The sequence below is a fragment of the Paenibacillus paridis genome (assembly GCF_006345825.1).
GTDB classification, from domain to species: Bacteria; Bacillota; Bacilli; order Paenibacillales; family Paenibacillaceae; genus Pristimantibacillus; species Pristimantibacillus paridis.
Genome location: NZ_VCIX01000058.1, coordinates 1 through 43,947, shown reverse-complemented (window position 1 = coordinate 43,947; position 43,947 = coordinate 1). Strand labels below are relative to the sequence as shown.

The 43,947-nt window shown below is 50.2% G+C and carries 21 protein-coding genes, 12 tRNA genes and 1 rRNA gene; 32 read left to right on the top strand and 2 right to left on the bottom strand.

From position 1 onward, the window contains the following. The 9 genes from FJQ58_RS02115 to FJQ58_RS02075 form a co-directional block, all read left to right on the top strand. Positions 1 to 81: ribosomal RNA gene (locus FJQ58_RS02115) — 23S ribosomal RNA — on the top strand; the annotation flags it as partial. A 160-nt stretch (positions 82 to 241) separates the two neighbouring features. Continuing rightward, positions 242 to 317 (top strand) — tRNA-Asn (locus FJQ58_RS02110). Positions 318 to 321: 4 nt separating this feature from the next. Beyond that, a tRNA-Thr gene (locus tag FJQ58_RS02105) sits at positions 322 to 397 on the top strand. 40 nt (positions 398 to 437) lie between these two features. Next, positions 438 to 512, top strand: a tRNA-Glu gene (locus FJQ58_RS02100). Positions 513 to 545: 33 nt separating this feature from the next. Then, positions 546 to 621: transfer RNA gene (locus FJQ58_RS02095), tRNA-Val, on the top strand. Positions 622 to 630: 9 nt separating this feature from the next. After that, a tRNA-Gln gene (locus FJQ58_RS02090) sits at positions 631 to 705 on the top strand. An 11-nt stretch (positions 706 to 716) separates the two neighbouring features. Continuing rightward, a tRNA-Lys gene (locus FJQ58_RS02085) sits at positions 717 to 792 on the top strand. A 53-nt stretch (positions 793 to 845) separates the two neighbouring features. Next, positions 846 to 928 (top strand) — tRNA-Leu (locus FJQ58_RS02080). A 90-nt stretch (positions 929 to 1,018) separates the two neighbouring features. Then, a tRNA-Leu gene (locus FJQ58_RS02075) sits at positions 1,019 to 1,101 on the top strand. Positions 1,102 to 1,301: 200 nt separating this feature from the next. Here FJQ58_RS02075 and FJQ58_RS02070 read toward each other — a convergent pair. Further along, positions 1,302 to 1,664, bottom strand: coding sequence for a helix-turn-helix domain-containing protein (locus tag FJQ58_RS02070; RefSeq protein ID WP_139990784.1), 363 nt, complete (start codon positions 1,662 to 1,664; stop codon positions 1,302 to 1,304). 411 nt (positions 1,665 to 2,075) lie between these two features. Between FJQ58_RS02070 and FJQ58_RS02065 the strand changes: the two genes are divergently transcribed. From FJQ58_RS02065 to FJQ58_RS02015, 11 genes are all read left to right on the top strand, one after another. Continuing rightward, complete coding sequence (locus FJQ58_RS02065) at positions 2,076 to 4,082, top strand: chemotaxis protein CheA (RefSeq protein WP_139990783.1); 2,007 nt, start codon at positions 2,076 to 2,078, stop codon at positions 4,080 to 4,082. 13 nt (positions 4,083 to 4,095) lie between these two features. Continuing rightward, on the top strand, positions 4,096 to 4,587 hold the full coding sequence (locus FJQ58_RS02060) for a chemotaxis protein CheW (protein ID WP_139990782.1): 492 nt from the start codon (positions 4,096 to 4,098) through the stop codon (positions 4,585 to 4,587). Between the two features lie 16 nt (positions 4,588 to 4,603). After that, entirely contained in the window at positions 4,604 to 6,331 is a 1,728-nt protein-coding gene (locus FJQ58_RS02055; protein ID WP_139990781.1) for a methyl-accepting chemotaxis protein, read from the top strand. 2 nt (positions 6,332 to 6,333) lie between these two features. Next, positions 6,334 to 7,152, top strand: coding sequence for a CheR family methyltransferase (locus FJQ58_RS02050; RefSeq protein WP_139990780.1), 819 nt, complete (start codon positions 6,334 to 6,336; stop codon positions 7,150 to 7,152). Between the two features lie 60 nt (positions 7,153 to 7,212). Further along, positions 7,213 to 8,214: a protein-glutamate methylesterase/protein-glutamine glutaminase gene (locus tag FJQ58_RS02045; protein WP_238403734.1), complete on the top strand. Its 1,002-nt coding sequence runs from the start codon at positions 7,213 to 7,215 to the stop codon at positions 8,212 to 8,214. 346 nt (positions 8,215 to 8,560) lie between these two features. Continuing rightward, positions 8,561 to 10,996, top strand: coding sequence for a phosphodiester glycosidase family protein (locus tag FJQ58_RS02040; RefSeq protein WP_139990778.1), 2,436 nt, complete (start codon positions 8,561 to 8,563; stop codon positions 10,994 to 10,996). A gap of 193 nt (positions 10,997 to 11,189) precedes the next feature. Further along, the gene (locus tag FJQ58_RS02035) at positions 11,190 to 12,047 is read left to right on the top strand and encodes an ABC transporter ATP-binding protein (RefSeq protein WP_139990777.1); all 858 of its coding nucleotides are present in this window, start codon (positions 11,190 to 11,192) and stop codon (positions 12,045 to 12,047) included. 767 nt (positions 12,048 to 12,814) lie between these two features. Next, positions 12,815 to 12,889, top strand: a tRNA-Gly gene (locus FJQ58_RS02030). 8 nt (positions 12,890 to 12,897) lie between these two features. Further along, positions 12,898 to 12,974, top strand: a tRNA-Arg gene (locus tag FJQ58_RS02025). A gap of 34 nt (positions 12,975 to 13,008) precedes the next feature. Then, positions 13,009 to 13,085: transfer RNA gene (locus FJQ58_RS02020), tRNA-Pro, on the top strand. Positions 13,086 to 13,099: 14 nt separating this feature from the next. Next, positions 13,100 to 13,173: transfer RNA gene (locus tag FJQ58_RS02015), tRNA-Gly, on the top strand. A 507-nt stretch (positions 13,174 to 13,680) separates the two neighbouring features. On the opposite strand, the gene FJQ58_RS32495 is transcribed toward FJQ58_RS02015, so the two are convergent. After that, a complete protein-coding gene (locus tag FJQ58_RS32495; protein WP_202915195.1) occupies positions 13,681 to 13,836 on the bottom strand; it encodes a hypothetical protein in 156 nt (51 codons plus the stop codon). A gap of 311 nt (positions 13,837 to 14,147) precedes the next feature. Between FJQ58_RS32495 and FJQ58_RS32810 the strand changes: the two genes are divergently transcribed. The 12 genes from FJQ58_RS32810 to FJQ58_RS01935 form a co-directional block, all read left to right on the top strand. Then, complete coding sequence (locus tag FJQ58_RS32810; RefSeq protein ID WP_238403732.1) at positions 14,148 to 19,469, top strand: choice-of-anchor I family protein; 5,322 nt, start codon at positions 14,148 to 14,150, stop codon at positions 19,467 to 19,469. Positions 19,470 to 19,866: 397 nt separating this feature from the next. Beyond that, on the top strand, positions 19,867 to 22,671 hold the full coding sequence (gene ppc, locus FJQ58_RS01990; RefSeq protein ID WP_139990776.1) for a phosphoenolpyruvate carboxylase: 2,805 nt from the start codon (positions 19,867 to 19,869) through the stop codon (positions 22,669 to 22,671). A 1,017-nt stretch (positions 22,672 to 23,688) separates the two neighbouring features. Continuing rightward, positions 23,689 to 24,909, top strand: a complete 1,221-nt coding sequence (locus FJQ58_RS01985) for a S1C family serine protease (RefSeq protein WP_238403730.1) — start codon at positions 23,689 to 23,691, stop codon at positions 24,907 to 24,909. A 602-nt stretch (positions 24,910 to 25,511) separates the two neighbouring features. Next, complete coding sequence (gene sigW / locus FJQ58_RS01980; protein ID WP_139990775.1) at positions 25,512 to 26,078, top strand: RNA polymerase sigma factor SigW; 567 nt, start codon at positions 25,512 to 25,514, stop codon at positions 26,076 to 26,078. A 208-nt stretch (positions 26,079 to 26,286) separates the two neighbouring features. Further along, entirely contained in the window at positions 26,287 to 26,925 is a 639-nt protein-coding gene (locus FJQ58_RS01975; RefSeq protein WP_139990774.1) for a zf-HC2 domain-containing protein, read from the top strand. Positions 26,926 to 27,065: 140 nt separating this feature from the next. Next, positions 27,066 to 27,908, top strand: a complete 843-nt coding sequence (gene cdaA, locus FJQ58_RS01970) for a diadenylate cyclase CdaA (RefSeq protein WP_139990773.1) — start codon at positions 27,066 to 27,068, stop codon at positions 27,906 to 27,908. Then, positions 27,901 to 29,295 (top strand): CdaR family protein, encoded by a 1,395-nt coding sequence (locus tag FJQ58_RS01965; protein WP_139990772.1) that lies wholly within the window; start codon positions 27,901 to 27,903, stop codon positions 29,293 to 29,295. The genes cdaA and FJQ58_RS01965 overlap by 8 nt, the downstream gene beginning before the upstream one ends. A gap of 81 nt (positions 29,296 to 29,376) precedes the next feature. Then, positions 29,377 to 30,717, top strand: coding sequence for a phosphoglucosamine mutase (gene glmM, locus FJQ58_RS01960; RefSeq protein ID WP_139990771.1), 1,341 nt, complete (start codon positions 29,377 to 29,379; stop codon positions 30,715 to 30,717). A gap of 554 nt (positions 30,718 to 31,271) precedes the next feature. Beyond that, a complete protein-coding gene (gene glmS, locus FJQ58_RS01955) occupies positions 31,272 to 33,104 on the top strand; it encodes a glutamine--fructose-6-phosphate transaminase (isomerizing) (protein ID WP_139990770.1) in 1,833 nt (610 codons plus the stop codon). Between the two features lie 313 nt (positions 33,105 to 33,417). Further along, the gene (locus FJQ58_RS01950; protein ID WP_139990785.1) at positions 33,418 to 33,759 is read left to right on the top strand and encodes a TnsA endonuclease N-terminal domain-containing protein; all 342 of its coding nucleotides are present in this window, start codon (positions 33,418 to 33,420) and stop codon (positions 33,757 to 33,759) included. A gap of 562 nt (positions 33,760 to 34,321) precedes the next feature. Continuing rightward, positions 34,322 to 41,533, top strand: a complete 7,212-nt coding sequence (locus tag FJQ58_RS01945) for an S-layer homology domain-containing protein (protein ID WP_139990769.1) — start codon at positions 34,322 to 34,324, stop codon at positions 41,531 to 41,533. Between the two features lie 767 nt (positions 41,534 to 42,300). After that, positions 42,301 to 43,947, top strand: a 1,647-nt coding sequence (locus FJQ58_RS01935; protein ID WP_202915194.1) for an InlB B-repeat-containing protein, incomplete at its 3' end; no start/stop codon positions are given.

Sequence of the window (43,947 nt, the reverse complement as noted above, 5' to 3'; positions counted from 1 at the left end):
ACGACGAGGTTGATAGGTTCGGGGTGGAAGCACAGCAATGTGTGGAGCTGACGAATACTAATCGGTCGAGGGCTTATCCTAAACACGTTTACTCGGGCCCATACATCCGGTAGACAGCAGCAACAAGGCTTCAGCAAGCCTAATCTTTCGTATCCAGTTTTCAGGGCGTAATACCCTGGTTTTCAACCGTGCCTCTTTTGCAGTTGAAGCTCTTGGAGACATTCAACGCAAATAGCAATGTTCCCTGATAGCTCAGTTGGTAGAGCACTCGACTGTTAATCGAGTTGTCACAGGTTCGAGTCCTGTTCGGGGAGCCATTATGCTCTCATAGCTCAGTAGGTAGAGTGCATCCATGGTAAGGATGAGGTCACCGGTTCGATCCCGGTTGAGAGCTCCAGAATACTTTCAACTGCAAGGACAAGCTTCAATTTTAGTATGGCCCGTTGGTCAAGTGGTTAAGACACCTCCCTTTCACGGAGGTAACAGGGGTTCGAGTCCCCTACGGGTCACCAATTACCTTTTTCACAAAGGGCGCCTCAACACTTGGACGCTTAGCTCAGCTGGGAGAGCATCTGCCTTACAAGCAGAGGGTCGGCGGTTCGATCCCGTCAGCGTCCACCATATCGCTGCTGGGGATTAGCCAAGCGGTAAGGCAACGGACTTTGACTCCGTCATTCTCAGGTTCGATCCCTGAATCCCCAGCCATTTTATAGCATGAGTCATTAGCTCAGTTGGTAGAGCACCTGACTTTTAATCAGGGTGTCGTAGGTTCGAATCCTACATGACTCACCATTTTTTATNTAGGTTCGAATCCTACATGACTCACCATTTTTTATCTCACATGCGCGCGTATGGCGGAATTGGCAGACGCACTAGACTTAGGATCTAGCGGGCGACCGTGGGGGTTCAAGTCCCTCTACGCGCACCATCTTTAACACCCTTCATCGGGAAGCGTTCAGTATGTCAACTGAACAAGGTAGGTGGAACTCCTACAACCTAGCAGTTGTTTTACCTTAATGCGCGTATGGCGGAATTGGCAGACGCACCAGACTTAGGATCTGGCGGGCGACCGTGGGGGTTCAAGTCCCTCTACGCGCACCATATTTTCAAACACAGCTTTCAGGATCTTTTGATCTTGGAAGCTTTTTTTATTGTATTGCCAGATTGCCGCCCAGCAGATCATTTGATCTGCTGGTTATTTGTGTTTCATTCATCTGCAGCGGTTTAATGTCGTATGCGAATAGGAAAGGAATAGAGCGATTTCAAGATTAACGAAGATGCGTAAGTAGGTTTTAGGTTCATCATGGTACTTTAGATAAATGGGCCAACCTGGTAGCAAGACCGATCATTAGAAGCTGATCCTCAGCAGAAAGGGATTGAAACAGCTCTGTTAGAGGGGAAGGAGGAGCATCATGCTGAGCATTGGCTTGCTGCTTTGCAGGAATGGAAGTGGAAGTAGTTTGGCCGAGCAGCAGCCAGTCTAGTGAAACGTGGAATGTGGTTGCAATGGAAATAAGAGCTTTTGCGCCAGGAATGGAGGTTCTGCTTTCACTTTCCCAGTCGCCAACATTGCCGGGAGATACAGAAATTAGCTTGGCAAATTCCATCATGGTAAGTCCCTTATCCAGTCTTAATTGTTTAAGTCTTTGTTTAATATCATGCATGAAGAGACCCCCTAAGTAGTTATGCGTCAATGTAAGTTTTGACAAAAGCAGACACTTTCTAAACGCATATTCGTAATTACGATTAAATGTTGCAATTAATCGTAATTACGAATATAATTTGTCTAATAGCACGTATCTTGACGAATAAGCTCTGCATATGGAGAAGAATGTAGAATTTTCATAAACGCGCAAAAAGAACCTCGTGAAGCAAAGGTTCAATGCAGTCCTTTCCTATGATTAGCAGCCATTAACTCGTTAATCGGATGATGATGAAGTTGTTCATTTTTGCAGATCTACAACCATAAATAATTCTTCGTTTGTATGGCTACTTCCTTTGTTTCAGATATAAATCTCCATTATTGTATACGCGACAGATAAGTTCCTCCTAGCAGATGAGAAAGAGGGATAATGATGAATGGCAGAGATTTAAGCGATCCGATCATGGAAATGTATCTATTTGAATCCTCTCAGCTATTGGAACAGCTGGAGACGACAATTCTCGATTGCGAGCAAGCTGCTTCTTTTTCAGCGCATGCCGTGAACGAAATTTTCCGTCATATGCATACTCTTAAAGGTTCGGCGGCCATGATGCAATATATGGGGATAGCCGAGGTTGCCCATGCGATTGAGGATTTGTTTCATTTTATAAGAGAAAACATTGAGCAGCAGCTCGATTACCGTTTACTTTCCGACCTTGTTCTGAAAGTCGGGGATTTCATTAAAGCGGAAATAAATAAAATTTCATTCGGACATCATCCGGAGGAATCAGCAACGAGCATTATTGCATCTATTAAACAATATTTGGACGAGTTGAAGCAGGCGAAGGATTCCGGGATGAATGCCTATAAGGCGCATATTCGGTTCCAACAGGACTGTGAAATGGAAAATATTCGAGCGTTTAACGTTATTCACCGCTTAAAGGACATATCGAGAAGCTTTCACCATGACCCGCCTGATCTTCTTGAGGACGAGAAAAGTATTGAAGCCATCCGTAAACAAGGGTTTCATATCTTTTTTGAGTCGGATAAAAGCTATCAGGAGGTTCATGGTTTTTTCATGGAGACCGCTTTTCTTGAGCAGTTGGACTTATCGCATTCAGAGCCTATAGGGGTGCAAGTGGTTATAGCAGTGGAAGAGGCAGATGAATCTATAGAGCTGCCAGATTGGCCGGAAGAACGCGAGATGCAAGGGAAGCTGGAGAGTTCTTCACGCAATGCTGTTATCAGCGTAAGTGTAAGCAAGCTGGATCAGCTGCTTGATCTGGTTGGAGAGTTGGTCATTGCCGAGGCAATGGTTTCGCGCAGGGAGTCTTCGGGTGATTTGGAAGATGGTACATCTTATCATAAAGCATCGGGACAGCTGCGGAAAATAACTGGCGAGCTGCAGGACATCGTCATGTCTATACGGATGGTGCCGCTTGTCTCTACCTTTCACAAAATGAGAAGAGTAGCTCGCGATATGTGCCAGAAGCTGAATAAAGATGTCGACATTCGCATTATTGGCGAGGATACGGAGCTGGATAAAAATATCATTGACCAAATTTCGGACCCGCTGATGCATCTAGTAAGAAATGCGCTGGACCATGGAATAGAATCAACGGACGAGCGCGTCAAAACAGGGAAGAACGGTTCTGGCAGCATTACACTAGAGGCTAAAAATACCGGAGGCTACGTTGAAATCGTGGTTGCGGATGATGGGAAGGGTTTGAATCTAGACCAGATCGTAGCGAGAGCCAGAGAAAACGGATTGTTAGGAGAACAGGACGCCAATTTAACCGAGAAAGAACTATACGGAATGATCTTTTTGCCGGGTTTTTCTACAAAAGAGAGAATTACCGAATTTAGCGGCAGAGGGGTCGGCATGGATGTTGTCTCCCGCAATATAGAAGGTGTTGGCGGCGTTATCTCCGTGGAGAGCAAATGGCTTGCTGGAACGAGCATCACCATGAAAATTCCATTAACGCTAGCCATTATTGATGGCATGAACGTTAGAGTGGGCACTGCTAATTATACGGTGCCGACCACCTCAATCAAGGAGTCGTTTAAGCCAAAGCTTTCCGACATCATTACAGATCCCGATGGCAACGAAATGATCATGGTACGAGGACATTGCTATCCCATTTTGCGTCTGCATGAACGGTTTCATTCCCATAACGGCCTCACCTCATTTGAAGCAGGCATATTCGTCATGTTGGAGCAGGACGGCAAAAGCCTCTGCCTGTTCGTTGACGAACTGCTAGGCCAACAGCAGGTCGTAGTTAAAACGCTGCCCCGTTACATTAAACAGGTGATTCAAAGGGAAGGGCTTGCGGGCTGCACGCTGCTGGGCGACGGGAGTATTAGCCTAATTCTTGACGTAGCAGATCTGATGGGAACGAATCGGAATCGAGGCATGCAAGCATTAGCCCATAACAGATGAAGGGATGATTAGGATGACAGGACACTCAGCCTTTGACAGCAGCTATGAGGAGGACGCCCAGAAGGATAAGTTTCTGACCTTTTCGCTAGGCAACGAGCTGTACGGCATTGAGATTAAGCATGTGATTGAAATCATAGGCATCCAGACCATTACGGAGGTACCCGAGCTTCCTGATTTTGTTCGCGGCATTATTAATTTGCGGGGTAAAATTATTCCGGTCATGGATGTGCGCTTGCGGTTCAAGAAGCCATTCCTCGAATACAACGACAGAACCTGTATTGTTGTCATCGAAATGAGAGAGACGTCGGTCGGTCTTATTGTCGACAGCGTCTCGGAGGTATTGTCTGTTCCAGCGGCAGATATTGTACCTCCACCGGAAGCCGGCGGGGGCTTAAACCGTTATATTCAGGGGATTGGCAAATCAGGCACTGCGGTGATGCTGCTGCTCGATTGCGACAAGCTGCTGCACGACCATGAAGTGGAACGGTTATTACTAGCTGAATAAATGGAGGAATAAGAGAATGAAATGGTTTTACGATATGAAAATTGGCAAGAAGCTTACTTCTTCATTTATTGTTGTTGCACTAATGGCTGGTGTTGTAGGTATCGTAGGAATTACGAATTTGAGAAGCATCGATAAAAACTATTCCGAGCTTTATGAGCAGTTTGGAAAGTCGGTTGGCGAGCTAGGCATGATCGGCATGAATTTTCAAAATATCCGAGCGCTTGTCAGGGATTCCTTGCTTCGCTCTGACACGGCCCAGCATAAAGCGAACACGGATGAAATTAATCTTTTGGTCAAGCAAACCGATAGCCTAATTGCTACCTTTGAGCAGAGCATTCAAACCGAGGATGCCCGGATTAAATTTGGCCAGCTTAAGGATACGCTTAAGGAGTACCGGCAGTATCAGGACCGTATTGTTGCCTTTGCAGAGGCAGGGCAGCTGGAGCAAGGCTTGCGGGAGCTTGATGCGGGAGCGGTTGTGTCTGAAAAAGTGGATACGATGATCGATGACTTGTTTAACGAAAAGAATACGGAAGGTAACCGTCGTTCCATCGTGTACTCCGATACATCAAAAACGACGATTTTATCTATGCTGATCATCGTAGTCATTGCGATGCTTGCTGCGATTTTACTTGGCCTCTTTATCTCACGGATGATCAGCAGCCCGATTCGCAAGCTTGTCGCATCGGCTGACCGGATCGCGGATGGCGATTTGAATCTGACCGTTGAGGTGGATACGAAGGATGAGGTCGGCGTTCTGGCTGCCGCCTTTGGCAAGATGACCGATAATATGAATGAAGTGTTGTCCAATATACAAAGCGCGTCGGAGCAGGTGTCTACAGGCGCGAGGCAGGTCTCTGAGTCGAGTATCGTTCTCTCGCAAGGGGCATCAGAGCAAGCGAGTTCCGTAGAACAGCTTACCGCTTCTCTAGAAGAAATTGCTGCGCAAACCAAATTGAACGCTGAGAATGCTGTTCAGGCTAATGTGCTGGCGGAACAAGCAAGAGGAAACGCACAGCAAGGCAATGAACGTATGCGGCAGATGTTAAATGCTATGGAAGACATTAATACGTCCTCAGGCAGTATTTCCAAAATCATTAAGGTCATTGATGAAATTGCATTTCAGACGAACATACTGGCTTTAAATGCGGCTGTTGAGGCGGCTAGGGCTGGCCAGCACGGAAGAGGCTTCGCCGTTGTAGCTGAAGAGGTTCGTAATTTGGCAGCTCGCTCTGCGAGTGCAGCCAAGGAAACAACGGATATGATCGAAGGCTCGATCCGGAAGGTCGAGGATGGAACCAAGATAGCGAACGAGACAGCAGCAGCGTTGGATCAGATTGTAGAAGGTGTCGCTAAGGTGGCTCATTTGGTCAGCAGCATTTCCGAAGCCTCGACCGAGCAAGCTACCGGGGTTGCCCAGATTAACCAAGGCATCATGCAGGTATCACAGGTTGTCCAGACGAATTCAGCGACATCTGAGGAGAGCGCTGCGGCCTCGGAGGAGCTGACTGGACAAGCGGAGATGCTAAAGGAACAGGTTAGCCGGTTCGTGCTGCGCAAAGCGGCGCGCTCTGCCTCTTATAGGGAGTATGAACAGCTCGATGCGGAAATGCTGCGGATGCTGGAGAACATGTCTGGTAAAGCAAGAACCAAAAGGGATAATCCCGATAGCTACCAGGCTGAAGCAGCCGCAGCAAGAAGCGGTACGATTCTTCTCAGTGATCGCGAGTTCGGGAAATATTAACGATGATCGCGATTACCGACGAAGAATTCAGGAAGCTGGCCAGCTATATCAAGAACAAGTTCGGAATTAATTTAAAGCATGAGAAGAAGACGCTGTTGGCGGCCCGCCTCCAGCGTCATTTGCTCGAACAGGGCTTCTCTAGCTTTGCTCAATATTTTTCCTATGTGTCAGCCGATGGGAGCGGAGCGTCCGATCTTGTGCTCGCTGATAAAATTACAACGAATCATACTTACTTTATGAGGGAAGCAAATCATTTTTATTATTTTAGGGATAAGGTGCTGCCGAGCTTGAGCTGTTCTATTCGTGATCTGGATTTACGTACCTGGAGTGCGGGCTGCTCTTCTGGAGAGGAGCCCTATACGTTAGCCATGCTGATTGATGAATATTTTGGAGCGAGAAAGCTCGGCTGGAATGCACAGGTGCTGGCTACTGATCTCTCTGCCGAGGTATTGGACACAGCGATAAGAGGCGTTTATACGAATGAGGCGTTGAAGGAGGTTCCTCCGCAGTGGAGAACCAGCTATTTCCGCAAAATAAACGATGAGCAGCTAGCAGTCGCGGATAGGATCAAGCAGGAAATCATTTTCCGGAAATTTAATTTAATGCAATCAACCTTTCCGTTCAAACGCAGGTTTCATGTTATTTTCTGCCGGAATGTCATGATCTATTTTGATACGGAAACGAAGCGGGAGCTAGTCAGAAAGTTTTATGAGCTGACTGAGCCCGGGGGCTATTTGTTTATTGGACATTCAGAGTCGCTGGAGCGGGACAAAACCGATTATACCTATGTAATGCCCTCGGTATACCGGAAAGAGCTATAGGCGCAAGCGCTAGGTAAAGGAGGTCGATGATCCATTCGAACGGTACGCAATCCAATCAAGGTGCTCGTTATTGACGACTCTCTTCTCTTTCGGGAAGTGCTGACAAGGGGGCTCTCTTCGGATCCGGCGATCCAAGTGGTTGCCGCAGCGAAGGACCCTTTCGAAGCGCGGGATAAAATTCTGGGATATAGGCCGGATGTGCTTACCTGCGATATTGAGATGCCGGGCATGAACGGAATTGAATTTATCCGCCGGCTGCTTCCGCAATATCCGCTGCCCATCGTTACGGTCAGCTCGGTTAGCGAGGCGGCATTGGACGCGCTAAAGGCGGGGGCTGTCGAGTTCGTAGCGAAGCCAAGCATGGCAACGCCCCAGCGGATGGAGCTGTTCCTGCTGGAGCTCATCCGTGTCATTAAAGCCGCTTCACAGGCGAAGCTTATTCAGAGAACCAGCTTGGCTCTGCGCAGTGATAGGCTGCCGCAGCCAATCAAGAGCGCGAATCGCCTCGTCGTCGTGGGAGCTTCCACCGGCGGAACGGAAGCGATCCATACCTTGTTGAAGGGTTTGCCCGTAAACGCGCCTGGCATGGTCATCGTACAGCATATACCGCCCGTATTCTCCCGTATGTTCGCGGAGCGATTGAACCTCGCCGTCGCGATGAACGTAAAGGAAGCGGAAGATGGCGACTACGTGCAGGAAGGCACGGTACTCATTGCGCCGGGCGACAAGCATGTCACGCTCGTTAAGGCAGGGGATCGCTGGAGAGCGGAATGCCGAAGCGGGGAGAAGGTGAGCGGCCATTGTCCATCCGTCGACATACTATTTGAATCGGCTGCGAGGGCAGCAGGCGACCGGGGCATTGGCATTATTTTGACAGGCATGGGACAGGACGGCGCCCGTGGCTTGCTAGCTATGCGGAACAAGGGAGCCCGAACGATCGCACAAGACGAGAAAACCTCGGTCGTATACGGAATGCCTAAAGCAGCCTATGAGCTTGGGGCGGTAGAGGTGCGCTCGGCGCTGCCGGATATTTCACGTGTAGTCCTCGCTTTGCTCTCGTAATCCTAACCTTGTCATAGATGGAAACTCTCTCGTCAATTAATGTTGAATTTGCAGGAAGCAAACCAACTGAATGTAGTCATGCCAATGAAGCTGCTTTGCCTGATATTCTGACGCCCTCCTAGAATGAATAAGATAGGGCTAAGTATAAAGATGCTGATAGGGGGCTTCGGGGTCAATGGCAGCAGATAAATGAAGACGTAGAGCAAGGAAAGCGAAGCCCCTTTTATATCCATATTTTACTTAATTGATTTGAAGCTGCAAGTTGTTCTTCATTTTTAATATGTCTTTGTCGATATAGTTCATTGGGACTATTTGGAATAAGCATATATAAGGGAGTGCAGCTTTGATGCAGCGAGATTGGATTGCATGGGGAAGAAAAGGAATAGCGGCGCTATTGATAGCGTCTATGGGTATAAGTTATGCCGGAAGCGGGGCAGCTGCCGCCGCGGCAAATGAAACCGTCACGGTTAAAGCGGCGGAAGGCAAAGCGGTTAGCGCCACAACCGCAACGGTCAATAAGGCGGAAATCGAATATTGGCGTTACGCAGCCGAAGGATCGCTTCATCCGGCGCTAGCTTTGTCGAACGGGAACCTGTTCACCGCTGCCGCGAACGGCTGGGTGACCATCGTTAGCAGTGCGGGCAAAGAAGTGAAGCGCATCAATACCTATACGAATTTGTCAGCTCCGGCGCTGAACGGGAAACGCAAAATATTCGTTGCTGGCAAAAGCGCGCGGCTTTATCAATACGATGAAGCGGGAAACGGCGGTCAGGCCGGTATTTTTTATTTTAAAGGCAAGACCGAAAATCTTCAGCCGTCTGCAATCGTAACGGATGCGCAGGGGCTCCCTTATTTCGCGTATCAGCATGCGATTCTGTCGTTAGATGAAGCGGGCGAGAAGCAGGCGGCGCTGCTTCCGGAGGGCGTGAGCGTGAAGGAGCTTGCCGCGGGCAAGAGCGGCGTATATGCGCTTGGCAGCAACGGCGCGCTGTATGCGGTGCGCGGCGGAGCTGTAGTCTGGGAAGCGGCTCTGGAACAGCCGCTGCTTGGGGCTAAGCTAGCCGCCGACCGGGTTAGCGGCGGTGTTCTGCTGCTTGGGGGCAAAGCGGTCGCTGCGTATGAAGAGGACGGTAAAGTCCGATTCACGCGCGAGCTTGCGGCGGCGCCCGCAGGCGGCTGGACATCCCCGGTGCTTCTGCCCGGGGATGCGGGAGCTGTCGTTGCCGCTGAGCTTGGCGGCAACGGCATTGCTGCGTTCCGCCTCGCAGACGGGGCGGAACTATGGCGCATCAGCGCCGCCGGGGCCGGGGGCTTCGGCCCTGCGGCGCTGGCGCCGGATGCTGCCGCCGGCATCGTGCTGGCCGGCGGCCGATCCGGCGCTGTGTACGCGATCGACGGCTCCGCCAAGTCGATCTTGTACACCTACGGCGGGCACGCCGCGGTTCCCGCGAGCGGCGTGACGCCGATGGGCGGCGGACGCTTTGCGTATACGTCCGCCAGCAAGCTGATCGCAGCGGGGCCGGTTCGCCCCGTCGCGATTGCCTACGCAGCGGCGACGCTTAAGCTGCCGCTGGATACAAGGCTCCTGCTCACGGACAAGCTGAAGCTGTCCGATCCCGTCGCCCTCAGCTTCCGCTCCGACAATGCCGCGATCGTTCGCATTACGGAGAAGGGCATCGTAACCCCGATTGCGGCGGGCTCCGCAAATCTTTATGTGGATGTCAGTGCGAGCGGCTACAAGGGCCAGCTCAAGCTTCCTGTCCAAGTGACTGCTTCGGCTTCTAAGCTAAAGGTGAAGCATGAAGCGAAGAAGGTCAGCATATCAGGCAAATCCTACACGGTTCAAACGGTGGTCATTCCTAAGGGAATTCCGATGACCGCAGGTCTGGCAAGCCGCAAGGTTGGCGTTGTCCAGCCGCTTGCTTCGATTGCGAAAGCCTACAATGCTGACGCTGCCATCAACGGCACGTACTTCGAAGCCTACGGCGGCATCCCCGAGCCGTATGGTACCCTCATTGCAGACGGCAATGTGGAGCATATCGGCAATACGGGAACAGCGATCGGTTTTACATGGGATGGGACGGTGGTCATGGATACGCTGCGTGTGAAGCTGCTGGGCGGCACGAACGGTTTGTTCAAATCGCCGAATAACTGGTATGTGTATTTCATAAACCGTACGCCCGTAGCAGGCGGTTCATCCGCGATTATGTTTACCCCGAAGCGGGGCGCTAAGCTCGGCTTTGCGCTTGGGACGGCTGTTACCGTCAGCAAAGGCGTCGTGACCAAAATAAGCAAAAAAGAAAATGTGAGCATTCCTGCAGACGGATATGTTCTCGTCTTTACAGGCTCGGAAGAGAAGCTTGCCGAACGATTTAAGGTCGGCACTTTGGTGGACTATAAGACGGAAATGACAAACTTGTCCAATACGCCGATTGCCTGGTCGCGCGTTCATACAGCCGTTGGCGCTGGTCCAAGGCTAGTGAAGGACGGGAAGCTGGCGATCAACCCAGCGGGCGAAGGCTTCAGCAGCTCCAAAATTTTAACAGACTCCGCAGCGAGAAGCGGCGTTCTTGTTAAAAAGGACGGAACCGTCATCCTGGCGACCGTACCTCAGGCAACCATGAAGCAGTGGGGACAAATTATGCTGCAGCTAGGTGCTGAGCAGGCGATGAACTTGGATGGCGGAGCTTCTTCGGGCATGTATGCGCACGGCAAGCTGATTACGACGCCAGGCAGGCTGATAAGCAATGGGCTCGTATTTGGTACAAAGTTGAAATGGTAACGTAAGCAGCGTTTTTGCCGCCCTTATGCAGGGCGGTCTTTATTTTGTCACATAGATTTAGATTGACTTTTACCGTGAGAAACATTATCATTAAGTCGTCAATGATAATCGTTATCATTTTTCGTTGCTAAACGAAATAAACATATATTTTAGAAGGTGTCTGCCTCGGCAGCGGAAGGAGCGTGCATGTCCAATGATTCGTCTAACGACTTCGGGTCTTGATATTGGTTATGATGATCGTCTTATCGTCAAGAACTTAAACATTGCTATACCTCAAGGGAAAATAACGGCGCTTGTAGGAGCCAATGGCTCGGGGAAATCTACGATTTTGAAAACGATGGCCCGTATTATGAGCCCGTCCCAAGGCAGTGTTCTTTTGGACGGTAAATCCATTCATAAGCAATCAACGAAGGAAGTGGCGAAGCAGCTGGCCATTTTGCCGCAAAACCCGACCGCACCAGACGGACTGACGGTAGCTGAGCTCGTATCGTATGGACGTTTTCCATACCAGAAGGGCTTCGGCTCGATGACCAAGGAAGATCGCAGCATCGTCCAATGGGCCATTGAAGCGACGGGCATGACTGATTTCGCGGACCGTCCGGTTGACCATTTGTCAGGCGGTCAGCGTCAACGGGCATGGATCGCGATGTCGCTTGCACAGGAGACTGACATTCTGTTCTTGGATGAGCCAACAACGTTCCTTGATATGGCGCATCAGCTTGAAGTGCTGCACTTGCTCCAAAAGCTGAACGCAACGAACAACCGTACGGTGGTCATGGTCGTGCATGATTTGAATCATGCGACACGCTATGCTCATCACATGATCGCAATTAAGACAGGCGTTGTCGTTGGTGAAGGAACGCCAGCAGAAGTAATGACACCGGATATTATGCGTGAAGTGTTTAATATTGAAGCTGATATCGTACCGGATCCGCGTACAGGCGTGCCTCTTTGTTTGCCATATGCGCTCGCAGGGCAGCCAGCAGCCGATAAAGTTGTGATGAATAGCCGTGTTGGCCTAGAGAAAACATTAACAGCGGCAGGGGCGTAACTCGCTCCTGTCCTTGTTTAAAGCAGCTGAGCAGAAGTTTAACTTCTGCTCAGCTGCTTTTTTGTTTGATAAGCTTGCTGTCGCTCTTGTTCGCCCTAAAAGCCCAAGTAAGACGACTACGCAGTTGTGCAGTTGGTTGGCTTATTGGCACACTAACCCTTCATCCTTTTCTCGAGGTTATGTCAGAAGTCAGCTATCCTGCACTTTCACAATAGTTTCCTGTTTATTGAACTATTTTGTTTGTCTATCCTATATGCCTGCATTTAAAATGGCCCATAAGAGCTCTGGATGCTCTATTAAGGTCCATTCCGTTGTACAAGTGCAGGTAGGCGGCAGGTGTTAGCGGAATTGAGCAGCTAGCCTGCCCAAATACAGGATAGCTGACTTGCAGGGGGCAGTGGTGGATGTGAAGTAAGTGTGAATGGTCGAACGTTAGTGTTGGAGATCAGCCATATGTCGAATGGAATGCAAACGTCGGACTAAATATGACAAGTTTTTATTTGAGGCGTAGGCTGTCGAAGTTTACGAGGGAATGTCAAATGTCTCCGTTTGAGACAGTAGAAATAACGACAAGTCTTACGAGAGCAAAAAGGCTGTTTTTCCGCGCCGTTATACGGTTTTCAAGCAAGCGATTTAGGCGTAGGTAGCGCTTCGAAAAATAATTTAAAACTTTTTTAGAAAAACAGTTGCATTTTGTTTTCAGGGGTGATATATTATTACTTGTCGCCGCGATGTTAAACATCACGAACGACAAACGAAAGTAACGTGCGGAAGTGGCTCAGCGGTAGAGCATCGCCTTGCCAAGGCGAGGGTCGCGGGTTCGATTCCCGTCTTCCGCTCCATAAATTGTGCGGCCTTAGCTCAGCTGGATAGAGCGTTTGACTACGAATCAAAAGGCCAGGAGTTCGAATCTCTTAGGCCGCGCCATTTTCCCAACATTAGACGCAATTCATTTACACTTCGGGACGTAGCTCAGCTTGGTAGAGCACCTGGTTTGGGACCAGGGGGTCGCATGTTCAAATCGTGTCGTCCCGACCATAATCATTTTTTTTGCGGGTGTAGTTCAATGGTAGAACTTTAGCCTTCCAAGCTAATAGCGTGGGTTCGATTCCCATCACCCGCTCCAACTATTTAAACCCGAAAGCCTTGCGCAGCAAGGCTTTTTTTTGTTGTTCCATATTAAACATTTTAAATTATGCGTGGGATGGATGTAAGATAGATTATTGTATCTATCAGATATCTTTAATGGATGTCATTCGAACTTGACCAAGTGATTTAACTGGAATTTTTCCCTATAATTCCAAGGAAATCAGCATTTCTTGAAGTTTAGCTGGAATTTCTCCTGCTAATACCGAGTATTCAATCGAAATTCCAGTAATACGGTTAGATTAACGGGAAGAATTCCCTATAAATATATGATGCGTGTGAATGAGGCCATTTTAGTGGGAGAAATTCCATCTAAATGTGAATGGGTGCTTCAGTTGTGCTAAGTGGGAGCTTTTCGAGCTAACACAATTGAAAGTGGGCTGCCCCTCCCATGGATTTTCATCCATGGAAGGGCAGCCCATTCGTTTTTTTATTTTAAGGAACCATTAGCAGCCTGCATGCATGGAGGCATGAGTTTTCGTATGGTTTAGTAGCCTTTACCGTATCCGCCTGCGCCTACTCCGCCTACGCCACCGTAACCGCCGCCCCAAATACCGCAGCTGCAAGAGATGATGACCAACAATATGAAGAGAACAAGGATAAAGCCGATGCTGTTATTCGCTCCACCAACAAATCCACCCATTAAACATTCACCTCCCAATGTTTAAACTACCATGTAGATTATGCAAATTTAGGTCTCTGTGTTTGGGTGTTTGTACCGTAATGTCGTTTGCCTATGCTTAGCCGAATAAGCGAAGAGATGTATTTTATTATTTTGGTAAACAATGTGCTGACCGGAACTAACCGGTTAATTCAAACAACCCTGTAGCTAAACTTGCTGATGCGCATGTCTACCAGTCCACTCTTTACGAAAGCTTAACGGAAGATTGATATTCACCAAATAATCAATCTTTACAATTAGGCTAACTTATTAGAAATGGGAGTGAGTCGGACTTGAAGATTTATAGCAAAAGGTTGATCTCTTTATTATTGGCCGCTGAAATTACGGCAAGCATGACGCTGGCCGGGGGGCCGGTTATGGCTGAAAGCCTTAAGCCGATAGGGACGCCATACGCAGCCAACAATGCCTACGACATCAGCGTGCCGCATGTGGTCATTAATCAAGTGTACGGTGGCGGACTAGCTGTAGATTCAGGTGTACTGGTATCTCACGGCTTTATTGAGCTTTACAATCCGACCAATAGCGATATTGATCTGAGCGGGTGGTCGCTGCAATACGCAGATCGCGGCTCGAATGCGCAGACTGGCGCTACGAAGGCGTGGGAGAAGCTTAACCTGACGGGTACGATTAAGGCTCACTCCTCCTTTCTAATCACGGGCGCTTCAACAGGAGCGGCAAGCCCGAAGGTGGACCTTACGGGAAAAGCGGACCAAACTTGGGAGCGTTTTATTAATAACAAGGGGCTAAAGGTTGTGCTGATGAGCAATCAGACTTTGCTTACCGAGGTTAATCCATTCCTGACGAAGCCAGAGGGCTACGTGGATATGATTGGTACGGCTAGCAATGACAGCGGCAGTGATATCGACGGTTATGAAACCGCCTACCCAACGGGCTCATCCGAAGGCACGTCGAAGAAAAAGTCGATTCGCCGGAGCAATTTTGCCGATACGGACAATAATAAATTGGATTTCAAGCAAGTGGATTATGAAGCCGTTACGGGAGAGGCACTGCTTGCAGCAGTACCGCGCAGCAGCACGGACGGCGCATGGGGACCTGGCGTGGTTCAGCCTCTGGAACTCCTCTCAACGTCGCTTGCCGACGGTTATGTTGATTCGGCATACTCGGCTGCACTTCAGGCTGCGGGCGGAACAGCGCCATACACGTTTACTGCAACCGGCTTGCCAGCAGGACTTAGCATAAAGACGAATGGTGAGATTTCCGGAACGCCTACAGCTGCTGTATCCCAAGGATCAGTCACGATTACGGTAACAGACAGTACGGCCGGAACACCGCTTAGCATCTCCAAGACGCTTGCCTTGACCGTTAAAGCGGAAATAACGGCCGCCAATCATGTACTAATCAATGAAGTGTATGGTGGGGGCGGGAAGATCAATAAGGACACGCCACCGGTTGCAGCGCCGTATCTTTATGATTTCGTAGAGCTGTACAACCCTACGGCGTCACCGATCTCGCTTGCAGGCTATCATTTGCGATACAGCAATAAAGGGGCAACGACGGTACAAGGCTTTGATTTTGACAATGACGCCGTAATCTTGCCTAATGACTATTATCTAGTTCGCCTTGAGGCGACATGGGGAAATACGAGCGACAAAAATTACGGTGAGGCTTTCGAAGCCGATGCGTATGCAAGCACAAAAGAGCAATCGATCGGCATGTCCGATACGGACGGAACCGTTGAGCTTTTCCAAGGGGCTTACTCGACTTCGGCCGTTGTAGATGCAGTTGGTTTCGGTGCGGTGAAAACCATGCTTCATGAAGGCACTCCCGTAGGCAATGGAGCCTCGCTGCCTGCTGCAGTTAAAGGCGTGCGCCGGATTAACTTCCAGGATTCGGACAATAATGCGGCTGACTTTGCGATTGTGGATCCTTCTCCGACAAAGGCGGGCAAAGCGGAAGGCGAGACCGTTGTTGTTCCGGGCTTCGTCAAGCTGATCGGTTCCCTTCAGAAGCTGACAGCAGATACAAACGTAACCCTAGAAGGCTTGGTAACGACACCCCCTGTGAAGTCGGATAACAGCCAAGTGGAAGCTGTGCGCTACGTTCAATCGTTCACAGGCGCGATTGCTGTAGAGGGAATGGATCCTTCCATTCCGGTAGGAGCTGAGGTGCGCGTGACGGGTACGGCTGGTTTGCGTGAGGGTGAAGTGCGGGTGAAAGGCACGCCGCAGGTAACGAGGCTGAACCATAATGTCTACAGCTTGACGGTCGAGGATACGTTTGACGGCTCGATGCTGGTGGCGGACAAGCTGGCTTCGGTGACGGCTGAAATGTATGGCAGAAGAGTAACGACTACAGGCAAAGCAGTATCGGTTGATGAAACGAAAAAAACGATTAAGCTCGACAACGATATGCTGCTTTATGTTAATGGGGCGCTTCCTAAGCTTACTCTCGGAGATACGGTCCAAGCAACTGGCGTGATCGGCATTTTTGGTGGAGAGGTTCGCCTTTCCGTAGCTAATGCTGGCTCTGACGTGGTCATAAAGCCGGCGTCTGCGGAGTTTAACGATACGTTAAACATTTCGAAGATCGGCGAGTATTCGGTGGGCTTGTCCAATAAGGACGGCGGCGTGGCCGAGATCGTCAAATTCAACAAGGATAACGGGAAATTTTATTTGGTGAATGGATCCGGCAATCCTCCAAGCCTGGATATCGTAGGCCTTGGAAGCGGAAATGGCAACTTGGTCAAAGAGAAAACGATTATTGTGAAGCCTCTTGCGGAGACGGAAGGCTTCTTGTACGGGGATTTGACTAGCGTGGATATCAATACGACAACTAAACGGGTTTCCGTAACGGTACAGGAAATTGACCCGCTTAAAGCTGGTAAAGTACTCGTGCTGGACTATGATGGAAATCTGCTGACCACGTACCCGACAGGCGTACAGCCGGATATGATTAAATCTACGCCGGACGGCAAATATATTTTGACTGCAGATGAAGCGGAGCCGCGCCTGGGGACGACCGATCCAAAGGGCAGCGTAACCATCGTCAATACGGAAACGAAAACGGCCGTTCAAGTGTACTTCGATGATCCTTCCGTCATTGAAGATGGCGTGCATATTCGCGGGCAAGCCGATCCGGCGGATGGCAAGATTAAATCGAGCGGATCGAAAGCTGACGCTCTTTATGATTTGGAGCCGGAATATATTACCTTGTCGGAAGACAATAAGACCGCCTATGTATCGTTGCAGGAAAATAACGCTATAGCGGTGATCGACATAGCGACAAACAAAGTAATAGCTGTGAAGGCGCTTGGCCTTAAAGATTACAACGATCCGCGCAATGCGCTTGATCTGGTCAAAGACGGCGCGATCAAGCTCGAAAATGTGCCGTTCAAAGGCATGTATATGCCTGACGGCATCGCATCTCACACGATTAACGGCCAAACGTACTTGTTCACGGCTAATGAGGGTGATGTAACAGAGTGGCCAAACCGTACCAACGGCACGACGATCGGAGCGATAAAAGGAAGCCTTGACCCTCTTTCCGAGGCGGCCATTTTCCTAAACGGCAAGACGGCTTATGACGGTGTAGAAGTTGCCAGCGATATGGGCAATGACAGCATTTATATGTATGGAGGACGCTCGTTCTCCATCTGGAACGCGGACTCCATGGATCAGGTGTACGATAGTGGCAGCGATTTTGAGGCGATTACTGCAAAACGCTTGCCTGCATATTTCAATACGAGCAACAGCAAGACGGCGCTTGATGACCGCAGCGGCAAGAAAGGCCCAGAGCCGGAAGATATCAAAACTGGGCAAGTAGGCAATAAAGTGCTCGCGTTTGTGGGACTTGAGAGAATCGGCGGTTTTATGACTTACGACGTGACCGACCCGGCGAATGCCAAGTTTGCCAACTATACGAATACGCGTGTGTTTAAAGATAGCCAAGGCAAGGACAATATGGACACGGATACGGGCCCTGAGGGTCTGGAGTTTATTCCGGCAAACATTAGCCCAACGGGAATGCCGCTGCTTCTTGTTGCATATGAGGTTGGTGGCAAGGTAGGGGTGTACCAGCTGAATGTATCAAAAGTAATCCTTGATCAAGCTACGCTAGCGATGAAAGTGGGCGAAGCTGCAGTTAAACTGAATGCAATTGTAGAGCCAGCGGGCGGCAGCTCCGCTACCGCTGTATGGTCATCGTCCAATTCGGCTGTGGCGAAGGTAGATGCAAATGGCAGCGTGACAGCGGTATCTGCAGGTACGGCTGTCATTACGGCGACCAGCGCAGATGGTTACGGTTTGGCGGAGACAAAGGTAACGGTAAGCGAGGGTGCTGTTACGCCTAATCCGACACCTAATCCAACTAACCCAACAACGCCTACATCGCCAACACCAACGCCAGTTCCGGGCAACACGGATACGACGATTGTGAACGGCGACACGGTGAAGTCGGTAACGGTTCTAGAAGCAGCTACGGATAGCAGTGGCAAATCGACAGCAACTGTGAAGTCGAGCCAAGTGGCTGCTGCGCTTGCGGCTCTAAATAAGGCTGGCAGCGGCAAACCGCTAGCCATGGAGTTCAAAGCCAGCGTGGATAAAGCGGCTGCTGCAGCTGCTATCCAATTCGAGAAGGAAGCTGTCGCTCAGCTTGCTTCCAGCGGCTTGCAAGCACTGAGCATCAATACGGGGCTAGGCGTTGTTACCTTTGATGCAAAAGCCATCGGGACACTGACGGCAGCTACAGGAAAAGAAGAATTGTCGATCGAAGTCAAACAAGCCGACAAGTCGACGCTTGGCGAGGCGGCCAAGGCAGTTATCGGCAGCCACCCTGCGTATTCCTTTGATGTGACGGCGGGCAGCAAAGCTGTGACCGACTTGCAGGGCGGCAAAGCCCGTTTGAGCGTTCCTTACACTCTGCAAGCAAATGAAGACAGTTTGGCCATTGTCATTTATTATGTGGCAAGCAACGGTCAGCCCGTCGTTGTGCCTAATAGCGTGTACGATGCGCTGACAGGCCAGGTGTATTTTACCGTAAACCACTTCTCGACTTATGGCATTGGTTACAATCAAGTGCGCTTTAGCGATACGTCAGCTAGCTTCGCCGCGGATTCCATTGCTTACCTTTCCTCCCGGAGCATTATCGGTGGCATGGGAGATGGAAAGTTTGCTCCGAAAGCCAATATTACTAGAGCAGATTTTACGCTCATTTTAGCTAGGATTGCAGGCGTACAACTGGATAGCTACACGGCCTCAAGCTATGCGGATGTGAAGGCAACCGATTATTTCGCAGGAGCGGTGGCTTGGGCTTCTGAGAATGGAATTACCGGCGGCACAGGAAGCGGGAAGTTTGAGCCGCAGGCCAAAATCAGCAGGGAACAGTTGGTTGCTATGATCGTAAGATTCGCAGATGTGATGAGTTATAAATTACCAACTGCTGCAAGCGCACAGGCTTTTGCGGATGAATCGGCGATTAGCGCTTTTGCGAAGGAAGCAGCTGCCATCGTTCAGCAAGCGGGAATTATTAACGGCAAACCGGCAGCAAATAACGCAAGCAACTTTGCTCCGAAGGACGCGGCCACCCGTGAAGAAGCAGCAAAAATGCTCGCGAAATTGATTCAACTAATGGCTTAAAAGCAGCAGCAGCCTTGAACCGAGCCGTCTTTCCTTGAAAGGCGGTTCGGTTTTTTTTTTATCAGAATTTAGTTATTTTATAGGGTAAAATAGTCTGCTATTTCGCCACGCAATCGGCAGTAGCCACAAAAAGACGTCAACAGCCGATTGCGTTTGCATCGTTATCGATTCATTCTGAGCGCAAGAAAGAGAGCAAGCTGCCCACGGCTACGCGGCTGATTTGATTTTTAACGGATTGGCGGGAGGGCTTCAACCCTGTTGGATTTTGTAGTATGATGGTAGAAGTCAAAAAACGTTCACGTTTTAAGTGCAAGCTTTCGAGGCGGTTTTCGCCTTGCCAAAACAAGTAAATGCTTACGGAGCAATTGCTGCTTCGCATAAATTTAGGAGGAACAGTATGTCGGATCAATCTGCATCTACTTTGACGACAAATCGGCAGCAGGCTAACAATTTGCTGCGACGCGATGTCCGGTTTTTAGGTAACATACTCGGGGATGTTCTCGTTCATCAAGGCGGCCGTGAGCTGCTGGATATCGTGGAACGGATCCGTGAGCAAAGCAAGGCGCTTCGCGCTGAATTTGTACCGGAAATATTTGATCAATTCAAAGGCAACATCTCTTCCCTAAGCCCAGAAATTCGGCATCAAGTCATTCGTGCGTTTGCGATTTACTTTCAGCTTGTTAACATTGCCGAGCAAAATCACCGGATTAGACGGAAACGTGATTACGAGGTTTCTGCAGGCGAGACGGTGCAACGCGGCTCAATTGAGAGCGCTGTGCAGGACCTGAAGGAACGCGGCATTTCCATGCCGGATGTACAGGAAATTTTGAGCAACATTTCGTTGGAGCTAGTTATGACTGCGCATCCGACCGAAGCGACTCGCCGTGCGGTGCTTGATATTCATAAACGGATTGCCGTTGATGTGATGGAGCTTGATAATCCGACATTAACTTACCGTGAGCGCGAGAAGCTGCGTGAGAAGCTCATGAATGAGGTTCTTATTTTGTGGCAAACTGACGAGCTGCGGGATCGCAAACCTACAGTTATCGATGAGGTTCGCAACGGTTTGTATTATTTTGACGAAACGTTGTTTGAGGTGCTTCCAAACGTTTACGAAGAGCTTGAACGTTGCCTGAGCAAATATTATCCGGATGAAAACTGGCATGTGCCAGATTACCTTCGCTTTGGCTCATGGATCGGCGGCGACCGCGACGGTAACCCTTCCGTTACGTCAAAGGTTACTTGGGAGGCGCTCTCGCTTCACCGCCAGCTGGCACTCCGCAAGTATGAAGAGAAGCTCGAAGAGCTAATGGATCTGCTAAGCTTCAGCACGAACCTGATTGAGGTTTCAGATGAGCTTGTGGAATCGATCCGTTCGGACCGAGAGCATGTCGAGCTGAAATGCGTCGAGCTGTGGAGAAACACGAAGGAGCCTTACCGGATCAAGCTTGGCTTTATGCTTGAGAAGCTGGCTAATACGCGTGATGAGTCGCTTAAAGGTTCACCTATGCGTTACAATCACCCGGATGAGCTGCGTGCGGATCTGCTTGTCATTGACCGCAGCCTGCGCCATCACTTCGCTGATTATGTAGCAGATACGGCGCTTGCGAAGCTTGTTCGCCAAGTGGAGCTGTTCGGTTTCCATCTGATGGCGCTTGATGTTCGTCAGCACAGCCAAGAGCATGAAAATGCGATGGCCGAGATTTTGGCAAAAATGAATGTGGTTGCGGATTACGCGGCACTTTCCGAAGAAGAAAAAACAGATCTGCTTCACCGTCTTCTTAATGATCCAAGACCGCTTACGTCGGGTCACCTGGATTATACGGAATCGACGCGTGAATGCTTGAACGTTTACCATACGATTTATCGTGCGCAGCAGGAGTTTGGCGTCAATTGCATCTCCAGCTACCTGATCAGCATGACACAGGCTGCAAGCGACATGCTTGAAGTCATGGTGTTTGCGAAGGAAGTTGGCCTGTTCCGTAAGGAAGCTGACGGCACGATTCGCTGTACGCTGCAATCGGTACCTTTGTTCGAGACCATTGACGATTTGCATGCGGCACCTGCCATCATGAAGGAACTGTTTGAGATGCCAATTTACCGCCAAGCGGTTGAAGCACGCGGCAACCTGCATGAAATCATGCTGGGTTACTCCGACAGCAACAAAGACGGCGGAGCGGTGACGGCGAACTGGGAATTGCGCGTAGCGCTTAAGGAAATCACAGCTACCGGCAAAGAGTACGACGTGAAGCTGAAGTTCTTCCACGGTCGCGGCGGAGCGCTTGGCCGCGGCGGCATGCCGCTTAACCGCAGCATACTTGCACAGCCGCCTCATACGGTTGGTGGCGGCATTAAGATTACCGAGCAAGGCGAGGTTCTTTCCTCGCGCTACTCGATGCAGGGCATCGCTTACCGCAGCCTTGAGCAAGCGACATGGGCGCTTATCACGTCTGCGCGTTTGGCGAAATACCCAGAGCAGGCTCCGCAAGCGGAAGCCGAGTGGGACGAGATTTCGCGTTCGATTTCCGAGACGGCGCTTACGAAATACCAGGATCTTATTTTCCGCGATCCGGATTTCCTCACGTACTTTAAGGAATCGACACCGCTGCCTGAGGTTGGTGAGCTGAATATCGGCTCACGTCCGTCTAAGCGTAAAAACAGCGATCGCTTCGAAGATTTGCGTGCCATTCCATGGGTGTTCGCATGGACGCAAAGCCGCTACTTGCTGCCAGCTTGGTATGCAGCGGGCACGGCGCTGAACGAGTATGCTCAAGGTGACGAGGGCAAGCTGAATACGCTTCGTACGATGTACGAGAAGTTCCCGTTCTTCCGCTCGCTCATCGACAATCTGCAAATGGCTTTGGCTAAAGCAGATCTGGTTATCGCGAAGGAATACGCGGATATGATCAAGGACAAAACGATCCGCGACCGTATTTTTGAGCAAATCGAGCAGGAATACAAGCTGACTTCCGACCTGATCCTAAGCATTACGGGACAAACGGAAATTTTGGATAACGTTCCAGTTATCCAGGAATCCATCCGACTGCGCAATCCGTACGTTGATCCGCTCAGCTACATGCAAGTGCAACTGCTCACCGAGCTTCGCGCGCTGCGCGATAACGAAGAGGATGATCCAGAGCTGCTTCGCGAAGTATTGCTTACGATCAACGGCATTGCTGCCGGACTTCGGAATACGGGCTAATTCATCTAACTGTCCGCTTCGGCGGCAAGGGTTACCAAATAGTCAGTCATGGCGTCAGCGCCTTGACTGGCTATTTTTGCGTTTGCAGGAGATAGTGAGGGTATTTGGTGGGAAGGCGCACATAGTGGCAATGTTGGAATCGTAGGAAGTGTTGAAAGTGTTGAAAACGTGGGAAGCGTGAGGTATGGGGAGTGTATAGGCGGAAGGTGTTTTGACATATGAAATAGTAGGAGTCATGGCTGAAGTTACTGCGTGCGGGAGAAGGTTTGTTAAACGTAGATCTAAAAAGTAGATCTATTTGATCAGAAACGCCCCAATTGGTGGAAATAGGTCTAAAAAATAGATCTATTCTGGCCGAGTGGCTCCAAATGGGCAGTGAAAGGCTGGTTTGTGGAGGAATAGATCTAATAAATAGATCTATTTGATCGAAAACGCCCCAATTGGTGGAAATAGGTCTAAAAAATAGATCTATTATGGCCGAGTGACTCCAAATGGGCAGTAAAAAGCTGGTTTGTGGAGGAATAGATCTAAAAAGTAGATCTATATCATTGGAAATGAGCCAATTGGTGGAAATAGGTCTAAAAAATAGATCTATTATGGCCGAGTGGCTCCAAATGGGCAGTAAAAAGCTGGTTTGTGGAGGAATAGATCTAAAAAGTAGATCTATATCATTGGAAATGAGCCAATTAGTGGAAATAGATCTAAAAAGTAGATCTATTCTGGCCGAGTGGCTCCAAACGGGCAGTAAAGGGCGGGTTTGTGGAGAGAGAGGTCTAAAAAGTAGATCCAATCTGGCGGGGTAGCAACAATGGACTATAGGCTTAAACTTGTGAGGTAATATGAAGCTTTTGAGATCACAAAAATATAGATTACTATAATAGAATCCCCCACAAGAAGAAAAACATAACTTCGTTGTTTTCTTATGTTCATTTATAATCGGCTTAAGTTTCGTTTAAGGTACATCCTGCATGATAGGTACATGGGAAACAGACACCTACATTGGAGAGGATGATCACATTGAACGAGGAAAACAAACGCATGAATGCGAACAACGATATGAATAACGAAATGAACAATAATACGAACTATGATGCAAATAATCATTCGAATACGAATCAAACTGCCACTCATACCTCTGCTGCGCATACATTCGCCACGGACAACCAGTCACCATCGGTCACTACTTATATCTATGAATCTACCAAATCGAGTAACGATTTGAGAGCAACCTATGAGAGGGAGCTGAGACTCCAGCAAGAGTCGGAGCATACTCCTCATGAAGAGCAGAGGAGTAAGAAGAAACGTCCCGGAGGAAGCTCGCCAAAAACGCTGCTCGCATCGTTTCTGATCGGCGCGATGGTAATCGGAGGCTTCTCGTACATGGCGGACAAAAATAATTTGTTCAGCGGAGGGACAGCGGCGGTTCAGGGTACGGGCTCCAGTGTAGTGAGCAACACGACGCAGCAGGATGCGGGCTTATCAACCGCGTCACTTAGCACAAGCGAGGATATCGCATCTGTGTATGCCGCAACAAGCCCGGCGGTTGTGAAAATTGAAAACTACGGTGAAGCGGCTAGTTCCAGCTCTATGTTTGATGATCAGCGGTTCCAGCAGTTTTTTGGTGGCGGGCAATCCGGCAGAGGAGGTCAGCAGGAAGAACAGCAACAGCAGCAGCAAAGCGCTGCAGAGCTAGAGCTGGTGGGTTCGGGAACCGGATTTTTCTTCGAGCAGGACGGTTATATTTTGACGAATGAGCATGTCATTGCAGATGCCAAAGAGGTTAAGGTGACGGTACAAGGCTATGACGAGCCGTTGACAGCTAAAGTGCTTGGCTCTAGCTATGATCTCGATTTGGCCGTACTTAAGGTAGAGAGCCCTGACGGAAAAGCATTTCCTTCGCTCAAGCTTGGCAGTTCTGATGAAACCAAAATCGGAGATTGGGTGATGGCGATCGGCAATCCATATGGGTTCGACCAAACGCTGACGATGGGTGTTCTAAGTGCCAAGGAACGTCCAATTACGATTGCGGATGAACAAGGTAACCATGAATATGAGCATTTGCTGCAAACTGACGCTTCCATTAACCCAGGCAACTCTGGCGGACCGCTTCTAAACGAGCATGGTGAAGTAATTGGCATTAATACAGCGGTGAACGCGGAAGCGCAGGGCATTGGGTTCGCGATTCCGACATCGACCATTACGAAGGTGCTCGATCAATTGAAAACAAATACGCTATAATTTCTAGCGTCAGCAAAGTGTAGAGAAAAGCTTGGGAGCCGCGAGGTGCCTGAGCTTTTTTTGGCATCTACAATCCATGCAGCCTAGCCGGAAGTCGAAGCATGAAACTAGCCTCAGGTCGATTGCTGAGCGGGCATTAAACGTATATAATTGGCTAAATGGTTGCCATTCGAAACGTACGCCAGAAAATAAACTCGGCATCGTCCATTTTATCGACTGTGTTCAGGGCTGTACGTGGTAAATTAACCATCCCGTCAGGGAGATATGCTGCAACAAAATGGCATTTTCTTTTCAATTGCCTTGCTTTTTCAGTTCAGGTCGATTACGATTTTTCTATTGCCATATAAGATAGCCGGGCAATATTGATGACGTTAACGATGAATATGGTGAATGCCTCGGCAACGAAAATACATAGATAATCCTATTAAAGATTTACATAGATAAAGGCTGACACATCGCTCACTGCGGTTACTGGCCTTAGGCTTGGCGGGCGGTTGCTTGCGTACAATTTTCCGTAATTGTAAGCGGCTTTGGACGGCGGCTCATGCATGGTCTATGGCATACCGGTCAGTTGAACGAACGGAAGGTTTGGAGGAGTTAAGGTGAATGTATTGGAAGCACGCCTGGCGAAGTTAGCGCTCAAAGGCGATCAGCAGGCATTTGCTGAGCTTGTTGACCTCTATCAGGATAAGCTCTTTCATATGGCATATCGAATGTTAAACAGCCGCCAGGAGGCGGAGGATGTCGTTCAGGACACCTTCCTTCGCGTATACAAAAATCTGGATCGGTATGATGATACGTTAAAATTTTCGACATGGATCTACAGAATTGCTACGAACCTATGTATTGATCGGCTGCGCAAGCGGAAGCCCACTTACTCGCTTGATGCCGAATCGAACGACCATGAAGGGTTGGACGGGTATTCCATGATACCGAGCGATAACCGAACGCCGGAATCGGAGCTGCTGCTCTCGGATACCCAGCGGATCATTCATTCGGCGATTGCCTCGCTGCCGCCCAAGTATAAGAGCGTGATGACGCTGCGTTACATGCAGGATTTGTCGCTGCAGGAGATAGGTGATGTGCTGGACATGCCTGTGACGACGATCAAGACCCGCGTGCATCGCGGCAGGGAGTTTCTGAGAAAGAAGCTGGAGCACAAGCTATAACCCTTATTTCTTACTGAACATAAACTAGTGAAGCCATGTCTGCCTTGGACATTGGCTTATTTCAGGGATAAATGGTTACCTTTTTTGGGCTTGGGAGGGTGAGTTGCGACATTTTTAAAAAAAGTGAAACATCCCCTCGCGAGCAACGTATCCTAATAACGAGAATAGAACTTAATGCGCGAGCAATGGAAAGAAAGGACTGGCTGCTATGAATTGCAACGTCGCCATCGTATGGATGCATGACTATTTGGACGGCGAGCTGCCGCGTGAAGATATCGTTACGTTAAAATCTCATTTGCTTTCCTGTCCGGCTTGCCGCAGTCGGTTTGAACAGCTCCAGAAGACGGACGCCGCGGCGTTCCAGACTTTAGAAGCGCTTAAGCCTGCCGCGGATTACGACCTGAAAGCATCAGAGCAATTGACGCAGCGCATTATGCAGCAGCTGCCGAAGAAACGAAGCAACCAGCGGAACCGGATCGTACGCTTTATTTACCGCTATCCGGGCGTAACTGCTGCTGCGGTGTTCGTACTCGTAATGCTGGGAAGCTTCTTCACCATGTGGGAAGAGGACACCAAGCTGATCGTCGCGGGCGAGGATCTTCAGCAGGTCATTATAGAGGGCAACACCGTAATTGTACCCGAGGGGGCCCATTTAACTGGCAACCTAACGGTAGAAAATGGAACAGCCGAGGTTAAAGGCGAAGTAGATGGGAATGTTACTGTTATAGACGGTACCTTGAATCTGGCTTCCACCGGCCATATCGCGGGGCAGAGCCGGACCATCGATCAAGCGCTCGATTGGTTCTGGTACAAAGTGACGCAAACGTTTGGCGGGAATGCTCGTTAATGTCGGCTGCCTCCCTCTTGCAGGGAGGCATTTTTTATTTTTTTTTGAAAAAAAGGATTTCCAATCCCACATCTAGAAAATAATAAAGTTGAAAACCAGTATAGACCAGAATAAGGGGATCAGCTGTTGGGGGTTGGCATATGAGTTATTTTTCGGATTCGACTTGGCATGACTGGTTAAAGGACATCATCGATGTTGGCATAGTCAGCTATATTATTTATAAAATGATTTTGCTTGTGCGCGGGACGCGGGCGGTTCAGCTTCTGAAAGGAATCTTTATCCTAGTTGCCGTATGGGCGCTGAGCACTTGGTTTAATTTGTACACGCTGAAGTGGCTAATGAACCAGATGTTCACGTTCGGAATCGTGAGCGTGCTCATTATTTTTCAGCCGGAGCTGAGAAGAGTACTGGAGCAGCTCGGACGGGGCAAGTTGTTTGCGAGGTCATATTCGCTTGATCGGGATGTCGTTAATGAGCAAATAGACGGCGTGATTAAAGCTGTCCGTTTCATGGCAGAGCGCAAAATCGGAGCGTTAATCGTATTCGAGCGCACAACGGGCCTAAGCGAGCTCATCGAATCGGGCATTCGGATGGAATCGCGGATTACCTCCGAGCTGCTCATTAATATTTTTACGCCGAACACGCCGCTTCATGACGGTGCGGTCATCATCCGCTCGAATCAGATTATGGCAGCAGGCTGCTATTTGCCGCTGTCCGAAAATCCTTTTATCAGCAAGGAGCTGGGCACGCGCCACCGCGCGGCGATTGGCGTGAGTGAGGTCACGGATGCCATATCCGTCACCGTGTCGGAAGAAACTGGACAAGTATCCCTGTCACTCGGAGGCATGATTGTCCGGGATATCAACGAGGAATCCTTGATCTCGAAGCTCTTTGACGAGCTGACTCCGAAGACGAACGGGCGCACGAAGGAACGTGCGACGATATCGTCGCTTTGGAAGCGGAAAGGAGGCCAAGATGGATAAGTGGCTAAGCCATCCTACCTCTCTGAAAATTATTTCGATTATTGTCGGGCTGCTGCTATGGGCGGTTGTACATATTGATCCGGATACGTCGCCGCAGACGATGACTACGAATATTGATACCAAGACGATTGAGGCCTCTGTCATTACGCCAGATGGTCTCGATACCAAAAAATACGTGCTCACAGCCATGGAGCCTACCGTCGTACGGCTCGACGTGCAGGGCAGGCTTACTGATCTGCTTAAGGCTTCCTCCACCGATGATTATGTCGTGAAGGTGGACTTGAAGGGCGTAAAGCCCGGCATTCAGGAATTGCCGCTTACCGTAGACCTGCCTAAGGGGATTTTGCTGGTAAAAATGTCACCACGGACGGTAACGGTGCAAATTGAAGAGATTTTGACCAAGCCTTTTGAGCTGCAGGTCGTAACCGAAGGCAAGCCGGCAGACGGCTATGTTCTAGGAGCTGCAAGCGTGGTTTCGCCTACAGATGGCGTACAGGTTACGCTGCCGAAGGATGATATGAGCCGAGTTGGGCTTGTCACGACTGAGGTAGACGTCGAAGGCGCAGATAAAACAATTGTGAACAAAAAAGCAAAAGTTGTCGTATATGATACAGATGGCATTGAAATGACGAACGCGATCATCTCTCCGTCTACCGTACATGTAGAAGTTAAGATTACGCCTCCGTTCAAGAAGCTGCCTCTTCAGGTGCGCTACACGGGCACGCTGCCGGAGGGATTAAGTCTGGTGTCTGTTAAGCCGACGATCGATCAGGTTACCGTATATGGCGATCAGAAGACGTTAGACGGGCTTCAAGTCTATGATGGGGTCGTGCTGGATCTCTCGAAGGTGAAGCAGTCCGGCAGCATACAGGCGAAGACTGAGTCTATTGACGGCATCAAGTCGATTGATCCAGGCGAAGTTACGCTTGAGGTAGTCGTGGCGCCGAATATTACGAAAACCTTCACTGACATGCCAATCGCCATTGAAGGGCTTGCGAGCGGTACGACTGCGACAGTTCGCACGCCTGCGGACGGGAAGTTTAACTTAACTGTCAGCGGTGCGGAGTCGGTCTTGTCTGCACTTAAGGCAGAGGCGATCAGCATCATTGCTAACGTAGAGGGGCTTGCGCCGGGCATTCATGAGGTGACGCTGCAGGTGGATGTGCCATCCTACGTACAGACGGTGCTTGCAGAGGGGCAGACGCTTACGGTTTCGATTGAAATTGTAGCGGAGGAAGCCGCTGGCGGCACCGATGGGGAAGAATCCGAGGAGGTCGGGGGAACTCCGACAGAGGAAACGCCAACCCCGACGCCTACGCCAACCCCTGCTACCACCGACGGGAGCGGTAACGGTAACAGTGGCGGCAATGCAACTAGCGGAGCATAAGGGTAATTCAAATGAATGCGGAACAGGAACAACTAACCAAAAACAATGATTGCAGCATATAACAAAGGAGCATTATCTATTATGGGGAAATATTTCGGAACAGACGGTGTGCGCGGCGTAGCCAATCGCGAGCTTACACCGGAGCTAGCTTACAAAATCGGCCGCTGCGGCGGTTATGTCTTGACGCGTCAAGCCAAAAAACCAAAGGTGGTTATCGGGCTTGATACACGGATTTCGGGGCCAATGCTGGAGTCCGCGCTAATCGCGGGCTTGCTGTCTATTGGCGCAAGTGTTGTTCGCCTTGGCGTCGTATCGACACCTGCGGTTGCTTACATTACGCGCGAATTGAACGCCGATGCTGGCGTTATGATCTCGGCATCGCACAATCCTGTTGAGGATAACGGCATTAAATTTTTCGCTGGCGATGGCTTTAAATTATCGGATGATACCGAGCTCGAAATCGAGCAGTTGATCGATGCCGACACGGATGAATTGCCACGCCCAGAGGGCGGCGATATCGGAGCGGTATCAAGCGATAAAGGCGCGAAGCAGCGTTACCTGGATTATTTGAAAACAACGATTAAAGGCGAGTTCAGCGCTTTGAAAATCGTGCTCGACTGCGCGAACGGCTCTGCGTATGAGCTTGCTCCGTCCGTATTCCGCGAGCTTGGCGCGAATATTATTACCGTTGGCGCTGAGCCGGACGGCTTGAATATCAATGCGGGCGTAGGCTCGACGCATCCGGAATATTTGCGTGAGCAGGTATTGCAGCACGGCGCGGACCTCGGACTTTCTTTTGACGGGGATGCCGATCGTCTTATTGCCATTGACGAGAAGGGCGAGGAAGTGGACGGAGACTTCATTCTGTGCATTATCGGCGATGCGATGAAACGCGCAGGCAAGCTGAAGGAAGATACGATCGTGACCACGGTGATGGCTAATATCGGCTTCTTCAAGGGCGCTGAGCGTATCGGACTGAAAACCGCTCAAACGGCTGTAGGCGACCGCTACGTGATGGAGGAAATGCGCCGTGGCGGCTTTAACTTGGGCGGCGAGCAATCCGGCCATGTTATTTTCCTGGATCATATTACGACAGGCGATGGCATTCTTACGGCTCTCCAGTTGGTGGATACGCTTGCTGCTTCAGGCAAGAAGCTTAGCGAGCTGAAAGGGCTAATGCGCAAGTACCCGCAAAAGCTCGTTAACGTGCGTGTAGCCGACAAGAGCCTGTACCAAGGCAATACGGCTATCGAAGAAGCCGTAAAGCGCGTAGAGCTTGAGCTAGGCGACAACGGCCGCGTGCTTGTTCGTCCATCGGGCACGGAGTCATTGATCCGGGTCATGGCGGAGGGTCCTGAGAAAGAACAAGTCGAAGCTTATGTGGATCAAATCGCTGACGTCGTTAAAAGTGAGCTAGGTTAAACATAGTGAAGATGCTGTCGAAAGCCTGTCAGATCGTGTAGAAGGCTGGCTTTCGACTCCTTATTTTGGAAGATACTTGTGGATATTTTCACACAGTGGTTGCACAGTTTGTTGAAAATGAATATGATAGGTAGTGTGATTCAAGAAGGAAAGCGAGGATCGAGGTTAATTAAGCAAGTTAAGCGCCAGAGCTTGCGTGATGAATGATTCGTTGTAGAGCTTGGAAGATTGAGCTTGAAGCGGGTGTTCATACGGGAAGCTGACGAGGTGAAGGTGTTCGAAACATTCGGCGGGGACCTTCCGGTATTATAAGCCAACCGAAAGCCGTTACGTAAAACGGCCGGGCGACCGGTCATACAATCGTGCGGCAGGCTTCGTATATGATTCATTCTCCCGTATGTCCAAGATGCCACCAATGGGTGGGCATGGGCAGAGGGGTTACATTTTCCGCAATAATTGGGATTACTTTGTGACAACTTCATATTGCCTGTGCCACGCATTGGCAGGCATCCGGTTTGGGCGGGAAAATAACCTAATCGGAGGCCTATTAAATTATGTGTGGAATTGTAGGATATATTGGTAAACGCGACTCGCAGGACATTTTGCTCGAAGGATTGAAGAAGCTGGAGTACCGGGGTTATGACTCTGCCGGTATCGCTGTCTTTACGAAGAACGGGCTTGAAATTACAAAGTCGAAGGGTCGTTTGGCGAATCTTGAAGGCTTGCTGCGCGAAGAGCCGCTTGAAGGCTCTGTCGGCATTGGCCACACTCGTTGGGCAACGCATGGTAAACCATCAGACGTGAACTCGCATCCGCATACGGACAACACGGCGAAGTTCTCAGTCGTTCATAACGGAATCGTTGAGAACTACCTAAACCTGAAGGAAGAGCTGGTGACGAAGGGACATATTTTCGTATCGGAGACCGACACGGAGGTCATTTCCCATCTGATCGCAGACGAGTATGACGGCAATATCGTTGAAGCGGTACAACGCGCAGTGAAACGTATGCGTGGAGCGTTCGCGCTTGGCGTATTGACTGAATTTGAACCGGACCGCCTGGTAGCGGTACGTTTTGCAAGCCCGCTGGTTATCGGCGTTGGCGAGGGTGAAAACTTCATTGGCTCGGATATTCCGGCAATTTTGGAGCATACTCGCAATGTGTACATTTTGAACGACGGCGAAATGGCGATCTTGACACGTGATGCTGTCGAAGTGATGACGACTGAAGGCGAAAGTATTTCCAAGGAAATATTCCATGTCGATTGGGATCTGGTAACCGCAGAGAAAGCCGGATTTGATCACTTCATGCTGAAGGAAATTCATGAGCAGCCAAAGGCTTACCGCGATACCATGATGAGCCGTATTTCCGAAGACGGCAAATCCGTTGAATTAAAAGAGCTGGGTATGTCAGCTGAATATATAAAATCGATTCGCAAAGTCCACATCGTGGCCTGCGGTACGGCATTCCATGCTGGACTTGTCGGCAAATCGGTGATTGAATCGCTTGCACGCATCCCGGTAGAAACGGACGTGGCATCGGAGTACCGTTACCGCTCGCCGATCATCACACCGGATACGCTCGTTATCGTTGTTAGCCAATCAGGCGAAACAGCAGATACGCTTGCGGCTCTTCGTGAAGCACAGCGCAACGGCGCTCGCGTGCTTGCCATCACCAACGTTGTCGGCAGCTCGGTTGCCCGCGAAGCGGACCATGTGCTCATTACTTGGGCAGGTCTTGAAATCGCGGTAGCTTCGACAAAAGCTTACACTTCGCAGCTAATTGCTTTCTATCTCTTCGGCTTGCATCTTGCAGGAACGCTGGAGACAAAAGAAGCAGCATATATCGAAGAAGTTATTACAGCTATGCATAAATTGCCTGAACAAGTAGAGCATATTTTGCAGCAAGCGTATGTGCTTAAGCAGGTTGCTGAATCAATTGCTAGCCACAAACACCTGTTCTTCATTGGCCGCGGCGTAGATTACGCTGTCGCGCAAGAAGGCTCGCTCAAGCTGAAGGAGATTTCTTATATCCACTCCGAAGCTTATGCTGCAGGTGAATTGAAGCACGGTACGCTAGCGCTAATCGAGGATGGTATTCCGGTTATCGCTTTGGTAACTCAGGAAGAGCTGTACGAGAAAACGCTTAGCAACATCAAAGAAGTGAAAGCGCGCGGTGCACACGTTCTTGGCATAGCGAACGAAGGCTCGGAAGAAGAGGTAGCGAAATCTGTCGATGAGCTGTTCGCGATTCCGAAGACCCTTCCAATCCTGTCGCCAGCCTTGTCGGTGATTCCGCTGCAGCTGATTTCTTACTATGCATCCCTTGCTCTTGAGCATGACGTGGATAAACCGCGTAACTTGGCGAAGAGTGTGACGGTGGAGTAGGGAGTTGTTTCCTTTTAAAAATTTATAATAAAGATTGATAATTTGAAACAAATTTTGATAGTAATGGCTCTTAGGGATATATTTATCCTTAAGAGTCATTTTTGTATTGAGAAATGCTATAACCCCTAGCCCCGATATAAATCACTTCATCTTACTTTCCATTTAACTTGTTGGGTGAAATTTATGTCGAAAGAAAAGAGTGGGAAAAAGCAGCACATATATTATTACAGTCCATCGAAATAACCTCTACTTTTGAAGCCTTTAATAACTTGGGGATTGCCAAATATCATTTGGGTGAACTACATGATGTCAAATACTTCATACTGCAAGAACATTAAAATGTAAAGATGACTTAGCCGACAAGCGTGTTTTAGAGAAATTTGAAATTGAGAAAGTATACTGGGAACGTCAGGGGGTTGACTGGGGGATAGTTACCGAAAATGAAATCCCTAAGACTCTCGCCCAAAATATTAGTTCCATTCTTCGTTATTACGATCTAAATAATATTGAAGGGTTTCAAAATCTAGAGGAGTCTGAAATTACGGATATAAGTATTCATATGATTAATCTTTTACTTAGAGAGACTGCTTTTATTTGTACTGTCTACTTGACGGGGTGCAGTTCAAACAACAGGGCCAAAATATTCTTGTGTTAAAAAATAAAATATAATGACCGAGCAGACTGTGGCCTGACTTTTAGAGTCCCTTTAGAGCGAAATTAGTTAGAAATGTGATTATAGCGGGTCTTTTAGAGCTTGTGGGAGACAAGTTAGTTAGAAATATAATTATAGGACGCCTACGTTTACCTACCCCTTTTCCTTGTTGACCTACCCGCTTAGGTAGGTCATTTTTTGTTTTTTAACCGTTATACTTAATTTAGATTTGCCTTACGGAAAGCGAGTATTTAGATCTTTTTAAATGTGGTTTTTTCCAACATCTAATTGCTGCTAATCAAGATGCCTCTGTGTCAATACATAAGTTTAGCCACATCATGTCCCCGGACTCTTCTCCATTACTCAGCACAAGGTAACGCAAGTGGTCCACCATCTTTGCTGCCAGCATTACTCAATCAGACCAACACAGAAATACTCTGACAAAAAATACAGGAATCGTATCGAAATCTTTGACGGGAGGGATAGAGTTTAGAGGTGGGGTAGTCGAGTATGGTTGTTATTTTTTCAGAATAGAAATGGGATTACAAGGAGGAACAAGATAGTTATGAAGCTTTTGAAACGCAGATCGCTGATTTATCTTTTAATAGTAAGTATGCTGCTGACGTTGATAGCTGGGCCTGGAACGGCTGAGGCAGCAGCTTCTAATTGGGTTATGGTGGATGGCGGCGGGACTACTGGCCTGAATGTGAACACTTCGAGTCATGCACCGCAAGCTATGCGTACGGCTGTACACCGTAATATTCTGTATGCAGCCTGGATTGAAAGGGCATCGTCAGTTAATCAGGTTCGAGTAAAAAGCTTTAATGGAACAACATGGAGAAGCGTAGACGGAGGCGGTGCGACAGGTCTAAATATAAATTCAGCAGAGCGAGCGCTTAACCCTTCCTTAATTGTATATGAGGATATTTTATACTTGTTTTGGGAGGAAACGGGTAAGATTCGCGCAAAAAAATACGATGGAACCAGTTGGATCAGTGTGGATGAAGGTGGCTTGAATGGAAGCGCTTCGGCAACATCGTCTGCTCCACGCATGGCCGTATTGAACAACAACCTTTACGTAGCTTGGCATGAGAAGGTAGATGGCGGAGTTAATCAGATTCGAGTAATGAGCTTTGACGGTATCAATTGGACGAGTGTCGATGGCGGAGGCTCTACAGGTTTGAACGCAGATCCTTTGAGTTCTGCAACCTATCCGACGATGGCCGTATTTAACAACACTTTATACGTTTCTTGGTATGAATATGGTCGTTGGGCTGCACAAGTGAGAGTAAAGAAATATGATGGCTCCAGTTGGATTAGTGTCGATGGTGGAGGAAGCGACGGCATAAACGTAGATCCTTCTTTCAACGCATTAGCGCCCGAATTAATTGAATTTAATAATGAGCTGTATGCAACATGGTATGAGAGTAGTCAGATTAGAGTCAAGAAGTATGATGAAGCAAGCTGGACGAGTGTCGATGGCGGAGGTTCAATTGGCTTAAATGTAAATGTTAACAGGGCCGCATCTTTTCCTAAACCGATGGTGTTTAATAATGATTTATACCTTACATGGCTCGAAGATAATGGCACTACTAGAGCTCAAATTCGGGTAAAAAAGTATGATAGAACCAGTTGGTCATCTGTAGATGATGGTGGTTCAAATGGTATTAATGCCGGTTTTGTCGATACAGCTTGGGAACCTTCCCTGCAACAATTCAATGGTGATTTATATGCTTTTTGGGGTGAAGCAAATGGTTATTCCGGTCAGGTTAGGGCAGCCAGGATGTTGATTGACGCTGACATTCCGACCATCAGTACACAGCCAGCGAATCAGGTGGTAAATGTGGGAGGAACGGCGACGCTTAGAGTGACGGCATACACCATAGACGGCGGAACGTTAAGCTACCAGTGGTACAGCAATACCAGCAACAGCACCTCCGGTGGTACGCCTGTGACTGGAGCGACCAGCGCAAGCTATAACGCGCCGACTGCCACTGATGGGATTCTGTACTATTACGTCGAGGTGACGAATACAAATTCGCGCGCTGTGGGAACAAAATCAGCGAGCATTACGAGCAATATTGCTTCGGTAACAGTGAATGCGCTCGTGAACGCGGCTACGCCGAGCATTGGGACGCATCCAGCGGATGCGACGATTGAGGTTGGAGGAACGGCTACACTTAGCGTAGCGGCGAGCGTGAGCGATGGAGGTGTATTGAGCTACCAGTGGTATAGCAACGGCAGCAACAGCACGAGCGGAGGCGCGTTCGTGAATGGAGCGAGAAGCGCTAGCTATAATGTACCGACGGCAACGGCTGGCACGAAGTATTATTACGTCATAGTGACGAACACGAATTTGAGCGTGAGCGGAACAAAGACGGCTAGCGTGATAAGTGGAGTAGCTCAAGTGACGGTGAATACGCTGGTGAACGCAGAGACGCCGAGCATTGGGACGCAGCCGACGGATGCGAGTGTGAACGTTGGAGGAACGGCTACGCTTAATGTAACGGCGAGCGTGAGCGACGGTGGTATATTGAGCTACCAGTGGTATAGCAACGGCAGCAACAGCACGAGTGGAGGCACGTTGGTGAATGGAGCGACCAGTGCAAGCTACAACGCACCGACAGCAACGGCCGGCACAAGGTATTATTACGTCGTAGTGACAAACACGAATGCGAGTGTGAACGGAACGAAGACAGCGAGCGTGACGAGTGGAACTGCATTGTTGACGGTGAACGCGCTAGTGAACGCAGAGACGCCGAGCATCGGTACGCAGCCGACGGATGAGACGGTGAACGTTGGAGGAACGGCGACGCTTAGCGTAGCGGCGAGCGTAAGCGATGGAGGTGTGCTGAGCTATCAGTGGTATAGTAACGGCAGCAACAGCACGAGCGGAGGCACGTTGGTGAACGGAGCGACCGGCGCAAGCTACAACGCACCGACAGCAACGGCTGGCACGAGGTATTATTACGTCGTAGTGACGAACACGAATGCGAGCGTGAACGGAACGAAGTCAGCGAGCGTGACGAGTGGAACCGCATTGGTGACGGTGAACGCGCTCGTGAACGCAGCTACGCCAAGCATTGGGGCGCAACTGACGGATGCGACAGTGAACGTTGGAGGAACAGCAACGCTTAGCGTAGCGGCGAGCGTGAGCGATGGAGGTGTGCTGAGCTATCAGTGGTATAGCAATAGTAGCAATAGCACGAGCGGAGGCACGTTGGTGAACGGAGCGACCAGTGCAAGCTACAACGCACCGACGGCAACGGCCGGCACAAGGTATTATTACGTCGTAGTGACGAACACGAATGCGAGCGTGAACGGAACGAAGACGGCGAGCGTGACGAGTGGAACCGCATTGGTGACGGTGAACGCGCTCGTGAACGCGGCTACGCCGAGCATTGGGACGCAGCCGACGGATGCGAGTGTGAACGTTGGAGGAACGGCGACGCTTAGCGTAGCGGCGAGCGTGAGCGACGGTGGTATATTGAGCTACCAGTGGTATAGCAACGGCAGCAACAGCACAAGCGGAGGCGCGTTGGTGAACGGAGCGACCGGCGCAAGCTACAACGCACCGACGGCAACGGCCGGCACGAGGTATTATTACGTCGTAGTGACGAACACGAATGCGAGTGTCAATGGAACGAAGACGGCGAGCGTGACGAGTGGAACCGCATTGGTGACGGTGAACGCACTCGTAAATGCAGCTATGCCAAGCATTGGGACGCAGCTGACGGATGCGACAGTGAACGTTGGAGGAACAGCGACGCTTAGCGTAGCGGCGAGCGTGAGCGACGGTGGTATATTGAGCTACCAGTGGTATAGCAACGGCAGCAACAGCACGAGCGGAGGCACGTTGGTGAACGGAGCGACCGGCGCAAGCTACAACGCACCGACGGCAACGGCCGGCACGAGGTATTATTACGTCGTAGTGACGAACACGAATGCGAGTGTTAATGGAACGAAGACGGCGAGCGTGACGAGTGGAACCGCATTGGTGACGGTGAACGCACTCGTAAATGCAGCTACGCCAAGCATTGGGACGCAGCCGGCAGATGCAACAGTGAACGTAGGAGGAACGGCTGCGCTTAGCGTAGCGGCGAGCGTGAGCGATGGAGGTGTGCTGAGCTATCAGTGGTATAGCAATAGCAGCAATAGCACGAGCGGAGGCGCGTTGGTGAACGGAGCGACCGGCGCAAGCTACAACGCACCGACGGCAACGGCCGGCACGAGGTATTATTACGTCGTAGTGACGAACACGAATGCGAGCGTGAGCGGAACGAAGACGGCGAGCGTGACGAGTGGAACTGCATTGGTGACGGTGAACGCGCTAGTGAACGCGGCTACGCCGAGCATCGGTACGCAGCCGACGGATGCGAGTGTGAACGTTGGAGGAACGGCTACGCTTAATGTAACGGCGAGCGTAAGCGATGGAGGTTTACTGAGCTATCAGTGGTACAGCAACGGCAGCAACAGCACGAGCGGAGGCACGTTGGTGAACGGAGCGACCGGCGCAAGCTACAACGCACCGACGGCAACGGCCGGCACGAGGTATTATTACGTCGTAGTGACGAACACGAATGCGAGCGTGAACGGAACGAAGTCAGCGAGCGTGACGAGTGGAACAGCATTGGTGACGGTGAACGCGCTAGTGAACGCGGCTACGCCGAGCATCGGTACTCAGCCGACGGATGCGAGTGTGAACGTTGGAGGAACAGCAACGCTTAGCGTTGCGGCGAGCGTAAGCGATGGAGGTGTGCTGAGCTATCAGTGGTATAGCAACGGCAGCAACAGCACAAGCGGAGGCACGTTGGTGAACGGAGCGACCAGTGCAAGCTACAACGCACCGACAGCAACGGCCGGCACGAGGTATTATTACGTCGTAGTGACGAACACGAATGCGAGTGTTAATGGAACGAAGACGGCGAGCGTGACGAGTGGAACAGCATTGGTGACGGTGAACGCGCTCGTGAACGCGGCTACGCCGAGCATCGGTACGCAGCCGACGGATGCGAGTGTGAACGTTGGAGGAACAGCAATGCTTAGCGTAGCGGCGAGCGTAAGCGATGGAGGTGTGCTGAGCTATCAGTGGTATAGTAACGGCAGCAACAGCACGAGCGGAGGTACGTTGGTGAACGGAGCGACCGGCGCAAGCTACAACGCACCGACGGTAACGGCTGGCACGAGGTATTATTACGTCGTAGTGACGAACACGAATGCGGGCGTGAGCGGAACGAAGACAGCGAGCGTGACGAGTGGAACTGCATTGTTGACGGTGAACGCGCTAGTGAACGCAGAGACGCCGAGCATCGGTACGCAGCCGACGGATGAGACGGTGAACGTTGGAGGAACGGCGACGCTTAGCGTAGCAGCGAGCGTGAGCGATGGAGGTGTGCTGAGCTATCAGTGGTATAGCAACGGCAGCAACAGCACGAGCGGAGGCACGTTGGCGAATGGAGCGACCAGTGCAAGCTACAACGCACCGACGGCAACGGCTGGCACAAGGTATTATTACGTCGTAGTGACGAACACGAATGCGGGCGTGAGCGGAACGAAGTCAGCGAGCGTAACAAGCAATGTCGTTTCCGTCACCGCAACCGAGGTTCTTACCTATGAAATAGAAGCGATAGATCATCAGAATGCATCTGTTTTGACGCAAGGGTATGGACCTGGTACTCAGCAATCGCTGGTGATCTCCGTTACGAATACCGGTACGGGACATTTAACAGGCTTATCCGTAGCGAAGGGGGGAGCAGACGCCGAAGTTTTTGAAATCTCGCAGCCGGCCTCCACCTTGAATAGCGGTGCGCCGTCCACCAGTTTTACAGTCAAAGTCAAGGATGGTTTGGAAGCCGGGAGTTATACCACAACGGTTACCGTATCCGCTACCCATATGAGCGATCGGACCTTTACCGTTACGCAGAACATTACCCTGCCTGGCGTGCCTGCAAGCCCGACTTCGCTACAAGCTATAGCCCGAGATCGAAGCGTTGCCTTGCATTGGGAGGCGGTGGAGCATGCCGATGCATATGAGATCTATGTAGCGACGGTTTCGGGCGATTTCAGCGATTCCGTCGCTACGGTGAGGGATACAAACTACGAAGTGACAGGGTTAACCAATGGAGTTATCTATTATTTTGCGGTCAAGGCTAGCAATTTGGGAGGCTCAAGCCCCTTCTCGGAAGAAGCCAGTACGATACCTGCAACGGTGCCACTGGCTCCGACGAACGTGCGAGCGAGCGCGGGCGACACGATAGCCACGGTTCGTTTCGATGCTCCGGCTGACCATGGGGGGAGCGCCATTCTTAGGTATGAGGTGATGACTAGTCCGGGCGGAATTACGGTAGTCGGAACGACAACACAAATGGAAGTAACAGGGCTGACCAACGGGACGGACTACACGTTTACGGTTCGGGCAATCAACAGCGTCGGACCTGGTGCCGTATCTGCTGCATCTCATTCCGTTAGGCCGACGGCGAGCATCACAACGTCACCACCGCAGACTTCGTCCCCAACGATGGAATGGCTGAAATTTTTGGTGAACGGGCAGCAGGTAGAACAGCTTGGTCCTGTCATCGCAACGACCCTAGCGGGGCGAACGGTCATCACGGCCGAGTTGGATTCCGCGAAGCTAACGGCCAGGTTAGGGCAAGAAAAGCCGGGAGCTGTCCTGTCTATTGTCGCGGCTAATGGCTCCGATATGGTAAACATCAAGCTAAACGGCCAACTGCTTCACGACCTGAAGCAGAAAGCGACGACCTTGGTCATTCAGACGGAGAAGATGGTCTTCACGCTGCCTGCGCATTCAATCTATAGCGATGCGATCGTCGCGGATCGTTTGGGTAGCCAAATCCTGCTGCAAGACGTAAAGGTATGGCTCTCCGTCGGCCATGCTACGAGTGAAACATCCAAGCGCTTGCAGGATGCAGCCGAGCGGTTAGATGCGGATATCATCTCGCCAGCTATCACGTTTGCCATCAAGGTGGAGTATGGCGATAAGACGGAGGACGAGGTCCGGTATTCGAAGTACCCAGATAGACTGCTTGCGATTGCGCCGGAGGTGGATGTGAATCGGATCACGACAGCAGTCGCTCTTGAACCGAATGGAACGATTCGTCATGTTCCAAGCAGAATCGTGGAGGTCGACGGCAAACGCTATGTGAAAATCAGCGACCTGTCGAATGGCACCTATGCCGTTATTCATCATTCGCAACGCTTCACCGACGTGGAGAAGCATTGGTCCAAACCAGCCGTAAACGACCTGGGGTCGCGTCTGATTCTGAGTGCTCCGGTAAACGGATTCTTCCATCCCAATCGCGACATAACCCGAGCTGAGTTTGCGGGAATCCTCGTGCGGAGCCTTGGGCTGAGCAGGGTGAAGGGGCCGATGCGTTTTGTGGACGTGAAGGAGAATGAGTGGTATAGCGGCGCCGTGCAAACGGCCTATGCGTATGGCTTAATTTCAGGATTCGGCGACGATACGTTCCGACCGAACGATAACATAACGCGCGAACAGGCGTTTATCATGCTTGCCAAAGCCATGATGCTGATTCATACGGATAAAAGCCAGCAGTTGGTTAATCCCTCTGCTTCGCTCCACCGTTTTGTAGATTCGAGTAGCCTATCGGAATGGGCGAGAAGCGGTACGGCGATGGTAGTGGAGGCTGGCCTGGTATTGGGCCGCAGAGAAAACACGCTAGCGCCGAAAGCGTATATCACCCGGGCGGAAGTAGCTATGATCGTATGGAAGCTTTTACAGCAAACCAAACTTATCTAATGTAATGTGTGATTCATTTTTTTGGAGATCGGTAACAGCTGAACAATACTTAGTTTTTTTCAACCAAGTGCAGTGCTGCGGAGCTAGAGTGGCAAGCGGGTCGGGCAGGAGATACGATGGCCGGAAGTGATCGTTGCTGGTATGAAGATAGGAAGACGCGACCCTGGACGGATGCAATCTGTTCCAAACGTTCCGATATACTATGTTGTCATTGGTAAAATCCGCGTTGGTCGCGATCGTCATCATCCAACTTCTATGGTCCTGGAACGAATTGCAATGGCGTCTTATCATTAATAGCTCGCCTGATAAACGAAGGCGTGGCCTTCAGCGCTCATAAAGGTTGACCGGAACACCAAGAGGACGCTAAGCTCTGGATCTCATCCGGCTTGGCGTTTTTTATTGACTTGAACGCGGAGACCTCTAGACTCAGGGGTTTCCTTTCCATTTTATAACCAAGGGCAGCCGAATCCGTAAACATGGACCTAACTACCCGATTTAGCTCATAGAACTACCCTATCGGGTAGGTCAATTCAGCCCTGCTATCTTTTATAGTAGATATTATGGCTTGTATAGCTCAAGAGTGACTAATGGACTCTATCAGCACAACGACAAGAGGAGAGTAGAGACTAATGATTAGGCGGGGTATTTCATTGTTTACGGTTTTATTAATAGTAATGGGGTTATTTCCATCTTACTCTTCTGCAGGAAGCGGAGTCACGAGTCTAACCACATTAACTTTGTCTAGCGGCAAGGCTGTGGAGGACCTCATGGACACTTGGAAATTCTATGCGGACGTTGCGAACAACGTGAGCGAGATAATGGTTACGCCGACGGCGGTAGACGCTGATTCCAAGATTGAGGTAAACGGCGTAGAAGTAGCTAGCGGCAGTCCGTCGGGAGCAATTGCCCTGAATGTTGGAGTTAACACAATAGAGATTCTGGTGACGCCGTCATCCCCTTATGAAGCGTTAAAGAAAATCACCACTTTAACGGTAACTCGAGCGGGTGGGCCGGGGAGCAACACCATATTGAATTTTCTAGGCCTATTTCTGGAAAGCGAAATACCGGGGGATTTACCTGTCGGCTTTGGGTTCAATAAGAGCTTGCCGTTCTATGATTTGATATCTTTCATCGGCCAGAACAAGGTTCTGATCGATCCCCAACCCGAGGATAGCGGGGCGACCGTCACGGTAAACGGAATCGAAGCGACAAGAGGCGTCAAAGTGCCCATTGGCTTACTAATGGGAGATAACAAGATAACGGTCGTCGTGACGGCGAGAGACGGGACGACAACCCGGACCTATACGTTGCTTATTAATCGCCTTCCGGGCGCGGACACTTCGCTTATCGAACTGGGGCTGAACAACGGTATACCCGTTGTGGATCCGGACGATAACAAGAAATACTCCGTTAACTTCGCCTACGGCGCGAAGAGCACCAGAGTATATCCGGTGGCCAAAATGGATTATGCAACGATTACCGTAAACGGAAAAAGCGTGGCGAACGGCGGGTTATCTGAGGCGATTCCCTTGGAGGTCGGTAGCAATACGATTGCGGTCGTGGTCACGTCGGAGAATGGGTTGGCTACGGCCAACTACACCCTGACGGTAACGCGAGCAGCCGCGCCGACGGGCTACAAGGTAACCTTCAACGAGAATAATGGCGGTGTCGATCCGGTCGCGGACCTGAATGAAGTCAGTCCGGGATCGACGATTGCAAGGCCGGAGGTAACCCGTGATGGCTATCTCTTCGCGGGTTGGTATAAGGAAGGAAATTACATTACCTTATGGGATTTCGATACGGATACGATAAATGCGAATACGACGTTGTACGCGAAGTGGACGCCGACGTACACGGTGGTGTTCGACTCGCAAGGAGGAAGTTCGGTTGAGAGCGCGCCCGGCCTTCTCTCCGGAGCGACCGTCCCGAAGCCATCCGATCCGACGAGAGCGGGCTACGCATTCTCGGGTTGGTATGTGGATGTAAACTTCTCGTCGGCATGGAACTTCTCCACAGATACGGTAATCTTGAATGAGTGGAGCGTGTATAGGACGCTGTATGCGAAGTGGACGGCGATTCCGGTGTCGACGTACACAGTAACGTTCGATTCGAAGGAAGGCAGCGCGGTAGTGAGCGCTGCCGGTATCCTCTCCGGAGCGACTGTGACGAAGCCGACGGATCCGACGAGAGCGGGTTATACATTCTCGGGCTGGTATAAGGATGAGGGCTATGCTTCGGCGTGGAACTTCTTAACGGATACAGTAAGTGCAAATACGACTTTGTATGCGAAGTGGACAGCGATTCCGGTGTCGACGTACACGGTAACGTTCGATTCGAAGGAAGGCAGCGCGGTAGTGAGCGCTGCCGGTATCCTCTCCGGAGCGACTGTGACGAAGCCGACGGATCCGACGAGA

What these genes read in the sequence shown, in the direction of transcription:
- FJQ58_RS02040 (WP_139990778.1), top strand. Translation starts at nt 8,561, where the DNA reads ATGCAGCGAGATTGGATTGCATGGGGAAGAAAAGGAATAGCGGCGCTA.
- FJQ58_RS02070 (WP_139990784.1), bottom strand. Translation starts at nt 1,664, where the DNA reads ATGCATGATATTAAACAAAGACTTAAACAATTAAGACTGGATAAGGGA.
- ppc (WP_139990776.1), top strand. Translation starts at nt 19,867, where the DNA reads ATGTCGGATCAATCTGCATCTACTTTGACGACAAATCGGCAGCAGGCT.
- FJQ58_RS02065 (WP_139990783.1), top strand. Translation starts at nt 2,076, where the DNA reads ATGAATGGCAGAGATTTAAGCGATCCGATCATGGAAATGTATCTATTT.
- FJQ58_RS01945 (WP_139990769.1), top strand. Translation starts at nt 34,322, where the DNA reads ATGAAGCTTTTGAAACGCAGATCGCTGATTTATCTTTTAATAGTAAGT.
- glmM (WP_139990771.1), top strand. Translation starts at nt 29,377, where the DNA reads ATGGGGAAATATTTCGGAACAGACGGTGTGCGCGGCGTAGCCAATCGC.
- FJQ58_RS02055 (WP_139990781.1), top strand. Translation starts at nt 4,604, where the DNA reads ATGAAATGGTTTTACGATATGAAAATTGGCAAGAAGCTTACTTCTTCA.
- FJQ58_RS32495 (WP_202915195.1), bottom strand. Translation starts at nt 13,836, where the DNA reads ATGGGTGGATTTGTTGGTGGAGCGAATAACAGCATCGGCTTTATCCTT.
- glmS (WP_139990770.1), top strand. Translation starts at nt 31,272, where the DNA reads ATGTGTGGAATTGTAGGATATATTGGTAAACGCGACTCGCAGGACATT.
- cdaA (WP_139990773.1), top strand. Translation starts at nt 27,066, where the DNA reads ATGAGTTATTTTTCGGATTCGACTTGGCATGACTGGTTAAAGGACATC.
- FJQ58_RS02060 (WP_139990782.1), top strand. Translation starts at nt 4,096, where the DNA reads ATGACAGGACACTCAGCCTTTGACAGCAGCTATGAGGAGGACGCCCAG.
- FJQ58_RS01965 (WP_139990772.1), top strand. Translation starts at nt 27,901, where the DNA reads ATGGATAAGTGGCTAAGCCATCCTACCTCTCTGAAAATTATTTCGATT.
- FJQ58_RS02035 (WP_139990777.1), top strand. Translation starts at nt 11,190, where the DNA reads ATGATTCGTCTAACGACTTCGGGTCTTGATATTGGTTATGATGATCGT.
- FJQ58_RS01975 (WP_139990774.1), top strand. Translation starts at nt 26,287, where the DNA reads ATGAATTGCAACGTCGCCATCGTATGGATGCATGACTATTTGGACGGC.
- FJQ58_RS02050 (WP_139990780.1), top strand. Translation starts at nt 6,334, where the DNA reads ATGATCGCGATTACCGACGAAGAATTCAGGAAGCTGGCCAGCTATATC.